Origin of the sequence: Microbacterium sp. ZOR0019 (assembly GCF_000800925.1) — a bacterium.
In the GTDB taxonomy this organism is placed as follows: Bacteria; Actinomycetota; Actinomycetes; order Actinomycetales; family Microbacteriaceae; genus Microbacterium; species Microbacterium aurugineum.
The window spans coordinates 1-48971 of the sequence record NZ_JRKC01000043.1 but is presented as its reverse complement, the minus strand read 5'-3'; the positions used below and the strand labels follow the sequence as shown (position 1 = coordinate 48971).

Genomic DNA, 48971 nt, shown 5'->3' with positions numbered 1-48971 from the left:
CGGGAGCGGTGGCCGCGAGGCGTCGTGCTCGGCCACCGCTCCCGCGGGTCAGCGCAGGTCGTAGACGCGCTTGTACTTGCCCTCGCTCCGCGGCAGCGTGCCCGGCTCCTCGAGCTGGACGGCGACCGTGGAGCCGATGAACACCTTGATCCGCTGCGCGAGCACCTTCGCCGCGCTGGTGCAGGTCTCGACCGAGAGGTCGGGGTGCCGCTCGATACGCACGGTCATCGTGTCCATCCGGCCCTCCTTGGAGAGCTCCAGGATGAAGTGGGGGGTCAACTGCTCGATGCCGAGCACCAGTTCCTCGATCTGCGTCGGGAAGAGGTTCACGCCCCGCAGGATGATCATGTCGTCGTTGCGGCCGGTCACCTTCTCCATGCGCCGCATGCCGGGCCGAGCGGTCCCGGGCAGGAGCCGGGTGAGATCGCGGGTGCGGTAGCGGATGACCGGGAAGGCCTCCTTGGTGAGGGAGGTGAACACGAGTTCTCCGAGTTCGCCGTCCGGGAGCGCGGCCCGGGTCTCGGCGTCGATGACCTCCGGCAGGAAGTGGTCCTCCCACAGGTGCGGGCCATCCTTGGTCTCCAGGCACTCGTTGCCCACGCCCGGTCCCATCACCTCGCTGAGCCCGTAGATGTCGAGGGCGTCGATGCCGAGTCGCAGTTCGAGCTCCTGCCGCATCTCGTTCGTCCACGGCTCCGCTCCGAGCACCGCGACCCGGAGCGAGGTCGAGCGCGGGTCGATGCCCTGCGCGACCATCGCGTCCGCGATCGTCAGGAGATAGCTCGGCGTGCAGAGGATCGCGTCCGGCTCGAAGTCGCGGATGAGCTGCACCTGTCGCGCGGTCTGGCCGCCGGACATCGGGATGACCGTGGCTCCGAGCGCTTCGATTCCTGCGTGCGCACCGAGCCCACCGGTGAAGAGGCCGTAGCCGTAGGCGTTGTGCACTTTCATCCCCCGGCGGATGCCGCTGGCGCGCAGTGACCGAGCGACGAGCGATCCCCATCGATCGAGGTCGCCGCGGGTGTAGCCCACGACGGTCGGACGCCCCGTGGTGCCACTGGACGCGTGGATGCGAGCGACGTCCTCCATCGGAACGGCGAACATGCCGAACGGGTAGGTCTCGCGCAGATCGTCCTTCGTCGTGAACGGCAGCCGCTCGACATCGGCGAGGGTGCGGATGTCGTCGGGGCGCACTCCGGCGTCATCGAACTTGCGGGTGTACAGCGGCACGTTCGCATAGGCGTGGCGCACGGTCTGCTGCAGGCGGGTGAGCTGCAGGTGCTCGATCTCCGCTCGGCTCATGCGTTCCTCGGCGTCGAGCTCGTCGGCCGAGGGCGGGTGGATGCGGGTGGATGCGGCGGTCGTCATCGACACGGGAGACTCCATCGGCTCGGGGGTCAGAAGGTCTGGTTGGTGGTGCGCGAGCGGCCACGGAACTCCGCGACCGTGTCGCCGAGCTCATCGACCACGGTCACGTCATAGATGCCGGAGCGGCCGGTGCGAGTGCGGCGGAGGCCGTCGCGGTCAGCGTCTGCCCGGAGACCGTGGACTTCAGGAACGAGATGTCGGCGCCCGCGGCGACCGTGACCCGGTCGTCCTCGTTGCAGGCGATCGCGAACGCGGTGTCGGCCAAGGCGAACACGAAGCCCCCATGCGTGATGCGGAACCCGTTCGTCATGTCGTCACGCACGCGCATCGAGACCACGGCGTGACCGGGGTCGTCGCGCTCGACGACGAGTCCGAGTGCGGCCGAGGCCTGATCGCGCTCCATCATCGCGCGGTTCGCCCGCACTGCATCCGTGGTACGCGTCATCGCTTCCGTCATCGTCGACCTCCTCGTCGCGTGGTGTCGCGGCAGCGGTGCCCCGACAGGCTCATACTAACTGAACGATCGGTTAGTAATGAAGCCCGACGCGAAGATCGGTCTGCGAGAAGGCCTCAGCCGAAGATCAGCGGGTTGCGCAGGGTGGCATCCTCCAGCGTGATCCCGGTGATCACGGCGCCGTCGTCGCCGACCGAGTCACGGTCGAGACGGAAGCGCAGCGTCACACCCTCTCGGGTCGACCACTCGTAGAAGTACTCCCCCGATGAGACGATACGAAGGTCCGTACCTTCCGGGAATGCGGCGACCGCGGCGGACACCGGATCGCCGACCTTCACACCCTCGGCGGAAGGAAGTGCCGCTGCGTCATCCGCCCGATCACCGGCGGTGTTCGCGATACCCACGGTGAGGGCCGAGACCAGCGTCCCGCCTTCCTGCGTTTCGAGCAGCAGCGACGCGGACTCATCTGCGGCGATCAGTCGCGTCGGTCCCCCTTCCCACTCGGATTCCTGGATGCGGGCTCCGGGCACCGCCGCGATCGCCTCGTCGAGGTCGACGCCCAGATGCACCGGCCCGACACCCGCCGGAGTGATCTCCCAGGCGCTCCACGGCGCGGCCGGGTCGGCTGCCGCGGGCGTCTCGACGGGAGCAGGAGGATTCACCGTCAGCTCGTCGATCAGCATCCGCCGCGCTTCTTCCGCCCGGTCGCGCAAGAGCGCTGCGGCGGCCTCGGTGTCGAACGCCGGCTCGCCGGTGAACGGCTGCCACACCTCGACGATCACGTTCCCGACCGAGACGTAGCTCGTGTAGACGCTGTACCCACCACCCGTCGAGTAGGTGATGATCAGCGAGCCGGCAAGGGCTCGGATGCCGCCCTCGCCTTCTGCCGTCGAAGACGCGAAAGTGGCCGGTCCGCCGAACTCGAATTCGACGCACTGCGCCGCCGCATCGACATACTGATCCATTCGGGCCTTCGCGGCCTCTTCGTCGGCGAACTGGAGCACGTGGAGCCACCCGTCGCTCCCCTCCTCCGCCGTCGTCGTCCAGGTGACGGAGCGCGCACCGATCGACCCCAACGAGGTCTCGGCCGCGAGCGCGCTGCAGATCGCGGGAACAGGCTCGGGCCCACCTCCATCGGAGACCTGGATCAGGGAGGAGACCGCCGGGCTGACCTCTCCGACATCGGGGAGCATGGCCGCGATCTCGTCGGCACTCAGGAGGAACCAGTCCAGCTCGTCTCCGACGAAGGCGATCGGCCCCGCATAGGGATCGGGGGTCGGGGTGACCGGAGCGGCGCTGGGCTCGGGAGTCGATTGCGGAGTGGGCGCGCAGCCGGCGAGCGCCACCAGGACACCCACCGCCAGAGCACCGATCACGCTCTTTCCGACCGACAGCTTCTGCGACATGTGTCCCCTCCGACTCCTCTTCGGCGTCCGATCCGACACCCCGTTCCGACGAGCCTAGGGCGAGCCCGCCCACCGGCGACGAGCGCCCGGGATGTCGATATCGGAATGAGACGGTGAACATTCCCCGCCGGGCATGAATCCGGGGTCAGAGGACCTCGGCGTGAGCCTCCCCCGTCCTCGCCACCGCCCTCGCCTCGTCGACGGTGCGTGCGCCGAGCACCGCTTCAGCAGCCCGGCGGCAGTCCTCCTCGCTCACCACGGAGAGGGCCTCGGCGACGCGACCGAGCGACCGCGGAGTCATCGACAGCGAGGTCGCACCCAGACCCACGAGCACCGGGGCGAGTGTGGGATCGCTCGCGGCTTCCCCGCACACTCCGACGGACTTCCCGGCCGCCCTCCCCGCCTCGCCGACGATGCCGATCAGGCGCAGGACGGCCGGCTGCCACGGGTCGTTCAAGTCGCCGAGATCGCTCAGGAGGCGGTCGGCCGCGAGCGTGTACTGGGCCAGGTCGTTCGTCCCCAGACTCACGAAGTCGACCACCTCGAACAGCTCCGCGGCGATCAACGCGGCCGAGGGGGTCTCGATCATGATGCCCGCGCGTTCGATCCCCGCAGCACGAGCCCGCTCGGCGAACTCCCGCGCTTCTTCGACCGTCGCGACCATCGGAGCCATCACCTCGACCTGCGCCGACTCCGCTTCTGCCGCCCGTGCGAGCGCCCGCAACTGATCGTCGAGGAGCTGCGGACGACGACGCGCGATCCTCAGACCGCGGACCCCCAGGGCCGGGTTGTCCTCGTGATCCGCATTCGCGAACGGGAGAGGCTTGTCACTTCCGGCATCCAGCGTCCGAACGACCACCTTGCGGCCGGGGAAGGCAGCGAGCACGCCGCGGTATGCGGCGGTCTGTTCCTCGACCGATGGGGCGTCCGCCCGGTCCAAGAAGCAGAACTCCGTCCGGAACAGCCCCACGCCCTCCGCGCGCGCCGCCGCGGCGTTCACGGCGTCCGCGGCCCCTCCGACGTTCGCGAGCAGCGCGACGCGGTGCCCGCCTGCGAGACGCCCGGTTCCGTCGAACTCCACCGCGGTCGCCGCTGCCGCCGCTTCCGCGACCCGTGACTCCGGCGGGTCGACCTCGACCGTGCCGCGGCCGCCGTCGACGAGAAGCGTCGCCCCGACGGGGATGCCGACGGCGCCGGCCACACCGACCACCGCGGGAAGCCCGAGCGAGCGAGCGATGATCGCCGTATGGGAGGTCGGACCTCCCTGCTCCGTCACGAGGCCGACGCACCGCCCCTCGCCGAGCGTCGCCGTGTCGGCAGGCGACAGGTCGGTCGCGACGAGCACGAACGGCTCCTCACGCTCCGGCACCCCCGGCATGTCGACTCGGAGGATCTCGGCGATGATCCTGTCGCGCACGTCACGGATGTCCGCCGCGCGCTCCGCCATGCGACCGCCCAGTGCCGTGAGGCCCTTCTCGTGCGCCAGGCCGGTCTCCCACACGGCACGCGCGGCACTGCGCCCCTTCGCACGGACCAACGCGGTCGCCTCGGAGACCAGCTCGGGATCGGAGGCGAGCAGCCGCGACGCATCGAGGATCGCCCGCGCCTCCCCCGTGGCCTGCGCGGTGCGCGTCCGCAGTTGGTCCGCCACCGCCACGGCCGCCCATTCGATCGCCGACACTTCGGCATCGCGTTCCTCCACCGCGATGACGGTGTCCGCATCGGGTTCGGCGACGGCCGGCGCGAGGCGCACGACGGGGGCCGCGACCCGACCGGGGCTCACCCCGCGTCCGCGCAGCACGGCACCGGAGGCGATCGTGACCGGGGCATCCTCGACAGCGGCGGAGCTTTCGGTGGGGGCAGCCGGGGCGGGTGCGGGCGCTGCCGCGTCGGTTCCCTCGCCGAACCCGTCGTCGAACAGCGCGGACAGCCGCTCCGCCACGGTGGCTGCCTGCGCCCCTCTCACCGTCAGTTCGATCTCATCGCCCTGCCGCGCGCCGAGGACGAGGAGACGCGAGAGGCTCGCCGCCGACGCATCGGGTCCGTCGGGAAGTCGTCGCAGCCGCACCTCCGCCCCTGCGGACGCCTCGGCGATCAGGGCGGCGGGGCGTGCGTGGAGCCCCTGCGGATTGCGCACCCGCACACGACGCACGAGCGCCTCGCCTGCGTCCTCGACCGCGGAGGACGACGCAGCATCCGATGAATCCGTCGCGGAATCGGGTGCGGGCGCGGCGTCGTCCGGGACGCCGAGCTGCCCGGTCTTCGCCCCGAGCGCGGAGGTCGCCTCGGACGCCACCGCATCCAGGTCGCCCCCCGCCGCGGCCGAGACGACGGCGGCGAGCAGCCCCTCCACGAACGGCGCGGGAGCGAGCCGGACCGGCACGGCACTCGCGCGCAGTTCGAGCGCGAGTTCCGCACTCAGCACCGCCGACCCGAGGTCCATCAGGACCAGGACTCCCTCGCAGTCCGCAGCCAGCTCATCGATCGCCGCGGCCACCGCCACGGCGTCCGTTCCGAGGACCGGCACGCCGTCGCCGTCCACGCCAGCGCCCGCGGCCACCCGCACGCGCACACCGGGACCCTGGACCATCTGCAGGGCAAGCTCCAGTGCCGCCTCCCCGAGCCGTGCGCTGTGGGAGACGGCGACGATACCGATCATCAGGCGCTGCCCGCGACCGCCGCGGCGAGCGTGTCGAAGAGGATCGCCGTGGACGCCGCCCCGGGGTCGAGGTGACCGGCGCTGCGCTCGCCGAGATAACTCGCCCGTCCCTTGCGTGCGACCAGCGGCAACGTGGCGTCTCGGCCCTTCTCTGCGGCATCGGCCGCCGCGGTGACGGCGTCCGCGACGGTCGAGCCCTCAGCGAGCGCGGCGTCCATCGCATCGACGGCCGGCGCCATCGCATCGAACATCGTCTTGTCCCCCGCTTCGGCCTTGCCCCGCGCGACGATGCCGTCGAGCCCCGCACGCAGCGCGGTCGCGAGGGCAGGGCCGTCGAGCTCGGACACCGCGCCCGCGGTCATCCCCATCCGCAGGAAGAAGGTGCCGTAGAGCGGCCCACTGGCCCCACCGACGGAACTCACCAGGGTCATGCCGACCGTCTTCAGCAGCTCATCGATCGTTCCGGGTGCGCCCCCTGCGAGCTTCTCGCCGACGGCACTCATCCCTCGGGCCATGTTCGCACCGTGATCGGCGTCGCCGATGGCCGAGTCGAGTTCCGTGAGCCAGTCACGCTTCTCGGTGACGGCCGTGCCGAACCGGGAGACCCAGTCGGCGAGGACGGCGGTGTCGACAGCAGCCATCAGGCGCCCCACCGCAGACCGGGGGTGTTGACCGGCGCGTCCCACAGACGCAGCAGCTCGTCGTCCGCCTTGAGCACGGTGACCGAGCATCCCGCCATGTCGAGCGAGGTGATGTAGTTGCCCACGAGGTTCCTGGCGATCTGGACCCCGGACTTCTCGAGGATCGCCGCCACCTCGCCGTACATCAGGTAGAGCTCGATGAGGGGTGTCGCGCCCATGCCGTTGAGCATCACGATCGAGGGGCCGGTGGCGTCGAGGTCGGCGAGGATCGGCTCGACGAGCTGCCGCGCGATGTCCGCCGCGGGGGCCAGTGGTTCACGGTGACGGCCCGGCTCACCGTGGATGCCGATGCCGATCTCCATCTGATCGTCCGGCAGATCGAAGGTGGGCTTCCCTGCCGCGGGCACGGTGCAGCTGGTGAGCGCCATGCCCATCGAGCGGCCCTGCCCGTTGATCTTCTCGGCCAGCGCGACGACGGCGGCGAGATCGCGGCCCTCCTCTGCGGCGGCACCCACGAGCTTCTCGAGCAGCACGGTCAGACCGACACCGCGACGCCCCGCCGTGTACAGGGAGTCCTGCACCGCGACGTCGTCGTCCACGGTGATGCTGCCGACCTCGATCCCCTCCATCGAGGCGAGCTCGGCGGCCATCTCGAAGTTCAGCACGTCGCCCGTGTAGTTCTTCACGATGTGGAGCACACCGGCCCCGCGATCCACGGCCTTGGTGGCCACCTGCACGCGGTCCGGCGTCGGGGAGGTGAACACCTCTCCGGCGACCGCGGCATCCAGCATCCCGGTTCCGACGAAGCCGCCGTGCAGCGGCTCGTGACCGGAGCCGCCCCCGGAGACGATCGCGACCTTGCCCTGTGCCTTCGGCGTCGCGCGAGTGATCACGTGGTTCTCGAGGTCGACGGAGAGCTCGGGATGAGCGAGCGCGACCCCTCTCAGAGATTCGACGAGAACATCTTGCGGGGCGTTGATGAGCTTCTTCATCATTCGATCTCCTTTGATCCTTCGTGGTCTCTTTCGCAAAATCCGAAAGGAATTCGTTAATGTCGAATATGCTCGGAGCCAGCCGGGTTGTCAAGATCATTCCTGAAGCCCGGCTCCACTGACACCGGCTCGACGACGCACCGGAAGGAGGGCTCCCCGTGATCCAGGCGATCGACCGCGCGGCGAAGATCCTCGAACTGCTCCAAGGAGCACGCCATCTCGGCATCACCGACCTCGCCGCAGCGCTCAGCCTGCCGCCGTCGACCGTGCACGGGATCGTCAAGTCGTTGCGCGCGCACGGGCTCGTCGCGAAGGAACGCGGGGGCCAGCGCTACATGCTCGGGCCGACGCTCCTGCGCCTGAGCAACGTGTACCTCGACACCCTCGATGTGCGCGCGCGGGCGATGCGCTGGACGCAGGAACTCGCACGGCGCACGAACCTCTCGGTGCGGCTGGGCGCCCCGCACTTCACCGATGTGCTCGTGATCCACCACAACCTGCGCCCCGACGACAGCCAACAGATGCTGGAGACCGGGGTCGCGATTCCCGCGCACGCCTCGGCGATGGGCAAGGTCCTGCTCGCCTACGACCAGGGCTTCCAGCAGAGCGTCTTCGAACAGCCACTGCGCAGCCTCACCGGCGACACGATCACCGATGTCGCACGGTTGACCCTGGAGCTGCCGTCGATCGCCGAGCGCGGGACCGCCGGTGAGTTCGACGAAGCCGTGCTCGGGGAATCCTCGCTCGCCGCACCGGTCGCCGATGCCTCGAACGACATCGTCGCGGCCGTCGCCGTGGTGCTGCCCACCTCGCAGACCCCGGCCTCGGACGCGATCCTCAACGCCCTCCGGGAGACGGCCCGCAACATCTCACGCGAACTCGGTGCCACCACCTGGCCGCCGCGCGTCGCGCCCGCCGACGACTGACCGCCGCCGACGGGCCCGCGTCACCCGCGCAGCGCCAGCGCGAAGGGCAGCACCTCGGTCGCCCCGGCCTGTCGGAGCACGCGGGCCGCGACCGTCATCGTCCACCGGCTGTCCACCAGGTCATCCACGACCAGCACGGGCCCCGACGGTATCTCGAGGTGCTGAGCGCTCAAGCGATCCCAGAGTCCGGCGAGACGGAAGACGCTGTTCCCGCCCGGTCCGCCGGAGGGCCCGCCGCCGAGGGGCTCGAGCGCGCCGAGGTACGGCAGGCGCCCGACCTGGGCGAGACCGCGGGCGAGTGAATCGACCATCACGGGGTGCGAGCGCGATGGCAGAGCGACGACGGCGACCGGCCGCTCAGCCCACCCCCACCCCGCGAGCACGCGGATGCACGCCTGGAGCAGTTGAGGAGTGACCTCGGTGTCGGGGGCGCCCGCGGCGAAGACCTCGCGCAGAGCCCCTCCCCACCCCAGATCGGTGAGGCGCGCCAGCGCCCGCCCCTCGCTCGCCTGCTCGTCGGCGGGGATCCTCCCCTTGACCGGCACCTCGAGCCGGTCGGCGCCGGTCGGCCAGGCACGACGGGGCTCGATCGGGACACCCACCCGGTCGAGGGACTCCGCGGCCTGCGAGCTCGCGGACTCCCCGACCTTCTTCGGGAACCATCCGCCTGCACAGTTGTCGCACCGCCCGCACGGCGCAGCCGTGTCATCGTCCAGCGCCCGCTGCAGGAACTCCATGCGGCACCCGTCGGTCTGCTCGTACTCGATCATGTGCTGCTGCTCGGCGAGACGCTCGGCGGCGATCCGTTCGTAGCGCTCCGCCTCATAGCTCCAGGGCTCTCCGGTGGCCACCCACCCGCCCTGCACGCGCCGGACCGCACCGTCGACGTCGAGCACCTTGAGCAGCAGTTCGAGAGGCGTGCGGCGGATGTCGACCATCGCCTCGAGCGCCGGTGTCGAGATCGGTGTGTCACCGAGGGCGCCGATGACCCGCTCCGCGCGCTCACGGTCGGGCATCGACGCCGTCGCGAAGTAGTGCCAGATGTCGCGGTCTTCGACGCCCGGCAGCAGCAGCACGTCGGCGCTCTCACTCGCACGACCGGCACGGCCGACCTGCTGGTAGTACGCCACGGGTGACGACGGAGCACCGAGGTGCAGCACGAAACCCAGATCGGGTTTATCGAACCCCATCCCCAGGGCACTCGTGGCCACCAGCGCTTTGACCTCGTTGCGCTTGAGCAGCCCTTCGGATTCGGCGCGTTCCTCGGTGTCGGTCTGCCCGGTGTAGGCGCGCACGTCGTGACCGTGGTCGCGCAGCAGGCGGGCGGTGTCGACGGCGGCCGCGACGGTCAGCGTGTAGATGATGCCGGAGCCGGGGAGGTCGTCGAGGTGGCTCAGCAGCCAGGCGAGGCGGCTCGTCGAGTCGCGCAGGCGAAGCACACCCAACCGCAGCGATGTGCGCGCGAGCGGTCCGCGGATCGTGAGCACCGGTTCGGCGGCCGCTTCGCCCGAGGGCTGGAGGGCGCCGAGCTGCTCGGCGACGTCGGCGACGACGCGGCTGTTCGCCGTGGCGGTGGTCGCGAGCACCGGCACGTCGGCGGGCATCTGCGCGATGAGGTCACGCAGGCGTCGGTAGTCGGGACGGAAGTCGTGCCCCCAGTCGCTGATGCAGTGCGCCTCGTCGACCACGAGCATGCCGATGCGACGCACCAGCGCGGGGAGCTGCTGCTCGCGGAACGCGGGATTGTTGAGCCGCTCGGGTGAGACAAGCAGCACGTCGACCTCGTCGCGGTCGAGCTGCGCGAGCACGTCGGTCCATTCATGGGCGTTCGTGGAGTTGATCGCGACGGCCCGGACGCCGGCCCGTTCGGCGGCGGCGATCTGGTCGCGCATGAGTGCCAGCAGCGGCGAGACGAGCACCGTCGGTCCGGCCCCCTGCCTGCGCAGCAGAAGCGTCGCGACGAAGTACACCGCCGACTTCCCCCACCCCGTGCGCTGGACCACGAGCGCCCGGCGGCGCGCCTCGACCAAGGCCTCGATCGCCTCGTATTGGCCGTCGTGGAAATCGGCGTCGGGGCGGCCGACGAGTTCGCGCAGTGCGGCGAGTGCGGGCTCGCGGGTGTCGGCGGAGACGGAGGAGGTCATGTCCCCACTCTGCCCCACGCCGCCGACACGGTCGGCGGTCCCGTCGTCTAGCGTGGGGAGATGATCACACGCGAGCTCGCCGTCGCCCTGCGAGAGGCCGGGCTCGTCTGGCATCCCGCCGAGGGCGACCGCTTCCAACTCGACCTCCCGGACGACGTCGAACTCGACGCCGAGGCCGACGTCTTCACGGTCAGTGAGATGACGATCGAGGCCCGACAGACGCCGAGTGGCACGGATCTGGCGTTCAACGGCACGACGGAGTGGGCGCTCGATGCGGTAACGCTCGCGGACGCCGTGTGGCTGCCGAGAGAGGACCAGCTGCGCGAGCTGCTGCGCGGCACGTTCCGCGCGCTGGTACGCCTCGACGATGCTTTCCGCGTCGACATCGAGATCGCCGATGCCGCGCTCTCGTTCGAGCATCCGGATCCGGCCGAGGCGTACGGGCGCGCACTGCTCGCGTTGATCTCGCGCTCGCACTGAGCACCGTCTTGAATCCGATGCTCCTCTGTGTCAGAATTACCTAACGATCGGTCAGTAAAGATGACCGGATGTTGAGGAGTCGACGATGACCAGTCCTGCAGACCTGTCCCTGGTGGGCGACCTCTCCGATGAGGAGCGTCTCTTCGACGAACTCATCGCGAACGAACAGCGCATCGAACCGCGCGACTGGATGCCGGACGCCTACCGCAAGACTCTCGTCCGTCAGATCTCGCAGCACGCGCACTCCGAGATCATCGGGATGCAGCCCGAGGGCAACTGGATCACCCGCGCCCCGAGCCTGAAGCGCAAGGCGATCCTGATGGCGAAGGTCCAGGACGAAGCCGGCCACGGCCTCTACCTGTACTCCGCCGCCCAGACCCTGGGCACCACCCGCGACGAGATGATGGATCAGCTCATCAGCGGCAAGGCCAAGTACTCCTCGATCTTCAACTACCCCACGCCGACCTGGGCCGACATGGGCGCGATCGGCTGGCTGGTCGACGGTGCCGCGATCTGCAACCAGGTGCCGCTGTGCCGCGCATCCTACGGCCCCTACGGCCGTGCGATGGTGCGCGTGTGCAAGGAGGAGTCCTTCCACCAGCGGCAGGGCTTCGAGATCCTGCTCACGCTGATGCAGGGGTCCGAGGAGCAGCGCGAGATGGCCCAGGACGCCGTGAACCGGTGGTACTGGCCGAGTCTCGCGATGTTCGGACCGCCCGACGACCAGTCCCCCAACTCGGCCCAGTCGATGAAGTGGAAGATCAAGCGGTTCTCGAACGATGAGCTGCGCCAACGCTTCGTCGGGATGCTCGTGCCTCAGGCCGAGATCCTCGGAGTGACCCTGCCCGACCCCGACCTGCGCTTCGACGAGGAGACCGGCCAGTACGTGATCGGCGAGATCGACTGGGACGAGTTCTTCGAGGTCGTGCGCGGCAACGGCCCGTGCAATGCCGAGCGCCTCGAGCGCCGACGCACCGCGCACGAAGAGGGCGCATGGGTCCGTGAGGCCGCGGCGGAGTACGCGCGCAAGCAGACCCTGAAGACCAAGGCGGTGGCATGATGGCGACGCCGGGAGCAGACGAGCGGGAGCCGTGGCCGCTGTGGGAGGTGTTCGTCCGCGCGAACCGGGGGCTGAGCCACGTGCACGTCGGATCGCTCCATGCGCCGGATGCCGAGATGGCGATCCGCAACGCGCGTGACCTGTACACGCGCCGCGGGGAGGGCGTCTCGATCTGGGTCGCACCGGCGGAGGCGATCACCACGAGCGACCCCGACGCCAAGGGCGCCTACTTCGAGAGCCCGGCCGGCAAGAACTACCGGCATGCCGTGTACTACACGGCTTCAGAGGGAGTGCCGCACCTGTGAGCGCCCCGCACCCGGAAACCGCGCACGAGGACATCGACGTCCACGGCGACGTCTCGGTCGACGAGCTCCGCCTCTCGCAGGAGCTCTCGGGCACCGGGGCGATCGCCGCCTCCGCCGACATCGCCGAGTACGCGCTCCGCCTCGGCGACGACGCGCTCATCCTGTCGCAGCAGCTCGGCGCCTGGATCTCCCGGGCACCGGAGCTGGAGGAGGATGTCGCGCTGGGCAACATCGCCCTCGACCTCCTCGGCCACGCGCGGTCTTTCCTCCACTACGCGGGGTCGTACGACGGCCGCAGCGAAGACGAGCTCGCCTTCTTCCGCGATGAGCCCGAGTTCCGCTGCGCGTGGATCGTGCAGCAGCCCAACGGCGACTTCGCCCAGACGATCGCCCGGCAGTTCGTCGTCGCCACCTTCATGTTCGAGCTCTACTCCGCACTGCGCGCCAGCAGCGACGAGACCTTCGCGGCGATCGCCGAGAAGTCCCTCAAAGAGGTCGACTACCATCGCGATCACGCCGTCCAGTGGGTCCTGCGCCTCGCCGGCGGCACCGAGGAGTCGCGCGCCAGGATCATCCGGGCACTCGGGGATGTCTGGCCGTATGTCGACGAGCTGTTCCGCGACGACGACCTGATCGACCGGCTCGGCGCTTCGGCCGTGCGTCCGTCGAGTCTCCGTGCCGGTTTCGACGGCGTGGTCGACACCGTCTTCGCCGAGGCGGAGCTGTCGGTCCCTGCCGTCATGCCGTCCTCGGCCGGCGGGAGGCACGGCGCCCACGCCACCCCTCTCGGTCACATCCTCGCCGAGATGCAGGTGCTCGCGCGACGGCATCCGGGGGCGACATGGTGACGCTCACTCCGACGCAGGCTGCCTGGCGCATCGCCGCCGCCGTCCCCGACCCCGAGGTGCCCGTCCTCACGATCGAGGACCTCGGCGTGCTCCGTGCGGTCGAGGTCGACGGCACGCGGGTCCACGTCGACATCACCCCGACCTACAGCGGGTGCCCTGCGATGGACACGATCCGCGACGACGTGGTGCTCGCCCTCACCGCGGCCGGCTTCGACGAGGTCGAGGTGCGGCTCGTCCTCTCCCCCGCCTGGACGACGGACTGGATGACGGATGCCGGCAAGACCAAGCTCGCGGAATACGGCATCGCGCCGCCCTCCGGCCGCGCCGCTGTGTCGACCGGCCCCATCCGCGTCTCGCTGAGCGTGCGCTGCCCCCGGTGCGGCTCGCTCGACACCCGTGAGGTCTCGCATTTCGGCTCCACCTCGTGCAAGGCGCTGTTCGAGTGCCGTGCCTGCCTCGAGCCCTTCGACCATTTCAAGGTGCACTGACATGTCGCTCTTCACCTCCGCTCCGCCGCCCGTTCCGCGCGCAGCTGCGCCCCGCGCCGCCGCACCCCGCACGCGCGCCCGGTTCCACACGCTCGTCGTCGAAGACGTGCGTCCGCTCACCGACGACTCGGTCGAGGTGACCTTCACCGTGCCGGCGGCCCTCGCCGACGAGTACGACCACCTTCCCGGTCAGTACGTGGCGCTGCGCACGACCCTCGACGGCACGGAGGTGCGGCGCTCCTACTCGCTGTGCCGCGCCCCGGAGCACCGTGACGACGGACAGGACACCCGGCTGAGCGTCGCCGTGAAGCGTGACGAGGGCGGGCTCTTCTCCACCTGGGCCCAGACCGGCCTGCACGCCGGATTCGAGATCGACGTGATGAGCCCCCAGGGCACCTTCACCTCGGCGCTCGACGACCTCGATGACCGTCACGTGGTGGGGATCGCCGCCGGTTCCGGCATCACACCGCTGATGGCGCTCGCACACACGGTGCTGAACCGGTCCGACTCGTCGCGGTTCACCCTGCTGTACACGAACCGGGCGACGCTCGACGTGATGTTCTTGGAAGACCTCGCCGACCTCAAGGACCGCTACCCGACCCGGCTCGTGCTGCACCACGTGCTGTCCCGTGAGCAGCGCGCGGCGCCGGTGCTCTCCGGGCGGATCGACGAAGAGAAGCTCCGCACGATCCTCGGCACGCTCATCCCGCCCTCGACCGTCGACGAATGGTTCCTGTGCGGGCCGCTCGCCCTGGTCGATCTCTGTCGCGAGGTGCTCGCCGACGTCGGAGTCGATCGCTCCCACATCCGGTTCGAACTGTTCACGACCGGTGACGAACCGGCACGTGCGGCCCGGCCGGTGCAGGTGCGTGCCGGCGAGAAGACCGTACGCATCGAAGTCACCCTCGACGGCGTCTCCTCGACGGTGGAGAGTCCGGTGGATGCGCATGAGTCGGTGCTCAACGCGGCGTTGCGCGTACGCCCCGATGCTCCGTTCGCCTGCGCGGGCGGCGTCTGCGGGACCTGCCGCGCCCGGGTGCTCGAGGGCAGCGTCACCATGACCGAGAACTACGCCCTGGAGCCCGACGAACTCGAGCGCGGATTCGTGCTCACCTGCCAGTCCCATCCGACCAGCGACCGCGTGGTCGTGGACTACGACGTCTGACCCGGAGGCCCCCATGATCGACCTCGCCATCGCCGACGACGTCGCGACGATCGTGCTGAACGCGCCGTCGAAGCTGAATGCGCTCGACGAGCGGGCCCTCGCCGAACTGGAATCCGCATACATCGAGGCGGAAGGCGCAGGGGTGCGGGCGCTCGTGCTCCGCGGAGAGGGGCGCGCCTTCTGCGCCGGCCGTGACATCTCCGGGGTCGACCCCCGGGACGACGATGTGCTCGGTTACCTCGGCGGCCTCGTGACGCCGCTGCTGCAGCGCATGTCCCGGTTCCCCGCCCCGACGTTCGCGGTCGCCCACGGCGCCTGCCTCGGCGTGGGGCTCGGTCTCCTGATCGCGACCGATGTCGTGTACGTGGCCGAGTCGGCGAAGGTCGGCTCCCCATTCGCGGCGCTCGGTGCGACGCTCGACTCCGGCGGCCACGCACTCTTCCTCGACCGGCTCGGCGCGCACAAGACGCTCGACCTGATCTACACGCGGCGCCTGATGAGCGGGGCCGAGGCCGTGGCGTCCGGCCTCTTCTCCCGCGTCTTCCCCGACGACGAGGTCGTGCAGGCGACGACCGATGCCGCTGCCGCCGCCGCGCGCGGAGCCACCGCAGCCTTCCTCGCGAGCAAGGAGCTGGTCGCCCGCATCCGAGACGAGCGGCTCACGCTGTGGGATGCGGTGGGCATCGAGAACGCCGCGCAGGCCGCCCTCTGCGACACCTCCGACTACCGTGAAGGTTTCGCCGCCTTCCAGGAGAAGCGGAAGCCGGAGTTCCGCGGGTACTGAGCGCGCCGGTCAGCGCACCAGCTGACTCAGGATCGTCGGGTCCTTGATCTTGTCGTCGGCGGCGAGCATCACGACCTTCGACACGATCTCCGCCGTCCGCGGATCATCGTCGACGAACGGGAGGAAGACCCGCCCACGGTGCTGCGCGCTCACCGGGATGATGAACAGCGTGTTGCCGGGGATGCGATGCACGATGCCCGATCCGAGGTGCACCGAGTACGTGCCCAGCGCGCCCTTGATGCGCACGTGATGCCCGTCGGTCTCGACGTTCCGCATTCCCAGGAGCCGGCAGGTCTCGTCGACGATGCGCGCTCTCAGCTCGATTGTCGACTCTGAGCTCTGCGGGTCGACACCGCTCACATGGGCGACCGACACCACGAGATCAAGGTCTCGCATCGCCTCGGAGAACACCCGCGGGGGGACCTCCGACAGCGGGATCGCGAGACGCGAACCGACGTGCCCGAACCGGACGTCGTCGGTCACGGCCTCTTCGACCTCGCCCGGGGTCCCCCAACCACCCGAGGTGTTGCAGAACGCGGTGATCTTCTCGTTGTGGAAGGTGCGCTCGTAGCCGAACCCGTAGTCGCGCACCCAACCGCGAGAGGTGAACAGCGCGGAGGCCCGACGCGAATCGAGCTGGTGGCCGACATACCTCCGCGACGAGATACCCTGCTCGGTCTGCTCGTTGTCGTTGAGGACGTACAGTTCGCGGAAGACCTGCTTGAACGGCTGCGGCCGACCGCGGGTCATGACCGCGTGCTGCAGATCGGGCCAATCGCCGCTCGCCAGCAGATCCAGCGGATGAGCGATGCGCAGACCCCCGACGGCACGGATCACCGATTCGTCGGCGAGCACGAGCTCGTCTCCTGCCGCGCTGAGGAATCCGGCCCGACCCTCACCGTCGACCATCACCAGTTCCGGCAGCATGCGGCCCAGGACGGGATGCGCCTGCAGGAGTGCCAGCTCCTCCGCATCGATGACGTCACCGAGCACACAGGCGGCCTCGAGGGATTCGCGCATCCGCTGCGTCTGCTTCTTGAGCTCGCGTGCGCGAGCGATCAGGGCCGCGATCTCGTCCACCTTGCGGCTCTTCGCCGGCACCGCGGCGAGCGTCTTCCCGGCGCGGTCGACCTCGAGGACCGGCAGGCCGAGGTCGTCGATGCTCAGGCTCACCGTCACATCGCCGTCGACGGCGGTGACGGCACCGCGGCCGAGATCTGCGGAGGTCCTCGCCTCCATCGCCCAGGTCAGACGCTGCGGATCACGGTACCCGGCCGCGCGCGCGAGGTTCTCCAGCGCGGTGTGCACCGCCGCCGTCTCGGCCGCGCGACGCTGCGGTCCGGAGGTCTTGCCCGTACGGACGAAGCCGCGAAGTACCTCGTAGCGGCGCAGCAGCTCGTCCGGATCGCCCGACAACGGCAGCAGGCCGTAGGCGCGGACGGCATCCTGGTGCCGCTTCTCGTGCATGCGCGGGAGCAGCTCGTCTTCACCGGTCCGGCCACGCAGCACGTTCGCGAACAGCTCCGCCTGCGTGTGCTGCCCGGCCGACGACGCGTACTTCGCCGCCTTGAGGATGCGATCGAGCCGGTCGTCGCCCAGCTCCGCGTGCATCCGCGAGAACCACTCGACGTCGGAGCTGCCTCGTTCGCGATCCTCCTCGGACACCGGGGTGCGCCGCTGGATCTCACTCGATCGCTCCTTGCGGATCCGGATTCCGATCTCGTGCCCGTCCACCGGGGTGTGCGCGTGGATCCACCAGACCGCAGAAGCGAACCCCGGCCAGCCGAGGTACTCCTCGAACAGCTGCGCCCACTGCGGAGAGTACATCGCGGTCTCGATGATCCGACTCTCCGGGATCTTCGCGCCGGCGAAGGCGCGGGCCACGGTCTCGGCGGTGTCGTCGGCGGCGGGGTGGTGGATCCGCACGAGGTACGAGAACACGCCCTCCCGCTCCTTGGCGTACAGGTAACGACGCACGAAGGGGCGACGCCCCAGCGCGCGGAGCACGGCGACCAGGCTCTCGGCACCGGTCGCCCGCTGCAGCGACATGGCCATCTCCGAGAACGGCGTCTCGAACTCACCCCGGGGAAGCTCGAGGTCGACCACCGCGCGCTGTACGCCGTCCACGACCGCCTGAACCTGAGGAGAGGCCGACGTGATCCCGCTGAATTGCGCCAGGGGGTTCGTGTCGCCGTTGCGGAGTTCGCAGCGCAGCGCGGGCCGGGTCACGACGAGGTCGACGAGGTCCGCACGGCTGGCGATGCCCCGCTCGAACGCCTCGGTCACGATGTTGACAGGTGGACGGAACCGGAATGGCTGATCGACGACCATCTCCACCACGCCCCACCGGGACGGATCAGTGAGCTCGACCCGCGGTCCGTCCCACTGATCGACGGCGCCCTCCGGCTCGTCGAGAAAGCGGAGCGTCCGCCACAACCGCGTCAGTTGCCCGTCGTCGAGCACGGCGGAATCCAGATAGCCGCGCGCGAGATCGACGGTGACGAGGTTCTCGCGTGGATCGGATCCGACGCGCGCGCGATCCTCGTTGAACCGCACATTCCGCGGGCCGATGAGCGCTCCGCTCGGCAGCTCCGATGCTTCCAGCTCGATCAGGTCGAGCACCGGCTCCACCCAGGTCGGCCGCCATTCCCGGCGAGCCAGATGTCCGAGCAGAGCGACGCGGAGCTGTCTGGTCGTCGTCGCGGTCTCCTCCCCCAGGTCTCCGAGTACCTGCCGCGCCCGCGCGTCTCCGCCGGCACGGAGCAGCCGGAGGAGGACGAGTTCGACACCGCCGTCAACCAGCTCGCCGCTGACGCGCTCCCACCACGGCTGCACGAGGGCCTCGAGTGGCATCGATCCGTCGTCGTTTCGCGCGATACTCGTGATGTTGGAGAGAAGCTCCACTCCCCCGCGCGTGTGCACCTCGACATTCGCGTGCTCGTCGAGCCAGGCACCGAGCGACTGCCAGATACGCCGGGCGCCCGGGTGGTAGATCGCCCACTGCGATGCCGGCGGCGGGGTCGGACGGATGGCAGGGGTGCGGTCTTCGACGCCATAGCGCAGGAGCGCGGGCCGCTGCGCGGTGGCCGACGACTCGCCCGCGCCGGCGACGGGGGCGTCCTTCGGTGCCGCGTTCTTCGGCGCCGCCGCGTCCGTCGGCGGCGTTCCCGCGGCGCTCCCCGTGAGCCCCGCGAGTTCGGCGAGCTCATCGGCTGCGCGTCGCTGCTCGGGCTTCCCGGCGCGCAGGCGTCCCAGTGTCGCTCGCACGTCTTCGGGGGTCTGCTTCTGCAGAAGTCGGAGCGCCGTCTTCCGGATGTCATCGGTCTTGCGCGTCAGGGCCTTCTCGAGCAGCAGCGCCTCCGCACCAGTGATCTCATCGACCTCGAGGGCAACGCGAGCTGGGGTGCGCACGTGCCAGGAGGCGTCCAGTGCAAGAGCAAAGAGCTCCGCACGATACTTGCTCGGGTTCTTGGCGAACTTCGCCACCGCGTAGCGGCGCGCGTCCGCCGAGGCGATCGTGAGGTCGATGTCATCGGGGCCGGAAGCCGCCGTGAGGAGGTCGACGAGGTCCGCCCGCTTCAGCGCCTCGATGCGAGGGGCCAGGATTCCCGTGTCGATGTTCTGCGAGACCCCTATCTGGTGCGCGCGCTCTCGCAGCGTGGACAGGGCACCCTCCGAGAGCGGAGCCGGCCCGCGCACGAAGCCACCGTCGATCCACCAGCCCCCCAGCGCGGTGCGCAACACCGCGAGGTCTTCATCCGCGAAGGCCGTCGCGAGCACATCGGCGGCGGCGGGACGAGCGAGCATGACGAGGATCCGCGCCGCGGCGAGACGCTTCCCCGCATCGGGCTCGGCGAGGAGCACGGAGGCTGCGGCGATGGTCGCCTCGACGTCGCGGAACGCGAGCGCCCACAGGCCGAGGAATGCCTCGGCAGGCGAACCTGTACGCAGCTGCTCGGTCGAGAGAGGGGTTCGCATGACCTTCGCAAGCGTCGCGAGGGCTTCTGCAGCCTGAGCGGACCGTCGCGTGTCGAACGGCTCCTGCACCCACTCCGTAAGCGCGCGGATCGTGCTGGAGAACCGCACGAGGTCGTTCTCGACGACGAGCTCGAGCAGCAATGCGAACGCATCGGGGTGACCACCGGAGGCCGCTTCAAGGATCGTCTGCCGCAGCCCCTCGGCCCGCCCTGCCTCCAGTAGCTGCCTGCCGACGAACTCCCACGCCGCGAGGTCATGCGCCGCCAGCAGCGATCGGTAGCCCTCCCGTGACGGGCCGCCGACCGGATGCGTGCCCTCGAGGCTGTCGATGAGGATGCGTCGCACCTCGCTATTACCGGCATCGAGCGCCGAGGCAAAGACCTCGCCCAGCGGCGTGTACTCCCCGAAGTACACCAGCCAGGTCGCCTGCCACTCGACCGGATGTGGGTAGTGGTTGACGTGCTTCAGCAGTGTGACGAGCGTCGCCCACCTCGACGACAGGGGGTCGGCGGAGCGCTCGGACCTCGCCTTCTCCCACCAGGCCGCCAGCTCGGTGCCGAGCGGAGGGCACAGGGCGACGAGGACCTTGCGGAGCTTCCCGTCGGAGAGCTGATCGAGTTCGGTGGCGAGTGCCGCCGCTTGCTGCTTGCGCTCCTCGCGGACGACGGCGTCGAAGTCTCCCGACCGATCGTTCAGGTTCTCCGCGATGCGTTGAGCGAGGCGTGGTGCCAGGATGCCGCTCGCACGGATCGGACGTCGACCCTTGTGATCACAGGAGCACTTCTTCTGCAGTTCTTCGTTGGCCTGTTCGGCGGTCAGCAACTGATTCCCTATCCCGTCAGCGCGACCAGCCGCACCAGCCGGAGGCGGGATCGCGGTTCGATCGTGACGATGTCGTCGAGGTCGGTGATCCGGACATCGTCCAGAAAGGCGAAGAAGAGTTCGTCGTTGAACGCCTCGACCGCGCGGATGTAGGCGGTATCGAAGGCCGGAGGAGCAGGGAGTTCGCGAGGCTCGCGCCCGTAGCGGCCTGTGGACGCGCCCTCGACCAGATCGGCGGGCGTGAGGATGTGCAGCAGAGCCGAACGCGAACGATGCGCCTCGTACGCGACGAGCCCTTGCTCGACGAGCGTGCGCAGCAGCATTCGCAGCGAACGGTCGCCGTCGAGTTCGGGAAGATCGAGCGCCTCGCCGACCGCACGGCTGCCCAGCGTGGCGGTCTCGACGATCATGCGCCTCATTCTGGCATGCGCCTCGGACATCTCCGGACGCACCGACGCCCACGGTCGCTCGCGCTCTCCCCGGCCCCTCAGGTCTCCCCTGAGCACCGCGCGATTGTCGGACGCCGGTGCGAGAATGCCCAGATGATGCTCGCAGAGCTGGTCACCACAGCCGATCGCGTCGGGGCCACGTCGTCCCGGCTCGCCAAGATCGACGCCCTGGCCGACCTTCTCGCGCGCGCGGAACCATCCGAGCTCCCCGCGTTGATCGGTCTCCTGCTCGCCTCGCCGCGGCAGGGCCGGCTCGGCGTCGGATGGCGCGGACTCACGGCTCTCGACATCACGCATGCCGACGATCCCTCGCTGAGCGTCGGCGACGTCGATGCCGCGCTCGACGTGCTCGCCACGACCTCCGGTTCCGGTTCGGCCGCCGCCCGCACCGGCATCCTCGTCGATCTGGCTGCGCGCGCCACCGCCGCCGAGTGGGACTTCCTGGTTCGCGCGATGCTCGGCGAGCTGCGCACCGGGGCCCTGTCGGGAGTGCTCCTCGATGCGATCGCGCGGGCCTCCGACCGTCCGGCCGCCGTCGTGCGCCGCGCGGCGATGTTGTCGGGCGACCTCGGTGAGACCGCCCGCATCGCCCTCACGGGAAGCGCAGAAGACCTCGAGTCCGTCGGACTGCAGGTCGGGCGCCCCGTGCTCCCGATGCTCGCGGCGACGGCGGCGACGACGACTGCTGCGCTGGAGATCACGGGTGAGGCGTCGGTCGAGTACAAGCTCGACGGCGCCCGCATCCAAGTGCACCGTCAGGGAGACGACGTCGGCGTCTACACCCGGAGTCTGGCCGACATCACGCACCGTGTGCCGGAGCTCGTCGAGATCGTGCGTGCGCTTCCGGTGAACGATGTCATCCTCGACGGCGAGACGCTCTCGCTCGATGAAGACGGAGGGCCGCGCCCGTTCCAGGAGACGATGTCGCGGTTCGGGGCCGAGGTGTCGAGAGACCTCGTGCTGCGGCCGTGGTTCTTCGACGTGCTGCACGTGGACGGGCGCGACCTGCTCGACGAGCCGCTCTCCGTGCGGCTGGCAGAGCTGGAACGCGTGGCCGGCGACTGGCGGATGCCCGGGCTCGTCACCGCCGATGCGGAGGCCGCTGAACGTCTCTCGCGCGAGGCCCTCGCCGCGGGCCATGAGGGAGTCGTGGTCAAGGCGATCGACGCCCCCTACGCGGCCGGTCGCCGAGGCAAGTCCTGGGTCAAGGTCAAACCCGTGCTGACCTTCGATCTGGTGGTCCTCGGCGCGGAGTGGGGTTCCGGCCGCCGTCGCGGTTGGCTGTCGAACCTGCACCTGGGCGCCCGCGACCCGGAAGGCGAGTTCGGCGACCCCGGCGGGTTCGTCATGGTCGGCAAGACGTTCAAGGGCCTCACCGATGAGGTGCTGAAGTGGCAGACCGAGCACTTCCCCGAGCACGAGTCGCACCGCACGGCGTCGACCGTGTTCCTGCGCCCGGAGATCGTCGTGGAGATCGCGATCGACGGCGTGCAGCGCTCCCCGCGCTATCCGGGTGGTCTCGCCCTGCGCTTCGCACGGGTCAAGGGGTACCGGGACGACAAGTCGCCGAGTGAAGCCGACACGATCCAGGCGCTTCGGGCGCTGCTGCGCGGGTGACGCGCGATCAGGCCGAGGGCGCCAGCCCGAGATCCTCTTCGCGCACGGTGCCGCGGAAAGACCACGGGAAGTTGATCCAGAGGTCGGTGTCCTTCCAGGCGAAGTCGGGCTGGATGATGGTCGACGGCTTGGTGTAGATCGTGACGGACCGCACGTCGGCACCCTTGTCCTTCAGCAGTTGCACGGCCAGCGCGAGCGTACGCCCGGAGTCGGCGACGTCGTCCACGAGCAGCACCCGGCGTCCGTCGAGGTACGCCATGTCGAGCTCCGGCGGAAGCACCTCGGGCGCATCGAGCACGGTGCCGATCCCGGTGTAGAACTCGACGTTGATCGCACCACAGTTCTTCGCACCGAGACCGTAGGCGATGGCACCGGCCGGAAGCAGACCGCCTCGCGCGATGGCCACGACCACCTCCGGCTCGAAGCCGCTGGCGAGGATGTCCCGTGCCAGATCACGCGTCGCCGCTCCGAAGCCATCCCAGGTGAGCGTCTCGCGCTCGATCGATGCATCTGTCATCTGAGCATTCTCCCGCATCGGCCGGCACCCCTCCGCCGGTAGAATGGGCGGGTCCGGCCACGCCGGTGCCTGAAAAAGAGGCACGAAGCACTCCACGACGACGCGGAGGCGAGACACATACGGATCCCGCAGTTCCTCCGTCCCTGTCTCGAAAGGCTTTCGCATGCCCACCGTGTCCGCGCACGTCGCCCTCACCCTCGCCCAGCACATCGACGCCGTCTTCGGGGTGATGGGAAACGGCAACGCCTACTTCCTCGATGCGCTCGAGAAGCAGACGGAGGCCACGTTCACCGCCGTCCGCCACGAGCAGGGCGCCGTGGTCGCCGCCGATGCCCACTTCCGCGCATCCGGGCGGATCGCCGCGGGCACCTCGACGTACGGTGCCGGCTTCACCAACACTCTCACCGCCCTCGCCGAGTCCGTGCAGGCGCACGTGCCGCTCGTGCTCGTGGTCGGCGATGAACCCACCTCGGGCCCCCGTCCGTGGGACGTCGATCAGATCGCGCTCGCTTCGGCCGTCGGTGCGCGCACGTATACCGTCGGTCGTGCGGACGCCGCGGCCACCACCGTCATCGCGATCGAGCACGCCCTCACGTATCGGGTTCCCGTCGTGCTGGCGATCCCCTATGACGTGGCCTCTCTCGAAGCCGGAGAGGTGCCCGCTGCTCCGTCGCCGCGCGTTCCGGCACCCCTCGCCCCGCGCGGGGAGTTCGCCGAGGGGATGCTCGACCAGATCGCCGCCGCCCTGGCCGGTGCCGAACGCCCGTTCCTGCTCGCCGGCCGCGGCGCCTGGCTCTCCGGCGCGAGCACGGCCCTGGGCGAGCTCGCCAAGGCCACCGGCGCGCTGACCGCGTCGTCCGCCCTCGGTCGTGGAGTGTTCCCCGAGACGCAGTACGACCTGGGGGTGACCGGCGGCTTCGGTGCGGACGGCGCGATGGAACTGATTCACACTGCCGACGTGGCCGTCGTGTTCGGCGCGTCACTGAACCAGTTCACGATGCGATTCGGCGAGCTGTTCGCGCCGGGCACGACGGTGTTCCAGATCGACATCGCGCCCGCGGCGACGCACGCACACGTCGGCGGCTTCGTCCGCGCGGACGCGCGAGTCGCTGCCGAAGCACTCGTGGACCGCATCGGCACGATCACGGTCGCGGACCCCTGGCGGGAGAGCGTCGATGTCGCCTCCGCCCGCGCCTACGACGACGGGGACGACCTCGCCCCCGACGGGCGCCTCGACCCGCGCTCCGCGGCGCGGCGCATCGCCGAGATGCTCCCCGAAGATCGGATCGTGGTCTCCGACGGCGGGCACTTCATCGGATGGGCGAACATGTACTGGCCGGTCGCCGCGCCCGATCGCATGATGATGGTCGGCACCGCATTCCAGTCGATCGGTCAAGGCTGGCCGAGCGTCGTCGGTGCCGCACTGGCACGGCGCGAGTCGACCATCGTCCTCACCTCCGGGGACGGCGGCGGACTGATGGCGATCGCCGACCTGGAATCCGCGGTCCGCGCAGCCGGCGGCCGGGGGATGGCCGTCGTGTGGAACGATGCGGCGTACGGTGCCGAGGTGAACCTGTACGGCCTCAAGGGGCTGGCAGAGGCCCCGATGCGCATCCCGGAGGTCGACTTCGCGGCATTCGGTGCCGCCGTCGGCGCAGAAGGTGTCGTCGTGCGCACCCTCGCCGACCTAGATCGACTCGAGGCATGGACCGCCGAAGACCCCTCGTCGCGTCGGTTCCTGCTGCTCGACCTGCGCATCTCCGGGGATGTCATCGCCCCGTACCAACAGGAGATCATTCGCGTGAACTCCTGACCACGGCGGTCCAGTAGGCTCCTCGCCATGCCCGATCACACGCAGGTCCTGCGATACAGCGCCTTCTCGGCGGCGCCCGGCGGCGGCAACCCCGCCGGAGTCGTCCTCGACGCATCCGCCCTCGACGACGACACGATGCAGCGGATCGCCGCGGACGTCGGGTTCTCCGAGACGGCGTTCCTGGTGGGCACCGACTCACACGACGGCGCACCTCGGGTTCGGGTGCGGTACTGGTCCCCGGCTGCAGAGGTGCCCTTCTGCGGTCATGCGACCGTGGCGACCGCGGTTGCTCTCGCTGAACGGGATGGGCCGGGAACCGTGGTCTTCGACACCGCGGCGGGGAGGGTGACGCTGCAGTCGGAGACGGATGCGAACGGAACCGTCACCGTGTCGTTCACGAGCGTGGAGCCGGAGGTGCGTGATCTCGAAGTGGGCGTGCGCGACCGGCTGCTGGCGCTGCTCGGGCTCCTCCCCTCCGACCTGGATCCGCGATTCCCGGTGCAGGAGGCGTTCGCGGGCAACTGGCATCCGATCGTCTTCCTGGCGGACCGGGAGCTGTTCCATCAGTTCCGCTTCGCCCCGGCCGACGTCGCCGCCCTCATGCGGGATCAGGGCTGGCTCGGGACAGTGACGGTGCTCCATGCCGACGACCCCGCCGAGATCGAGGCGAGGAACCTGTTCCCGGTCGGACGCATCACCGAGGATCCGGCTACCGGTTCCGCGGCCGCAGCGACGGGAGCGTATCTGAGGCACCGAGGTGTCCCCCTGTCCACGACACGCATCCGCCAGGGCGCGCACGTCGGGCGCCCCAGCGAACTCCTGGTCACGATCCCGGAGCGGGGCGGCATCGTCGTCTCCGGAGGCGCCACCCGCATCGAGTGATCCGAGAGCTCTGGTGGTCGCGGAACGCTAGGCGCCGTAGTCGGGCAGCTCCTGCAGCGTCCAGGAGTTGCCGTCGGGATCGTCGAAGGACACGAAACGCCCCCACGCGAGTTCGTCGACCCCTCGCGCCTCGACACCGAGCCCCTTCAGGTGAGCAAGGGCCTCGTCCGCATCCGGGATCACGACTTGGATCGTGTTCTGCTTTCCAGGCTCGAGGTCGATGCCCAGCCCCGTGCCGAAAGCGATCGAGCACGCCGATCCGGGCGGCGTCATCTGCACGAAGCGGAGTCCTTCGACCGGAGTCTGGTCCCAGTCCGCGTGGAAGCCGACCTTTTCGTAGAAGGCCTTCGACCGGTCCACATCGGTCACCGGCACGAAAATGAGTTCGATCTTCCAGTCCATCACACCCTCCTCCCGGGCGCCTTCGCCCGTCGGCATCCACGGTACGCGCGGGCACCGACATCGCCGCAGAGCGGAGTCCGGGTCGTCAGATCCATCCCTTGTCGAGTGCGATCCGCACCGCCTGGGCCCGGTTGCCCGCCCCGGTCTTCCCGATCGCCGCGGACAGGTGGTTGCGCACGGTGCCCGCAGAGAGGAACACCTCGGCGGCGATCGCCGCCGCTGAGCGTCCGTCCGCCGCGAGGCGGAGCACCTGCTGCTCCCGATCGCTCAGCGGGTTGGCTCCCTCGAACAGGCTGTCCGCCGCGAGCACGGGGTCGAGCACGCGAAGCCCGGCATGCACCCGACGCACGGCCTCCGCGAGCTGTTCTGCCGGGGTGTCCTTCACGATGAAGCCGCTCGCCCCGGCGTCCAACGCCGAACGCAGGTAGCCCGGTCGGGCGAAGGTCGTGACGACGAGCACCCGCGTCCCGGCACTCGCCTCGCGGATGCGGCGCGTCGCCTCCACGCCGTCCATCCCCGGCATCTGGATGTCCATCAGGCACACATCCGGTCGCAGCTCCGTCGCGAGCCGCACCGCCTCTGCTCCCTCGGAGGCCATGCCGATCACGTCGAGGTCGGGCTCAAGATCCAGCAGGGCTCCGAGCGCCCCGCGCACCAGCGCCTGATCGTCGGCGATCAGCAGACGGATCGTGCCGCCGTCCTGCGACGTGCTCACCACGTCACCTCCACCCGTGTGCCGGAGCCTCCGGAGGCGCCCGCCGGCCCAATGACGAATCCTGCGCCCGCGGCCGCCGCGCGCTCGCGCATTCCGTGGATGCCGTTCCCTTCGCTCCCGCTGATGCCCACCCCGTCGTCCTCCACGATCATGCGTCCGGGCGCGAGTCGTACGAGCACCGTGCGCGCGCGCGAATGGCGGAGCGTGTTGGTGGTCGCCTCGCGCAGGATCCAACTCGCGGTGAGCGCCTGGGCGGGAGACAGCGCGCCGGGCTCACCGTCGACCCGCACCTCGATGTCGGCCGCGCGGAAGGAATCCTGCGACGACGCGAGCTGCTCCACGAGCGTCGTCGCACGCGCTCCCGCCACCGTCGAGCGCACACCCGCGATCGCCTCGGCGGTGAGTCGCTCGATGTCGGCGAGCTCGACCTTCGCCCGCTCCGGATCCGAGTCCATCAGTCGCCGCACCAGCTGCGCCTTGAGCCCGACGACGGTCAGCGAATGGCCGATCAGGTCGTGCACATCGCGGGCGACGGCTTCGCGTCCTTCGCTGGTCGCCAGCTCGAGGCCGAGTCGCTCCGCCTCCGCGGAACGGATGATGAGCCAGGTCGACACGGTGTTCACGACACCGAGCAGGACCACGATGGCGAGCACGGAGAGGTAGGTGAAGCCGCCGGGGATGAGGAAGACGCAGGCCACGGTGACCACGACGGCGCCGATCGTCGTGATCCAGTGCCAGACACGGGTCAGGCCATAGGAGGCGAACGACATGATGAACGGCAGGAAGCTCAGGGCCGATCCACCCTCAGCCGGGACGGAGATCAGCGCGCAACCGATCAGCGCGGCGAAGGTGGCCCACTGCCGCCTCGACGGTGGGCGTCCCAGTCCCCCGCCCCCGCGCATGCCGTGGATGAAGCCGGTGATGTAGAGGACGACGAAGACGAACAGAGCGATCCAGCCGACGACGACCCAGGCCGGTGCCGCCTCGGAGTGCACCAGCGCTATGACCGGGTACACGAGGAACACGAGCCAGATCACGGCCATCAGCCAGCCGAACCGCGCCCACGGGTCCTTCCCGGTGGCGCGGCGTGCGCCGGGAGCCGACCAGGCCGCCGGGGCCGCACCCGCCGCCGCGAAGGTCGCGGCTTCGTGGGAGGGCCCCGGTGACTCCGGGCGATCCGGATTCGTGTGCTGCGTCATCCGTCCAACCTACTGTCGGTGCGCACCGCTACTGGCGCGCCCGCGAGCGCTTGATTCCCATCGTCACCAGCAGGACGAACAGCGCGAGCCACACGGCGACGTTGAGGAACAGCATCCACAGTTCGTCGGTCTGCCCCGTGGTGAGCACGCCTTCCGTGAGCGGCCAACGACTCAGCGCGACGAAGCCGTACAGAGGGGTGAACCGAGCGATGTCGAGCATCACGCCGTCGAGCGGCATGAAGACGTTGCCGAAGAACGCGAAGAACGTCATCGAGATGGAGGCGAGCGCCGCCGCGGAGTCCGAGCTGAAGAAGAGCCCGACACCGAGGCCGAACAGTCCGTAGATCAAGCCGATCCCGAGGATGATGCCGGCGGTCGCGACCCAGCGCCAGGCATCCTCGACCTGTGCCCCTGTCATCATGCCTGCGGTGAAGACCGCCAGCAGGGCCAGCGTCGCGAAGGAGACGGCGGTGAGCAGCTTGGTCACCGCGTAGCCGGCAGTGGTGAGCGGGGTCATCGCCAGCTGGCGCCCCCACCCCTGCTTCGCCTCGGTCGCGGCGAGGGAGGTGAGCGAAGACATCGCCACGGCGGTGCCGTAGGCGGCCATCGACGTCATCACGTAGAACGAGACGTTGCCGTTGCCGGCGGACAGGGAGCCGTAGCCCATCCCGGCACCGAACAGCAGGTACATCGCGACCGGCATGGCCAGAGTGAACGCGAGCGTGTAGGGATTGCGCAGCTGGCGGACGCCTTCGATGCGCAGCATGGTGGGTGAGACGAGCATGTCAGTTCTCCGTCAGCGCCGTGAAGGCGGTTTCGAGGGTGGGAGCGGCGATCTCGAGATCGTGAGCGCCGTGGTCGAGGAGGAGGCGGGCGACGGCATCGGAGTCCGCGGCCCGCAGGCTCACCCGGTCACCGTCCAGGCGCACGTCCGCGATACCCTCCGTGGCCACCAACGTGGCGACGAGGGCCGTCGAGGTCTCGGCGACGGTCGCCGACACAGTGCGCTCTCCGAGGCTTGCACGCAGCAGCGCGGTGGGAGCGTCCGCGACGACCGTGCCGCGGTGCATCACCACGGTCCGGCGAGCGAACTGCTCTGCCTCTTCGAGGTAATGGGTGGCGAAGATGATCGTGCGACCGGCATCCGCATCCGCCCGCATCACGTCCCAGAAGTGACGACGCGCGGTGACGTCCATGCCCGCCGTGGGCTCGTCGAGCACGAGGATGTCCGGGTCGGAGACCATCGCGAGCGCGAACTTCACCCGCTGCTGCTCGCCGCCGGAGCACTTCGCAACGCGGCGACGGGAGAGGTGATCCAGATCGGCGCGAGCCATCACCTCGGGAACCCGTCCCAGCGCGTCGGATCCGTGCAAGGAGGCGATGAGGCGCACGGTCTCGCCCACGGTCAGGTCGCCGAGCAGACCGCCGGTCTGCAGCACGGCCCCGATCGCCCCACTCGACGTCGCGCGTTCGGGCGTGACACCGAGCACCCGCACGGTACCGCTGCTGGGTTCAGTGAGTCCGAGCAGCATGTCGAGTGTGGTCGTCTTGCCCGCGCCGTTGGGGCCGAGCAGCGCGACCACCTCACCGCGTCGGATCGACAGGTCCACACCATCGACCGCGTGCACGCGGCGGTCGCCCACGCCGAAGTGTCGCTTCACGGCGCGCAGTTCGAGCACCACGGGATCATCGTTCGGGACCTCGGATGCCGGTCGCGCGGTGACCCGCGTCGCCGACTCGTCCACGGAGGAGTTGTTCATGCCTCCAGCCTCGCCCGTCGCGGCAACGGAGTCCGGAGGGCAGTGTCATCTCCTGGACATGACACGTGTCATGTCCACGCGCCGTCCCTGCCCCCGCACCCCTTCCCGCTCGCGCTCCCCGCTCGTGCACCGTCCCCCTTCCCTCTCGCTCGCGCTCGCCCCCCCCGAACGAAGGAGAACTCACGACATGAAGGAGCAGATGGCCTGAACGCTCCTTCTTTTCGTGAGTTCTCCTTCAGGAGGACCGGCCCGCCCTGCCGCTGGAGCCTGCCGCTGGAGGCAGAGAGGGAGGCGGAGAGGGAAACGGAGAGGGAAACGGAGCGCAAGGCTCCGGCGCCTCACTCCGCGGGAAGAAACGCCCCGTCGAGGAAGTCCGCCAACGCAGCCGTGTCATCGAGCGGGAAGATCGCCGCGACGTACTGGTCGGGTCGCACGACGACCACCACTCCGTCGCGCGACAGCTCACGCGCCGCGAAGATGTCGGTCTCGCACCACTTGCTGGGGCCCGCTGCGTAGACCTTCTCCCAGTCGGTGAGCCCGAGGGGGCCGGTCTTCGGCTGGAACAGCGCGGGCGCCGAAGTCACTTCCACCTCTTCGAACGGTTGCTGGTAGACCGCCTTGACGTCGAAGAGTGCATCCACGTCGGCATCGGCCGGGGTGAAGCGGGCGAACAGCGGCTCGGCCTTCTCCGCCCAGGCGGCGAGCGCGTCACCGGTGCGGTCGCCGAACGCATAGACACGCCAGCGTCCGTCGGCCTTCGCGTGATGCCCCAGGTGGATGACGTTGCCGTCGCCGACCCGCACGACCTCGGCCGACTTGAAGCGCTTGCCGAGCGGATAGCCGGTCGCGAGCGCCTGATGGGCGTCTGTTCCGGTGATCATGGACGAGGTGTACTGCGTCATGAACCCGGAGGGGAACTCGGCGGTGGCGAGGTAGTAGGTCGCCAGCTCGTTGGGGTCGGAGATCTCCTCCGGCTTGCGCGCCATCAGCGTCGACCACTCCCGATCGAAGTCGATGAGCTGCTGTGCCACCGGTCGCCGTTCCGCACCGTACGTCGCCAGCAGCGTCTCGGGGGCGCGACCCGTGAGGACCGAGCCGAGCTTCCAGCCGAGGTTGAAGCCGTCCTGCATCGAGACGTTCATACCCTGGCCGGCTTTGGCGCTGTGGGTGTGGCAGGCGTCACCGGTCAGGAACACCCGCGGGGTGCGTCCCGATTCGTCGATCACGTCGTCGAAGCCGTCGGTGACCCGGTGACCGACCTCGTACACGCTGTGCCAGGCGACCTCGCGTACGTCGAGCGTGTACGGGTGCAGGATCTCGTTGGCCCGGCGGATGATCTCCTCGATGGGCGTCTGCCGCACCCGGTGGTCATCGTCGTCGGCGACTTCACCCAGATCGATGTACATGCGCGAGAGGTACCCGCCCTCACGCGGGATGTGGAGGATGTTGCCCGCTTCGGAGTTGATCGCGCACTTGGTGCGCCAGTCCGGGAAGTCGGTGTTGACGAGGACGTCCATCACGCCCCATGCGTGCGCCGAGGACGCTCCCACGTGCGTCCGCCCGATCGCCTGTCGCACACCGCTGCGCGCGCCGTCGCAGCCGACGACGAACCGGGCACGGATGGTCCGTTCCTCGCCGACGCGCTCCCCCGCGACGTAGCGGATCCCCACCTCGACCGGGTACGCGCCGTCGTCGTGGACGGTGAGGCCCGTGAACTCCACGCCGTAGTCGGGGACGACCCTGCCGGGGCCGTGCGCAGCGGACTCGGCGAAGTAGTCGAGGACGCGCGCCTGGTTGACGATCAGGTGCGGGAACTCGCAGATGTCGTAGGCGTAGTCGGACGTCCGGGAGGTGCGGACGATCTCGTCGCGCTTGTCAGGATTCGGGCCCCAGAAGTTCATCCAGCCGATGTTGTACGCCTCGGCGATGATCCGCTCGGCGAATCCGAACGCCTGGAACGTCTCGACGCTGCGGGGCTGGATGCCGTCCGCCTGACCGAGCGGGAGACGTCCGCCGCGCTTCTCGATGATCCGGGTGGAGATGCCGGGGTACTGCGACATCTGAGCGGCGAGCAGCATGCCTGCGGGACCGGAGCCGACGGTGAGCACGTCGATCTCGTCCGGGATGTCGGCGGGCCGGTCTGCACCGATTCCGGCGGCGTCCTGCACGCGCGGGTCAGCGGAGACATAGCCGTGGTGGTGGAACTGCATCGTCGTCGATTCCTTCCGGACTTCTTCGTCGGTCTTGCCTGCGGGTCTTGCTTTCGTCGAACGCTGTGTTCTATATTCGAACATGCTGTTCTACTATTGAACACAGCGTAGCCCGCGGCGCCGCACATCGCAAGGGAGCACCCGCATGCCCGAGAACACGAAGACCTCCCCCGCCTCGCAGACCCTGAGCCGCGGCATCCGCATCCTCGAAGTCCTGGCCGACGCGCGCGGGGCGCTCACGATCGACGAGATCTCCGCCCGCCTCGGGGTGCACCGCTCGATCGCCTACCGCCTGGTGCGCACACTCGAAGACCACCGCCTGGTGACGCGCGATGCCGCGGGGGCCGTGGGTCTCGGCGCCCGGATGGCGGCGCTCGCGGCCGGTGTCGCCCATGACCTCCAGGCCGAAGCGCTCCCCGAGCTCACCGCGATCGCCAACGAGCTGGGCATGACATGCTTCCTCGCCGTGCTCGACGGCGGGGAGTGCATCACGCTGGCGAGTGTCGAGCCCCGCCATGCGGTCGCCAGTGTCGCGCAGCGCCCCGGCGCCCGGCATCCCGTCACCGTCGGCGCACCGGGCAAGGCCATCCTGGCGCAGCTCCCGCCTGCCGAGTGGCCGGCGGGCGCCCCCTCCTCCCTCCCCGCAGACGTCGAGACGACGAAGGACCGCGGCTTCGCGACCAGCCACGACGAGGTCATCCCCACCGTGCAGTCGGTGGCGGTACCGCTCGCGCTCCGAGGTCAGCGCCCCGCCGCGATCGCCGTCGTGCACGTGGCGACCGCGCTCGATGATGCCGCGATCGCCGCGCGCCTCCGGCGTTCGGCCGAGGCCATCCGCGACTCCCTCGCCGGCTGACCCCTCCCGGCCCACAACAGCGCGTGCGGGATCAAAAACGCGCGCCTACGAGTGAGTAGACGCGCGTTTTCGATCCCGCAACGGGGCGAAGAGCGTAACGGGGCGAAGAGCGAGACCGGAGCGGGTCAGGCCTTCGCGAGTCCGTGGATCGGGCTGACGGACTGCTCCGCCTCGTGGTCCGGTCCGAGCGGAATGCCGGAGCGATCGCGCAGCAGCAGCGTGGCGATCAGTCCGAGAACCGTCATCCCGGCGAGGTACCACGTGACGGCGTCCGTCGAGCCGGTCGCACTCACGATGGCCGTGGCGATCGTCGGTGCGAACGCCCCTCCAGCGATCGCGCCGATCGCGTAGGAGATGGACACTCCCGAGAAGCGGATGCTCGCAGGGAACAGTTCGGCGTACAGCGCCGCCTGCGGGCCGTAGGTGAAGCCGAGACCGATGGTCAGGATCGCGAGACCGGCGAACAGCAGACCGATCTCGCCGGTGTTCACGAGCGGGAACAGGGTGAACACACCGATCAGCTGCAACACCCATCCGATGACGTACGTCGTACGACGGCCGATGCGGTCGGACAGCCATCCGGCGAGAAGGGTCGTGAGCAGCCAGGTGACGGCAGAACCCGCGACAGCCCAGAGGACCGGTCCGCGCTCGAGGCCGATCGACCCCTCGGGGTTGGTCGCGTAGCCCTGGATGTATCCGCCGGTGGTCATGTAGCCGACGGCGTTGTTGCCGGCGAACACCAGGGCCGCGATGATGACGAGCAGCAGGTGCTTGCGGAACAGCTGCGCGATCGGCATCTGCGCCTTCTCCTTGCGCGCGGCGAGTTCGGTGAAGACCGGGCTCTCCTCGACCTTGCGACGCACGTAGTAGCCGACGAGGATCAGCACCACGCTGAGCAGGAACGGCACCCGCCAGCCCCAGGCCATGAACTGCGCGCCGGGAGCGATCACGGTCATCAGCGCCATCACGCCCGAGGCGAGGAGCAGGCCGAGGGGAACGCCGATCTGCGGCGACGCGCCGAAGATGCCGCGCTTCTTGCGCGGAGCGTGCTCGACGGCCATCAGCACCGCGCCGCCCCACTCACCGCCGGCGGAGATGCCCTGGATGATGCGGAGCAGCACCAGGAGGATCGGCGCCGTGATCCCGATCGTCTCGTACGTGGGCAGGAGTCCGATGAGCGCGGTCGCGGCGCCCATCAGGATGAGCGTCCACATGAGCACGGTCTTGCGCCCGAGCTTGTCGCCGTAGTGCCCCGCGAGGAAGGCGCCGAGCGGGCGGAAGAGGAAGCTGACGCCGACCGTCGCGAAGGCGACCAGCGCGCTGTTCGCGCCCAGGGGCTCGAAGAACAGCTGCCCGAACACGAGTCCGACCGCTGTGGCGTAGATGAAGAAGTCGTACCACTCGACGGTGGTTCCGACGACGGTTGCGAAGACGACGCGGCGCCGATCGGCCGATGTCGCGATGGTTCCGGTGGGCGTGAACCCATCCTGTGACTGCCCGCTCATGGGGTGTCTCCTTCTGGTTGTGACCGCATTGTCACGGCGCGCAGCGGAACGGATCCAAATGCTTGCCGAGGGGTGAACCGATGATATATGATTTCGAATACGACGCACAAGGCGTCGCAGACGAGCGCGAGGAGGCGCCCCGTGACGGAGACCATCAGCCGCCCCGGCAAGATCATCGCGATCCATCTGAGCTACGCGTCCCGTGCTGATCAGCGCGGCAGGCGCCCCGCCTCCCCCTCCTACTTCTTCAAGCCGGCGAGTTCCGTCGCCGCCTCCGGAGGCACGGTCGAACGCCCCGCCGGCACCGAGCTGCTCGCCTTCGAAGGGGAGATCGCCCTCGTGATCGGCACGGCGGCGCGTCGGGTCCCGCTCGCCGAGGCCTGGTCGCACGTCGGCGGGGTCACCGCAGCGAACGACCTCGGCCTGTACGACCTCCGCGCGAACGACAAGGGCTCGAACGTCCGCTCCAAGGGCGGCGACGGCTACACACCGCTCGGCCCGGACGTCATCGACGCCCGCTCGGTCGACCCCGAAGCCCTCCGGGTGCGCACCTGGGTCAACGGCGAACTCCGCCAGGACGACACCACGGCGGGGCTCATCTTCCCCCTCGCGCAGCTCGTGGCCGACCTCTCCCAGCACTTCACCCTCGAACCCGGCGACGTGATCCTCACCGGCACCCCCGCCGGCTCCTCCGTCATCGTCCCCGGTGATGTCGTCGAGGTCGAGGTGGACGCCCCGACCGCTCCCGGCGCCCCGACCTCGGGCCGACTCATCACCACCGTGACGCAGGGCGATGTCCCGTTCGACGGCGACCTCGGCTCACTCCCCGCCGTGGACGATCTGCAGCGCACCGAGGCCTGGGGGTCGCGCGAGGAAGCCGGCCTCCCCCCTGTCGAGAAGGCTTCCGCGCTCTCGCCCGAGCTGCGGACGCTGCTCCTCGAAGCCCCGACCGCCGGGCTCTCGGCGCAGCTCCGCAAGCGTGGCCACCACTCCTGCTTCATCGACGGGGTGTCGGTCAACATCCCGGGTCGCAAGATCGTCGGCACCGCGAAGACGCTGCGGTTCGTGCCGTTCCGCGAAGATCTCTTCACGGCCCACGGCGGCGGGTACAACGCCCAGAAGCGCGCCTTCGACGCGGTCGACGAAGATGAGGTCATCGTCATCGAGGCACGGGGCGACGCCACCACGGGCACCCTCGGCGACATCCTCGCGCTTCGGGCGAAGACCCGCGGGGCGGCCGGTGTGGTCACCGATGGCGGGGTCCGCGACTTCGATGCCGTGGCCGAGATCGGTCTGCCGGTGTTCTCCCAGGGCGCGCACCCGTCGGTCCTCGGACGCAAACACGTGCCGTGGGACGTGGATGTCACGATCTCCTGCGGCGGGGCGACCGTGCAGCCCGGCGACATCATCGTCGGCGACAGCGACGGCGTGATCGTCATCCCCCCCGGTCTGGCGGAAGAGGTCGCCGCCGATGCGGTCGCCCAGGAGATCGAGGACGCCTGGATCGCCGAGCAGGTCGCCGCCGGGCATCCGGTCGATGGACTGTTCCCCCTCAACGCGGAGTGGCGCGCCCGCTACGAGGCCGCCACGTCCGACCGGGGTCAGCGATGACCACGGTCGCCAGCACCAGCAAGTCGGAGCAGGCGTACACCTGGATCCGCTCCCGCATCGCTGCACACGTCTTCGGCCCGGGATACCGCCTGGTGCTCGGCGCGATCGCCGAGGAGCTCGACATGAGCGTGGTCCCGGTCCGGGAAGCGATCCGCCGTCTCGAAGCCGAAGGTCTCGTCACGTTCGAGCGCAACGTCGGCGCCAGGGTGACGCTCGTGGACGAGAGCGAGTACGCGCACACCATGCAGACGCTGGGGCTCGTCGAAGGCGCCGCCACCGCGCTCTCCGCTCCCCTGCTCGACGCCGACGCCCTCGCCGAGGCCGCGGAGGTCAATGAGCGCATGACGCGACTGCTCGACCACTTCGACGCGCACAGCTTCACGGAGTTGAACCGTCAGTTCCACTCCGTGCTGTTCGCCCCGTGCCCGAACCCGCATCTGCTCGACCTCGTCCATCGCGGCTGGGCCCGACTCTCCGGCATCCGCGACACCACGTTCGCGTACGTCCCAGGGCGCGCCAACCACTCGGTCGACGAGCACACGCAGATCCTCGAACTCATCCGCGAAGGGGCCGACCCGCTCGAGATCGAGCTCGCCGCCCGCAACCACCGTTGGCGCACGAGGGACGCGTTCCTCGATGCGCTGCACACCCGTACCGCCCACGCCACAGGAGAACAGTCATGACTGATTCGCGCATCCCCGCCGACCTTCCCGACCACATCCAGCACTACATCGACGGCGCGTTCGTCGACTCCGTCGACGGCGACACGTTCGATGTCCTCGACCCGGTCACCAACCAGGCCTACACGACCGCCGCCGCCGGGAAGAAGGCCGACATCGACCTCGCGGTCGCCGCCGCGAGGCGTGCATTCGACGAGGGCCCCTGGCCGCGGATGCTCCCCCGCGAGCGGTCGCGCGTGCTGCACCGGATCGCGGACATCGTCGAGTCGCGTGACACCCGCCTGGCCGAGCTCGAGTCCTACGACTCCGGCCTCCCGATCACTCAGGCTCTGGGTCAGGCCCGTCGCGCCGCCGAGAACTTCCGCTTCTTCGCAGACCTCATCGTGGCGCAGTCGGACGATGCGTTCAAGGTGCCCGGCCGCCAGATGAACTACGTCAACCGCAAGCCGATCGGCGTCGCGGGCCTCATCACGCCCTGGAACACGCCCTTCATGCTCGAGTCGTGGAAGCTCGGCCCCGCGCTCGCGACCGGCAACACGGTCGTGCTCAAGCCCGCCGAGTTCACCCCGCTGTCGGCCTCGCTGTGGGCGGGCATCTTCGAGGAGGCCGGTCTTCCGCAGGGTGTCTTCAACCTGGTGAACGGCCTGGGCGAAGACGCGGGCGACGCGCTGGTCAAGCACCCCGACGTGCCGCTCATCTCCTTCACGGGCGAGAGCCGCACCGGACAGATCATCTTCGGCAACGCGGCCCCGTTCCTCAAGGGCCTGTCGATGGAGCTCGGTGGAAAGTCGCCGGCCGTGGTCTTCGCCGACGCCGACCTGGAAGCCGCCGTCGACGCCACGATCTTCGGTGTGTTCTCCCTCAACGGCGAGCGCTGCACGGCAGGATCCCGCATCCTCGTCGAGCGCTCGATCTACGAGGAGTTCGTGGAGCGCTACGCGGCACAGGCGAAGCGCGTGAAGGTCGGCTACCCCCACGATCCGGCCACCGAGGTCGGCGCGCTCGTCCACCCCGAGCACTACGACAAGGTGATGAGCTACGTCGAGATCGGCAAGACGGAGGGGCGCCTGGTCGCCGGTGGCGGTCGTCCGGAGGGCTTCGAGGAGGGCAACTTCGTCGCCCCCACGGTGTTCGCCGACGTGTCCCCCGACGCCCGCATCTTCCAGGAGGAGATCTTCGGGCCGGTCGTCGCGATCACGCCGTTCGACTCCGACGAGGAGGCACTGTCGCTCGCGAACAACACGAAGTACGGGCTCGCCGCCTACATCTGGACCAACGACCTCAAGCGCGCACACAACTTCGCGCAGTCCGTCGAGGCCGGCATGGTCTGGCTGAACAGCAACAACGTGCGCGACCTCCGCACCCCGTTCGGCGGTGTGAAGGCCTCGGGTCTCGGCCATGAGGGCGGCTACCGCTCGATCGACTTCTACACCGACCAGCAGAGCGTGCATATCACGCTCGCGGCCCACTCGCACAACCCGACCTTCGGCAAGAACTGACCCTCTCCCCGCGCTCCGGTCGCGATATGTCACCCTATTCGGCTCAGAACGCTGACATATCGCGACCGGAACCCCCAAAGCAAGGACGCTGACATGACCGACAAGACCGCAAAGACCCTGACCTCCTCGGGCTACTACGTGAGCCAGGAGGCACCGATCCAATCGGACAACCCCGTCACGACGCCGAAGAGCACACCGCCGGACATCCTGCGGTGCGCGTACATGGAGATCGTGGTCACCGACCTGGCCGCCTCGCGACAGTTCTACGTCGACATCCTCGGCCTGTACGTGACCGAGGAGGACGAGCAGGCGATCTACCTGCGCTCGACCGAGGAGTTCATCCACCACAACCTGATCCTGCGTCAGGGGCCGATCGCCGCCGTGGCCGCGTTCTCCTACCGGGTGCGCACGCCGGAGGACCTCGACCGCGCCGTCGAGTTCTACACCGAACTGGGCTGCGACGTCCGCCGCAACGAGAACGGCTTCGTCAAGGGCATCGGCGACTCCGTCCGTGTCGTCGACCCCCTGGGCTTCCCCTACGAGTTCTTCTACGCGACGGACCACGTCGAGCGTCTGTCGTGGCGCTACGACCTGCACACCCCCGGTGAGCTCGTGCGTCTGGATCACTTCAACCAGGTCACCCCTGATGTGCCGCGCGCTGTGCGGCACTACCAAGACCTGGGCTTCCGGGTCACCGAGGACATCCAGGACGACGAAGGCACCGTCTATGCCGCCTGGCTGCGCCGCAAGCCGACCGTCCACGACACCGCGACCACCGGAGGCGACGGTCCGCGCATGCACCACGTGGCCTTCGCCACGCACGAGAAGCACAACATCCTCGCGATCTGCGACAAGCTCGGTGCTCTGCGCCGGTCGGACGCGATCGAGCGAGGCCCGGGTCGTCACGGCGTCTCGAACGCGTTCTACCTGTACCTGCGCGACCCCGACGGCCACCGCGTCGAGATCTACACGCAGGACTACTACACGGGCGACCCCGACAACCCGGTCGTGACGTGGGATGTGCACGACAACCAGCGCCGCGACTGGTGGGGCACCCCGGTCGTGCCCTCCTGGTACACCGACGCCTCGCTCGTGCTCGACCTCGACGGCAACCCGCAGCCCGTGACCGCGCGAACCGACTCCAGCGAGATGGCGGTGACCATCGGCGCCGACGGCTTCTCGTACACGCGTGCCGACGAAGGCGAGAAGTCGATGCCCGAGTACAAGCAGGGCGAGTACAAGCTGGGCCACCAGCTCTAGGAGGCACGGATGCTGTCAGAGGAGACGATCGCGCAGATCGCCGCAGAACTCGCGGAAGCCGATCGCACGCACGCGGTGATCCCCCGGATCACAGCGCGATACCCGGAGGCCACGGTCGAGGATTCGTACGCGATCCAGGGCGTCTGGCGCGACACCCAGATCGCCGCGGGGCGCCGCCTCGTCGGGCGCAAGATCGGTCTGACGTCGAAGGCGATGCAGCAGGCGACGGGTATCACCGAGCCGGACTACGGGGTGATGTTCGACGACACCGTCCACGAGTCGGGCGCAGAGATCCCGGTCGACCATTTCTCGAACGTGCGCATCGAGGTCGAGCTGGCGTTCGTGCTGAAGAAACCACTCGAGGGGCCGGACTGCACCCTCGAGGATGCCCTGGAGGCGATCGACTACGCCGTCCCGGCACTCGAGGTGCTGAACTCGCACATCGAGCTCGAGGGGCGCACGATCGTCGACACGATCAGCGACAACGCCGCCTATGGCGCGATGGTTCTCGGAACGGTCCACCGTCGTCCGGACGAGATCGATCTGCGATGGGTGCCGGGGGTCCTCTCCCGCAACGGCGAGATCGAGGAGACGGGGGTGGCCGCCGGAGTGCTCGGCCACCCGGCCACCGGCGTGGCGTGGCTCGCCAACAAGTTCCATCAGCACGGCGCGCGTCTCGAGGCGGGCGAGATCATCCTGGCAGGATCGTTCACGCGCCCGATGTGGGTGTCGCGCGGCGATGACGTGCTGTGCGACTACGGACCGATGGGAACTGTCGCATGTCGCTTCGTCTAGATCCGTCGTTCCGAGAGCAGCTCGCCGCCACCGATCGTCCGTCCGTGGGGATGTGGGTCTGCTCGGGCAGCCCGCTCCTCGCCGAGGTCGCCGCAGGCTCAGGACTCGACTGGCTGCTGATCGACATGGAGCACTCGGCGAACACCCTCGACGCGGTGCTCCTGCAGCTCCAGGCGGTCGCCGCGTACCCGATCACCCCGGTCGTGCGCGTCCCCTCCAACGACACCGTCGCGATCAAACAGGTCCTCGATCTCGGGGCGCAGAACCTGATCGTCCCGATGGTGTCATCCGCCCAGGAGGCACGCGCCGCGGTCGCCGCCACCCGCTATCCCCCGGCCGGCGTCCGCGGGGTGGGCAGTGCGCTCGCACGCAGTGCCCGGTGGAACCGCGTCGACGACTACCTTCAGGAGTCCGCGCAGCACACCTCCCTCACGGTCCAGATCGAGACGACCGCCGGGGTCGACGCCGCTGCCGAGATCGCCGCGGTCGACGGTGTCGATGCGGTGTTCGTCGGTCCGTCCGACCTCTCCGCCTCGATGGGCCTGCTCGGTCAGCAGACCCATCCCGACGTCACGGCCGCGGTCAGGACCGTGTTCGATGCCGTCACGGCCGCCGGGAAACCGGTGGGTGTCAACGCCTTCGACCCCGCCACGGCGGACGCCTACCTCGCCGCCGGTGCCGACTTCGTGGCGGTCGGCGCGGACGTCGCACTGCTCGCCCGTGCCTCCGAGGCCCTCGCCGCACGCTTCATCCGTGCCGACGGGACCGCACGCGCCAGCTACTGACGCCTCGAATCGCGCAACCGGCTGCTTCGGCGGCCTGGAGGGGAGCATGTGCGCGATTCGAAGGTGCCCGCCGTGGCAAGATGATCGGATGCGCACGAGCGAGTCCAGGAGATGATCCGCGGCCTCGCCGCGATGCAGGACCGGAACTTCCGCTGGTTCTTCCTGGCACGCGCGATCACCATGATCACCGGGTCGATGTCGTCGATCGCACTCGCGTTCGCCGTGCTGGAGATCGACAACGACGCCCGTTCGCTGTCCTTCGTCCTCACCGCCTTCACCGTCAGCAACATCGTGTTCGTGCTGTTCGGCGGTGTCATCGCCGACCGTCTGCCGCGCGCTCTGATCATCCAGGCCTGCTACGTGGTGGACATCCTGTCCATCGGCGCGATCGCGGCTCTCCTGTTCACCGGCAATGCGACGATTCCGCTGCTCGTGCTGCTCTCGATCGTCAACGGTGCCTCGACCGCCTTCGTGCTCCCCGCCATGCAGGGCATCATCCCGCAGCTCACGACCCCCGAGCATCTGCAACAGGCCAACGCGATGCTGTCGTTCGTCCGTTCCGCCGTCACGATCGGCGGTCCGGTCCTGGCCGGGATCCTCGTGGCCACGGCCGGCCCCGCGTGGGCGATGGTGGTCCAGGCCGCGGGCTGGGCGGTCGCGATCCCGGTGCTCGCGCTCGTGAAGCTGCCGCCGCCCTCGCACACCGGCGGCACCACGATGTTCCATGACCTCCGGATCGGGTGGCGGGAGTTCTGGAGTCGCTCCTGGTTGTGGACGGTCGTGCTGGCCTTCATGGTCATGAACGCGATCCACATCGGTGCCTGGGGCGTGGTCGGCCCCTACATCGCGAAGAACAACGACCTCCTCGGGATCACGGGGTGGGGATGGGTACTCAGCGCCGAGGGTGCCGGCGTGCTGCTGATGACACTGCTGCTGATGTGGTTCCCGCTGCGGAGGCCGCTGCGCTACGGCATGATCGGCATCGCCGCGTTCGCGATCCCGGTGACGATACTGGGCGTCCATCCCGCCGTGGTCCTCCTCGCGATGGCCGCCTTCATCGCGGGTGCCGGCGCCGAGGTCTTCAGCACCGGGTGGAACCTTGCGATGATGGAGAACATCCCCGGCGAGAAACTCTCCCGGGTCGCGAGCTACGACATGCTCGGCAGCTTCGTCGTGATGCCGATCGGCACGCTGATCTACGGCTGGCTGATCACGCACGCGGATCCTGCGACCGTGCTCGTGACCTCGGGCGTCGTCTACGCGTCGATCGCACTGGTCACCCTGATGGTGCCGAGTGTCTGGCGGATGGGTCGACCGGAAGCGGTCACGAAGACCCCGGCCGAACTAGCGGATTCATAGCATCTCCGGGGAGACTGTCGGCATGACCTACGCCGCGCTCCAGCCCCTCGCCGACCGTGCCGCTCTGTTCGTCGCGCTCCGCCAGGACGCCCTCTCCGCCGCCGCCGATGCCCTCGGCGAGCACCGCTGGGACGCGGACATGGCGCAGGGAACGCTCACCTTCACCGCGAACGACGACCCGTCGCGCCAGCTCGTCACGCGCGCGCACCTGATCGCCACGATCGCACCGGGGCCTCGCTCCCTGCTCTGGGCCTGGGCTCATCCCAGTGGAGACCCGCAGGGCATCGCGACGCAGCTGCACACCTACGGCACCGCGCACGGCATCACCGAACTGACCACGCCGGAGGTGCCGTTCCCCGCCGAAGCCTCGGGCGACGACGAGTGGATCGCGCAGGCCGCGCACACGGTCGGCGGCGCCGCGGTCGAGCTCACCGGACGCTCGCCCTACTACTCGGCCCCCGTCGGCAACGGCACCCGGGCGGTGTTCCTGCTCGACGCTCCGCTCGCGCCGCTCACCGTCGCGGTGGCCGTCGTCGCGCTGCCCCGCGTGCTCTCGGGAATGGATCTCTCCGACGCCCGCACGGCGGTGTGGGACCTCGCGCGGCTCGCAGGCTGGACCCTCACCTGGACCGACGAGTCCTTCTCGGGCGCGATCGTCACGGATGCCTCCGGGACGGCGACGTTCCGCTTCGACGAGCAGGCCCGCATCAGCGGCATCGAGAGCACGCTCACCGCACAGGGGTGAGCCCGCGAAGGCGGATGTGGGATTCTGGTCGCATGAAGAACGGAATCGTGCGATTCGTCGCGCTCGCGGTGTTCAACGTCGCCGTGCTGCTGCTGATCGGCGTGCTGCTGCCCGGTGTCTCGGTGGGCCTGAACGCCCTGTGGGCGTCGGTCGTCCTGACCCTCGCCGCTCTCTTCGTGAAACCCCTGCTGGCAGGTGCGTTCCGCAAGTCGGCGGCGAAGTCCGCCTCCGAGCGCACGAAGGCCGGCGAGAAGGTCGTGCAGTACGTGCTCGTGTACGTCGTCGAGCTCATCATCTGGGTGCTCACGGTGTGGCTGAGCGGCGTCCGCGCCTCGGGGTTCTGGGGCTTCGTGCTCCCGCCGGTCGCTCTGCTCCTCGGCTGGGTGATCTACGATCGGATCGATGACAGGATGCGTGCCAAGACCGCGGAGATCTACGACTCCGTGCAGGCGAAGGTGAGGGGCGGCAGCCGGTCGAAGCCCACCCCCGCCACGAACACCGCGGCGTCGGAGTCGCCGGAGACGGCGGCTGCACGCGAAGAGCTCCGCGACGGCCTGACCCCCGAGCAGCGTCGGATGCTCGACGAACTCGGCTGACCGTCGTCAGAAGGGGTGCGCCACGCGGGCACCCCTCCGGAAGCGATCAGGCGAGCCGCTCTGCGGCCTCCACGACGTTCGTCATGAGCAGGGCGACGGTCATCGGGCCGACGCCACCCGGGTTCGGGGAAAGGTACCCGGCGACGTCCGCGACGCCGGGCGCCACGTCGCCGAACACCAGGTTCTTCCCGGACTGCGGATCGGTCTCCCGGGTCACGCCGACGTCGAGCACTGCTGCCCCCGGCTTGACGTCTTCGGGACGGATGAGGTGCTTGACGCCCGCGGCCGCGACGATGACGTCGGCCTCCCGCAGGTAGCGAGGCATGTCGACCGTACCCGTGTGGGTCAGCGTGACCGTGGCGTTCAGGTCGCGACGGGTGAGCAGGAGCCCGATCGAACGGCCGATCGTGACCCCGCGGCCGACCACGACCACGTGCTTGCCCCTGAGGTCGTAGTCGTTGCGCAGCAGCAGCTCGATCACGCCGCGCGGTGTGCAGGGCAACGGCGTGTGGATCGGACCGTTGACGTTGAGCACCAAGCGGCCGAGGTTGGTCGGGTGCAGACCGTCGGCGTCCTTCGCCGGGTCGATCCGCTCGAGGATGGCGTCCGTGTCGAGGTGCTTCGGAAGAGGCAGCTGCACGATGTACCCGTGGCACGCGGGATCGGCGTTGAGCTCGTCGATCAGCGCCTCGACCTCGGCCTGCGTGGCGTCCGCCGGGAGCTCCCGCTGGATCGAGTTCATCCCGATGCTCTCGGACTGCCGGTGCTTCATGCCCACGTAGAGCTGCGAGGCCGGGTCGGCCCCCACGAGCACCGTCGCGATGCCCGGGGTGATCCCCTTCGCCTTCAGCGCGGCCACCCGCTCGGTGAGCTCCGCTCGGATCGCGGCCGATGCGGCCTTCCCGTCCAGGATCTTCGCGGTCACTGCTGCAGGTCCGGGTAGAGCGGGAACGCCGCGGCCAGGGCGTCGACGCGGGCACGCAGCGACTCCACGTCCGCACCGGGGAGCAGTGCGAGCGCGATGATGTCGGCGACCTCGGTGAACTCGGCGTCCCCGAAACCGCGGGTCGCGAGTGCGGGCGTGCCGATGCGCAGACCCGAGGTGACCATCGGCGGGCGCGGGTCGTTCGGGACCGCGTTGCGGTTCACGGTGATGTGGATGTCGTGCAGGAGGTCTTCTGCCTGCTTGCCGTCGATCTCGGCATCACGCAGGTCGACCAGCACCAGGTGCACATCGGTGCCGCCCGAGCGCACGGCAATGCCGGCATCCTTCAGGTCCTGCTTCGACAGACGCTCGGCGATGAGCGCGGCACCGCGCAGCACGCGCTCCTGGCGCTCCTTGAACTCGGGCGTGCCTGCGAGCTTGAACGCGGTCGCCTTGGCGGCGATCACGTGCATGAGCGGCCCGCCCTGCTGGCCCGGGAACACGGCGGAGTTGATCTTCTTGGCGATGTCGGCGTCGTTGGTGAGGATGAAGCCCGAGCGCGGCCCGCCGATCGTCTTGTGCACGGTCGACGAGACGACGTGGGCGTGGGGCACCGGGTTCGGGTGCAGGCCCGCGGCCACCAGACCCGCGAAGTGCGCCATGTCGACCCAGAGCAGAGCCCCGACCTCGTCGGCGATCTCGCGGAACGCCGCGAAGTCCATCGTGCGCGGGTAGGCCGACCAGCCGGCGATGATGACCTTGGGTCGGTGCTCGATCGCGAGACGGCGCACCTCCGCCATGTCGATCGTCGAGGTCTCGGGGTCGACACCGTAGGCGACGATGTCGTACAGACGACCCGAGAAGTTGATCTTCATGCCGTGCGTCAGGTGACCACCCTGGTCGAGGGAGAGGCCGAGCAGGGTGTCGCCGGGGCGGGCGATGGCATGGAGGACCGCGGCGTTGGCGGAGGCGCCGGAGTGCGGCTGCACGTTCGCGAACTCGGCACCGAACAGGCTCTTCGCCCGCTCGATCGCGAGGGACTCGGCGACGTCGACCTCTTCACAGCCGCCGTAGTACCGACGCCCGGGGTAGCCCTCGGCGTACTTGTTCGTGAGCACCGAGCCCTGCGACTGCAGCACCGAGACGGGAACGAAGTTCTCGGAGGCGATCATCTCGAGGAAGGTCTGCTGACGCTTCAGCTCACGGTCGAGGACCTGAGCGATCTCCGGATCGACTTCTGCGAGCGGGGCGTTGAAGTAACGGTCGGTCATGATGACGTGCTCCTTTGACAACGGATTCGAAAGGGGTGTTCCTATCGGCCCAGGCGCGCGGTCGAATTCCGTGGTCAGTCGCTCCCCGGTGGTAGTCCACCCAGACGCCAGTCGCGACGGTTACGAGCATAGCCGATGCCGGAGCCGTCGCACGCGGTCGCGACGACGACGGCGCAGAATCGTTTCGATTCCCCCATTCCCTCCTGCCACGACGACCGGTAGGTTTTGTTCATGGTCCTTCCTCATCCTCTTCCGCTCGTCCCTGCACCCGTGTCCGCCGTCGCACGGGAGGAACGGATGCCGCTCACCGCGACGACGCGCGTGCTCGGCTCCTCCCCGGCCGCCGCACAGCTGGTCGACGCGATCGAACGCCGCACCGGAATCCGCCTCGCCCTCGTCGATGAGGCCGACGCCGAGATCGAGCTCCTCGTCGACCCCGCCTCCTCCGCACCCGAGGGCTACACGCTCGAGATCGGAGAGCGGGCGATCCTCGTCGGTGCCGACGAGGCCGGGCTCTTCTACGGCGTCCAGACGCTGCTGCAGCTGCTGCGCCAGGAGGACTCCGGCTGGGCGCTGCTCGGTGCCGACGTCGCCGACTCCCCTCGCTTCGCCCGACGAGGTGTCATGCTCGATGTGGCTCGGCACTTCTTCGGCGTCGACGACGTGAAGAAGTTCATCGACAGCACCAGCGCCCTCAAGTTCAACCACCTGCACCTGCACCTGACCGACGACCAGGGATGGCGCGTGCACATCGACTCCTGGCCGTTGCTCACCGAGCGGGCGGCCGGCACCTCCGCGAACGGAGACCCGGGGGGCTTCTACACGAAGGACGACTACCGCGAGATCGTGGCCTACGCCGCCTCGCGTCACATGATCGTGATCCCCGAGATCGATCTGCCCGGCCACACCCACGCGATCGGCGTCGCCTACCCCGAGCTCGTCGAGGCACCCGTGCTGAACGACAACCTGATCGCGGACTCCGCTCGCCTCGGCCAGCCGCTGCCCGTCGCCGGCGAGACGTACCTCGGCTGGGGCGTCGGTCACTCGAGCGTCCGCATCCACGACGAGCGCACCTACGCGTTCGTGCGCGACGTCGTCCGCGAGCTCGCCGAGATGACCCCGGGGCCGTACATCCACGTGGGAGGCGACGAATCGCTCGGCACCCCGCAGGCCGACTTCGACCTGTTCGCCGAGCGCGCCACCGCGATCGTCGTCGAGGCCGGCAAGATCCCGGTCGCCTGGCACGAGATGGGCTCGGCCGCAGACATCGCCGAGGGCACCGTCGGCCAGTACTGGGGCAAGACCACCCCCGAGGGCACGCACGCCGAAGAGGCCGCCCACTTCGTCGAGCGCGGCGGCGCGCTGATCATGTCGGCGGCGAACGTCACCTACCTCGACATGAAGTACTCCGAGGACTTCCCCCTCGGCCTCACCTGGGCGGCCATCATCGACGTCCGCTCCGCGTATGAGTGGGAACCGACCTCCGTCCTCGACGTGCCGGACGCCGCGATCCTCGGCGTGGAGGCTCCGCTCTGGTCCGAGACCACCCGGACCCTCGCCGAGGTCGAACAGCTGGTCTTCCCCCGGGCGGCAGCGCAGGCCGAAGTGGCCTGGTCGCCGCAGGAAGGCCCGGAACGCACCTGGGAGTCCTTCCGCGTCCGGGTCGGGGCGCTCGCGCCGCTGTGGAAAGCTGAGGGGGTCGACTTCCACCCCGCAGAAGAAATCCCCTGGAGCGAACGTTGAGCATCCACTCCTCCGCAACCGGCTCGCTGGTCATCCATTCGGCGCGCATCGTCGACGGTGGCGCGATCACCGAAGACGCCTGGGTCCGGATCGAGGAGGGCACCGTCGCAGCCCGCGGCACCGGTTCGGACTGGACATCGGCGGATGCAGTCGTCGATGCCACGTCCGTCGCCGGAGCGGGCGCCCTGCTCACCCCCGGCTTCGTGGACATCCACGGGCACGGCGGAGCCGGAGCGTCGTTCGACGACGGCGTCGACGCCATCCGCATCGGTCGCGACCTGCATCGCGCCCACGGCACCACGCGCGCCGTCGTTTCCCTCGTGACCGCATCGGTAGATTCGCTCGCACGGAACGTCGCCCTGATCGCCGACCTGACCGAGACGGACGCCGACATCCTCGGTTCCCACCTCGAGGGCCCGTTCCTCGACCCCGGCCACCACGGCGCTCATGAGCCGTCGCTGCTGCGCCATCCGGTCGCCGCGGACGTCGCACGACTGCTGGATGCCGGGCGAGGCACGGTCCGCCAGGTGACGATCGCACCGGAGCTCCCCGGCGGGCTCGACGCGATCAGGCAGATCGTGGCCGCAGGCTCGGCGGCCGCGGTGGGTCACACCGACGCGGATGCTGCGACGGCTGTCGCCGCTTTCGAGGCCGGTGCATCGATCCTCACCCACGCCTTCAACGCGATGCCGGGCATCCACCATCGTGCGCCGGGCCCGGTGCTGGCCGCTGCAGCGGATCACCGAGTCGTGCTCGAGGCGATCGCCGACGACGTGCACCTCGATCCGCACGTCGTCAAGCTCGTGTTCGACGCGGCCCCCGGTCGGGTCGCGCTCGTCACCGATGCGATGGCCGCGGCGGGAAGCGCCGACGGTCACTACGACCTCGGGGCGGTCAGCGTCACGGTGAAGAACGGCGTGGCCAGGGCGGATGACACCGGTTCGATCGCCGGCTCGACGCTCACCCAGGACGTCGCACTGCAGCGCGCGGTCGCGGCCGGCGTGACCCTCGAAGAGGCCGTGCGGGCGCTCACCGAGACCCCGGCCCGGGCGATCGGACGCGGCGCTGTGCTCGGTGGCCTGCGCCCCGGCATGCTCGGCGACGTCGTGCTGCTGGATGCGGAACTGCGCGTCGCGCGCGTCTGGTCAGGACCCCGACTCGCCTAGGTCCTGCGTCGCGCGCGACGCGCAGCTCTGCGCTCTCCGGTCGTGCGTGCACAGGGCGGGGGGCCGCCGTTCCCCAGATCGGCGGCCCCAT

Annotated in this window: 42 protein-coding genes, 1 pseudogene and 1 riboswitch; of the genes and pseudogenes, 23 read left to right on the top strand and 20 right to left on the bottom strand. The window is 69.4% G+C overall.

Annotated features, from left to right (window positions below):
• Window positions 1–48: 48 nt before the first annotated feature.
• The 7 genes and pseudogenes from paaK to dhaK form a co-directional block, all read right to left on the bottom strand.
• The gene (gene paaK, locus L978_RS09440) at window positions 49–1368 is read right to left on the bottom strand and encodes a phenylacetate--CoA ligase PaaK (protein WP_156118265.1); all 1320 of its coding nucleotides are present in this window, start codon (window positions 1366–1368) and stop codon (window positions 49–51) included.
• 103 nt (window positions 1369–1471) lie between these two features.
• On the bottom strand, window positions 1472–1825 hold the full coding sequence (locus L978_RS09435; protein WP_331437068.1) for a hotdog fold thioesterase: 354 nt from the start codon (window positions 1823–1825) through the stop codon (window positions 1472–1474).
• Window positions 1826–1938: 113 nt separating this feature from the next.
• Entirely contained in the window at window positions 1939–3228 is a 1290-nt protein-coding gene (locus tag L978_RS09430) for a sensor domain-containing protein (RefSeq protein WP_047522740.1), read from the bottom strand.
• 145 nt (window positions 3229–3373) lie between these two features.
• The gene (ptsP, locus tag L978_RS09425; RefSeq protein WP_047522757.1) at window positions 3374–5044 is read right to left on the bottom strand and encodes a phosphoenolpyruvate--protein phosphotransferase; all 1671 of its coding nucleotides are present in this window, start codon (window positions 5042–5044) and stop codon (window positions 3374–3376) included.
• Between the two features lie 108 nt (window positions 5045–5152).
• Window positions 5153–5887 (bottom strand): annotated as a pseudogene (locus L978_RS19290) (HPr family phosphocarrier protein); the annotation flags it as partial.
• On the bottom strand, window positions 5887–6528 hold the full coding sequence (dhaL, locus tag L978_RS09420) for a dihydroxyacetone kinase subunit DhaL (protein WP_047522755.1): 642 nt from the start codon (window positions 6526–6528) through the stop codon (window positions 5887–5889). The pseudogene L978_RS19290 and the gene dhaL, both read right to left, overlap by 1 nt.
• Window positions 6528–7520 (bottom strand): dihydroxyacetone kinase subunit DhaK, encoded by a 993-nt coding sequence (dhaK, locus tag L978_RS09415; protein WP_047522754.1) that lies wholly within the window; start codon window positions 7518–7520, stop codon window positions 6528–6530. The genes dhaL and dhaK overlap by 1 nt, the downstream gene beginning before the upstream one ends.
• Window positions 7521–7678: 158 nt before the next feature.
• On the opposite strand from dhaK, the gene L978_RS09410 reads away from it, so the two are divergent.
• The gene (locus L978_RS09410; protein ID WP_047522738.1) at window positions 7679–8446 is read left to right on the top strand and encodes an IclR family transcriptional regulator; all 768 of its coding nucleotides are present in this window, start codon (window positions 7679–7681) and stop codon (window positions 8444–8446) included.
• A gap of 20 nt (window positions 8447–8466) precedes the next feature.
• Here the strand turns inward: L978_RS09410 and L978_RS09405 are convergent, their stop codons facing one another.
• Window positions 8467–10590, bottom strand: coding sequence for a RecQ family ATP-dependent DNA helicase (locus L978_RS09405; RefSeq protein ID WP_047522737.1), 2124 nt, complete (start codon window positions 10588–10590; stop codon window positions 8467–8469).
• A 60-nt stretch (window positions 10591–10650) separates the two neighbouring features.
• Between L978_RS09405 and L978_RS09400 the strand changes: the two genes are divergently transcribed.
• The 7 genes from L978_RS09400 to L978_RS09370 all read left to right on the top strand — a co-directional run bounded on the left by L978_RS09400 (window position 10651) and on the right by L978_RS09370 (window position 15720).
• Complete coding sequence (locus L978_RS09400) at window positions 10651–11070, top strand: hypothetical protein (RefSeq protein WP_047522734.1); 420 nt, start codon at window positions 10651–10653, stop codon at window positions 11068–11070.
• An 85-nt stretch (window positions 11071–11155) separates the two neighbouring features.
• A complete protein-coding gene (gene paaA, locus L978_RS09395) occupies window positions 11156–12130 on the top strand; it encodes a 1,2-phenylacetyl-CoA epoxidase subunit PaaA (RefSeq protein WP_052193492.1) in 975 nt (324 codons plus the stop codon).
• Window positions 12130–12435: a 1,2-phenylacetyl-CoA epoxidase subunit PaaB gene (gene paaB / locus L978_RS09390; protein WP_029262355.1), complete on the top strand. Its 306-nt coding sequence runs from the start codon at window positions 12130–12132 to the stop codon at window positions 12433–12435. The genes paaA and paaB overlap by 1 nt, the downstream gene beginning before the upstream one ends.
• Window positions 12432–13283: a 1,2-phenylacetyl-CoA epoxidase subunit PaaC gene (paaC, locus tag L978_RS09385; protein ID WP_047522726.1), complete on the top strand. Its 852-nt coding sequence runs from the start codon at window positions 12432–12434 to the stop codon at window positions 13281–13283. Before paaB ends, paaC begins: the two co-directional genes overlap by 4 nt.
• Window positions 13277–13771, top strand: a complete 495-nt coding sequence (gene paaD, locus L978_RS09380) for a 1,2-phenylacetyl-CoA epoxidase subunit PaaD (protein ID WP_047522724.1) — start codon at window positions 13277–13279, stop codon at window positions 13769–13771. Before paaC ends, paaD begins: the two co-directional genes overlap by 7 nt.
• A gap of 1 nt (window position 13772) precedes the next feature.
• Window positions 13773–14936, top strand: a complete 1164-nt coding sequence (paaE, locus tag L978_RS09375; RefSeq protein ID WP_047522723.1) for a 1,2-phenylacetyl-CoA epoxidase subunit PaaE — start codon at window positions 13773–13775, stop codon at window positions 14934–14936.
• Window positions 14937–14949: 13 nt separating this feature from the next.
• Window positions 14950–15720, top strand: a complete 771-nt coding sequence (locus L978_RS09370) for an enoyl-CoA hydratase/isomerase family protein (protein ID WP_047522721.1) — start codon at window positions 14950–14952, stop codon at window positions 15718–15720.
• A 9-nt stretch (window positions 15721–15729) separates the two neighbouring features.
• On the opposite strand, the gene L978_RS09365 is transcribed toward L978_RS09370, so the two are convergent.
• Both L978_RS09365 and L978_RS09360 read right to left on the bottom strand, forming a co-directional pair.
• A complete protein-coding gene (locus L978_RS09365; protein ID WP_047522719.1) occupies window positions 15730–20520 on the bottom strand; it encodes a DUF5724 domain-containing protein in 4791 nt (1596 codons plus the stop codon).
• Between the two features lie 8 nt (window positions 20521–20528).
• A complete protein-coding gene (locus L978_RS09360) occupies window positions 20529–20930 on the bottom strand; it encodes a hypothetical protein (RefSeq protein WP_052193490.1) in 402 nt (133 codons plus the stop codon).
• Between the two features lie 132 nt (window positions 20931–21062).
• Between L978_RS09360 and L978_RS09355 the strand changes: the two genes are divergently transcribed.
• Window positions 21063–22586, top strand: a complete 1524-nt coding sequence (locus L978_RS09355; RefSeq protein WP_047522713.1) for an ATP-dependent DNA ligase — start codon at window positions 21063–21065, stop codon at window positions 22584–22586.
• Window positions 22587–22593: 7 nt separating this feature from the next.
• Here the strand turns inward: L978_RS09355 and L978_RS09350 are convergent, their stop codons facing one another.
• Window positions 22594–23103: a phosphoribosyltransferase gene (locus L978_RS09350; protein ID WP_047522748.1), complete on the bottom strand. Its 510-nt coding sequence runs from the start codon at window positions 23101–23103 to the stop codon at window positions 22594–22596.
• A gap of 163 nt (window positions 23104–23266) precedes the next feature.
• Between L978_RS09350 and L978_RS09345 the strand changes: the two genes are divergently transcribed.
• Window positions 23267–24916 (top strand): thiamine pyrophosphate-binding protein, encoded by a 1650-nt coding sequence (locus L978_RS09345; protein WP_047522711.1) that lies wholly within the window; start codon window positions 23267–23269, stop codon window positions 24914–24916.
• Window positions 24917–24943: 27 nt separating this feature from the next.
• Window positions 24944–25798: a PhzF family phenazine biosynthesis protein gene (locus tag L978_RS09340; protein ID WP_047522709.1), complete on the top strand. Its 855-nt coding sequence runs from the start codon at window positions 24944–24946 to the stop codon at window positions 25796–25798.
• Between the two features lie 27 nt (window positions 25799–25825).
• On the opposite strand, the gene L978_RS09335 is transcribed toward L978_RS09340, so the two are convergent.
• The 6 genes from L978_RS09335 to L978_RS09310 form a co-directional block, all read right to left on the bottom strand.
• A complete protein-coding gene (locus L978_RS09335) occupies window positions 25826–26200 on the bottom strand; it encodes a VOC family protein (RefSeq protein ID WP_047522708.1) in 375 nt (124 codons plus the stop codon).
• An 85-nt stretch (window positions 26201–26285) separates the two neighbouring features.
• Complete coding sequence (locus L978_RS09330; RefSeq protein WP_047522746.1) at window positions 26286–26915, bottom strand: response regulator; 630 nt, start codon at window positions 26913–26915, stop codon at window positions 26286–26288.
• The gene (locus L978_RS09325; protein ID WP_047522703.1) at window positions 26912–28114 is read right to left on the bottom strand and encodes a sensor histidine kinase; all 1203 of its coding nucleotides are present in this window, start codon (window positions 28112–28114) and stop codon (window positions 26912–26914) included. Before L978_RS09325 ends, L978_RS09330 begins: the two co-directional genes overlap by 4 nt.
• A gap of 28 nt (window positions 28115–28142) precedes the next feature.
• Window positions 28143–28898, bottom strand: a complete 756-nt coding sequence (locus tag L978_RS09320; RefSeq protein ID WP_047522701.1) for an ABC transporter permease — start codon at window positions 28896–28898, stop codon at window positions 28143–28145.
• A gap of 1 nt (window position 28899) precedes the next feature.
• The gene (locus L978_RS09315; protein ID WP_081996988.1) at window positions 28900–29874 is read right to left on the bottom strand and encodes an ABC transporter ATP-binding protein; all 975 of its coding nucleotides are present in this window, start codon (window positions 29872–29874) and stop codon (window positions 28900–28902) included.
• A 338-nt stretch (window positions 29875–30212) separates the two neighbouring features.
• Window positions 30213–32084 (bottom strand): FAD-dependent monooxygenase, encoded by a 1872-nt coding sequence (locus L978_RS09310; protein WP_047522699.1) that lies wholly within the window; start codon window positions 32082–32084, stop codon window positions 30213–30215.
• Window positions 32085–32229: 145 nt separating this feature from the next.
• Between L978_RS09310 and L978_RS09305 the strand changes: the two genes are divergently transcribed.
• On the top strand, window positions 32230–32940 hold the full coding sequence (locus L978_RS09305; protein ID WP_047522697.1) for an IclR family transcriptional regulator: 711 nt from the start codon (window positions 32230–32232) through the stop codon (window positions 32938–32940).
• 125 nt (window positions 32941–33065) lie between these two features.
• On the opposite strand, the gene L978_RS09300 is transcribed toward L978_RS09305, so the two are convergent.
• Window positions 33066–34445 (bottom strand): MFS transporter, encoded by a 1380-nt coding sequence (locus L978_RS09300; RefSeq protein WP_047522694.1) that lies wholly within the window; start codon window positions 34443–34445, stop codon window positions 33066–33068.
• Between the two features lie 141 nt (window positions 34446–34586).
• Between L978_RS09300 and L978_RS09295 the strand changes: the two genes are divergently transcribed.
• From L978_RS09295 to L978_RS09255, 9 genes are all read left to right on the top strand, one after another.
• Entirely contained in the window at window positions 34587–36056 is a 1470-nt protein-coding gene (locus L978_RS09295) for a fumarylacetoacetate hydrolase family protein (RefSeq protein ID WP_047522692.1), read from the top strand.
• Window positions 36053–36739, top strand: a complete 687-nt coding sequence (locus tag L978_RS09290; protein WP_047522690.1) for a GntR family transcriptional regulator — start codon at window positions 36053–36055, stop codon at window positions 36737–36739. The genes L978_RS09295 and L978_RS09290 overlap by 4 nt, the downstream gene beginning before the upstream one ends.
• On the top strand, window positions 36736–38235 hold the full coding sequence (gene hpaE, locus L978_RS09285) for a 5-carboxymethyl-2-hydroxymuconate semialdehyde dehydrogenase (RefSeq protein ID WP_047522688.1): 1500 nt from the start codon (window positions 36736–36738) through the stop codon (window positions 38233–38235). The genes L978_RS09290 and hpaE overlap by 4 nt, the downstream gene beginning before the upstream one ends.
• Window positions 38236–38328: 93 nt before the next feature.
• Window positions 38329–39495 carry a 3,4-dihydroxyphenylacetate 2,3-dioxygenase gene (gene hpaD, locus L978_RS09280; protein ID WP_047522686.1) on the top strand — a complete coding sequence of 389 codons (1167 nt, stop codon included), beginning with the start codon at window positions 38329–38331 and terminating at the stop codon, window positions 39493–39495.
• 9 nt (window positions 39496–39504) lie between these two features.
• A complete protein-coding gene (locus L978_RS09275; RefSeq protein WP_047522684.1) occupies window positions 39505–40290 on the top strand; it encodes a fumarylacetoacetate hydrolase family protein in 786 nt (261 codons plus the stop codon).
• Window positions 40275–41075: an HpcH/HpaI aldolase family protein gene (locus L978_RS09270; protein WP_047522682.1), complete on the top strand. Its 801-nt coding sequence runs from the start codon at window positions 40275–40277 to the stop codon at window positions 41073–41075. Before L978_RS09275 ends, L978_RS09270 begins: the two co-directional genes overlap by 16 nt.
• Window positions 41076–41186: 111 nt before the next feature.
• Entirely contained in the window at window positions 41187–42434 is a 1248-nt protein-coding gene (locus L978_RS09265) for an MFS transporter (protein WP_047522680.1), read from the top strand.
• A 22-nt stretch (window positions 42435–42456) separates the two neighbouring features.
• A complete protein-coding gene (locus L978_RS09260) occupies window positions 42457–43179 on the top strand; it encodes a DUF6882 domain-containing protein (RefSeq protein WP_047522678.1) in 723 nt (240 codons plus the stop codon).
• 32 nt (window positions 43180–43211) lie between these two features.
• Window positions 43212–43775 (top strand): phage holin family protein, encoded by a 564-nt coding sequence (locus L978_RS09255; protein WP_047522671.1) that lies wholly within the window; start codon window positions 43212–43214, stop codon window positions 43773–43775.
• A gap of 46 nt (window positions 43776–43821) precedes the next feature.
• Here L978_RS09255 and L978_RS09250 read toward each other — a convergent pair whose 3' ends face one another.
• Both L978_RS09250 and glyA read right to left on the bottom strand, forming a co-directional pair.
• The gene (locus L978_RS09250; protein ID WP_047522669.1) at window positions 43822–44700 is read right to left on the bottom strand and encodes a bifunctional methylenetetrahydrofolate dehydrogenase/methenyltetrahydrofolate cyclohydrolase; all 879 of its coding nucleotides are present in this window, start codon (window positions 44698–44700) and stop codon (window positions 43822–43824) included.
• Complete coding sequence (gene glyA / locus L978_RS09245; RefSeq protein WP_047522668.1) at window positions 44697–45971, bottom strand: serine hydroxymethyltransferase; 1275 nt, start codon at window positions 45969–45971, stop codon at window positions 44697–44699. The genes L978_RS09250 and glyA overlap by 4 nt, the downstream gene beginning before the upstream one ends.
• Before the next feature lie 40 nt (window positions 45972–46011).
• Window positions 46012–46096: riboswitch (ZMP/ZTP riboswitch) on the bottom strand.
• Between the two features lie 106 nt (window positions 46097–46202).
• Between glyA and L978_RS09240 the strand changes: the two genes are divergently transcribed.
• Together L978_RS09240 and L978_RS09235 are read left to right on the top strand one after the other, a co-directional pair.
• A complete protein-coding gene (locus L978_RS09240) occupies window positions 46203–47714 on the top strand; it encodes a family 20 glycosylhydrolase (protein ID WP_081996986.1) in 1512 nt (503 codons plus the stop codon).
• On the top strand, window positions 47711–48880 hold the full coding sequence (locus tag L978_RS09235) for an N-acetylglucosamine-6-phosphate deacetylase (protein ID WP_156118264.1): 1170 nt from the start codon (window positions 47711–47713) through the stop codon (window positions 48878–48880). The genes L978_RS09240 and L978_RS09235 overlap by 4 nt, the downstream gene beginning before the upstream one ends.
• Window positions 48881–48971 lie beyond the last annotated feature (91 nt).

Excerpts from the sequence above, each read along its gene's own strand:
- paaK (WP_156118265.1), bottom strand. The coding sequence starts at position 1,368 with ATGACGACCGCCGCATCCACCCGCATCCACCCGCCCTCGGCCGACGAG.
- L978_RS09435 (WP_331437068.1), bottom strand. The coding sequence starts at position 1,825 with ATGACGGAAGCGATGACGCGTACCACGGATGCAGTGCGGGCGAACCGC.
- L978_RS09430 (WP_047522740.1), bottom strand. The coding sequence starts at position 3,228 with ATGTCGCAGAAGCTGTCGGTCGGAAAGAGCGTGATCGGTGCTCTGGCG.
- dhaL (WP_047522755.1), bottom strand. The coding sequence starts at position 6,528 with ATGGCTGCTGTCGACACCGCCGTCCTCGCCGACTGGGTCTCCCGGTTC.
- dhaK (WP_047522754.1), bottom strand. The coding sequence starts at position 7,520 with ATGAAGAAGCTCATCAACGCCCCGCAAGATGTTCTCGTCGAATCTCTG.
- L978_RS09405 (WP_047522737.1), bottom strand. The coding sequence starts at position 10,590 with ATGACCTCCTCCGTCTCCGCCGACACCCGCGAGCCCGCACTCGCCGCA.
- L978_RS09400 (WP_047522734.1), top strand. The coding sequence starts at position 10,651 with ATGATCACACGCGAGCTCGCCGTCGCCCTGCGAGAGGCCGGGCTCGTC.
- paaA (WP_052193492.1), top strand. The coding sequence starts at position 11,156 with ATGACCAGTCCTGCAGACCTGTCCCTGGTGGGCGACCTCTCCGATGAG.
- paaB (WP_029262355.1), top strand. The coding sequence starts at position 12,130 with ATGGCGACGCCGGGAGCAGACGAGCGGGAGCCGTGGCCGCTGTGGGAG.
- paaD (WP_047522724.1), top strand. The coding sequence starts at position 13,277 with ATGGTGACGCTCACTCCGACGCAGGCTGCCTGGCGCATCGCCGCCGCC.
- paaE (WP_047522723.1), top strand. The coding sequence starts at position 13,773 with ATGTCGCTCTTCACCTCCGCTCCGCCGCCCGTTCCGCGCGCAGCTGCG.
- L978_RS09370 (WP_047522721.1), top strand. The coding sequence starts at position 14,950 with ATGATCGACCTCGCCATCGCCGACGACGTCGCGACGATCGTGCTGAAC.
- L978_RS09360 (WP_052193490.1), bottom strand. The coding sequence starts at position 20,930 with ATGATCGTCGAGACCGCCACGCTGGGCAGCCGTGCGGTCGGCGAGGCG.
- L978_RS09355 (WP_047522713.1), top strand. The coding sequence starts at position 21,063 with ATGATGCTCGCAGAGCTGGTCACCACAGCCGATCGCGTCGGGGCCACG.
- L978_RS09350 (WP_047522748.1), bottom strand. The coding sequence starts at position 23,103 with ATGACAGATGCATCGATCGAGCGCGAGACGCTCACCTGGGATGGCTTC.
- L978_RS09345 (WP_047522711.1), top strand. The coding sequence starts at position 23,267 with ATGCCCACCGTGTCCGCGCACGTCGCCCTCACCCTCGCCCAGCACATC.
- L978_RS09340 (WP_047522709.1), top strand. The coding sequence starts at position 24,944 with ATGCCCGATCACACGCAGGTCCTGCGATACAGCGCCTTCTCGGCGGCG.
- L978_RS09335 (WP_047522708.1), bottom strand. The coding sequence starts at position 26,200 with ATGGACTGGAAGATCGAACTCATTTTCGTGCCGGTGACCGATGTGGAC.
- L978_RS09325 (WP_047522703.1), bottom strand. The coding sequence starts at position 28,114 with ATGACGCAGCACACGAATCCGGATCGCCCGGAGTCACCGGGGCCCTCC.
- L978_RS09320 (WP_047522701.1), bottom strand. The coding sequence starts at position 28,898 with ATGCTCGTCTCACCCACCATGCTGCGCATCGAAGGCGTCCGCCAGCTG.
- L978_RS09315 (WP_081996988.1), bottom strand. The coding sequence starts at position 29,874 with ATGAACAACTCCTCCGTGGACGAGTCGGCGACGCGGGTCACCGCGCGA.
- L978_RS09310 (WP_047522699.1), bottom strand. The coding sequence starts at position 32,084 with ATGCAGTTCCACCACCACGGCTATGTCTCCGCTGACCCGCGCGTGCAG.
- L978_RS09305 (WP_047522697.1), top strand. The coding sequence starts at position 32,230 with ATGCCCGAGAACACGAAGACCTCCCCCGCCTCGCAGACCCTGAGCCGC.
- L978_RS09300 (WP_047522694.1), bottom strand. The coding sequence starts at position 34,445 with ATGAGCGGGCAGTCACAGGATGGGTTCACGCCCACCGGAACCATCGCG.
- L978_RS09290 (WP_047522690.1), top strand. The coding sequence starts at position 36,053 with ATGACCACGGTCGCCAGCACCAGCAAGTCGGAGCAGGCGTACACCTGG.
- hpaE (WP_047522688.1), top strand. The coding sequence starts at position 36,736 with ATGACTGATTCGCGCATCCCCGCCGACCTTCCCGACCACATCCAGCAC.
- hpaD (WP_047522686.1), top strand. The coding sequence starts at position 38,329 with ATGACCGACAAGACCGCAAAGACCCTGACCTCCTCGGGCTACTACGTG.
- L978_RS09275 (WP_047522684.1), top strand. The coding sequence starts at position 39,505 with ATGCTGTCAGAGGAGACGATCGCGCAGATCGCCGCAGAACTCGCGGAA.
- L978_RS09270 (WP_047522682.1), top strand. The coding sequence starts at position 40,275 with ATGTCGCTTCGTCTAGATCCGTCGTTCCGAGAGCAGCTCGCCGCCACC.
- L978_RS09265 (WP_047522680.1), top strand. The coding sequence starts at position 41,187 with ATGATCCGCGGCCTCGCCGCGATGCAGGACCGGAACTTCCGCTGGTTC.
- L978_RS09260 (WP_047522678.1), top strand. The coding sequence starts at position 42,457 with ATGACCTACGCCGCGCTCCAGCCCCTCGCCGACCGTGCCGCTCTGTTC.
- L978_RS09255 (WP_047522671.1), top strand. The coding sequence starts at position 43,212 with ATGAAGAACGGAATCGTGCGATTCGTCGCGCTCGCGGTGTTCAACGTC.
- glyA (WP_047522668.1), bottom strand. The coding sequence starts at position 45,971 with ATGACCGACCGTTACTTCAACGCCCCGCTCGCAGAAGTCGATCCGGAG.
- L978_RS09240 (WP_081996986.1), top strand. The coding sequence starts at position 46,203 with ATGGTCCTTCCTCATCCTCTTCCGCTCGTCCCTGCACCCGTGTCCGCC.